A 57671-nucleotide genomic window follows, 5' to 3' on the forward strand; every position below is an offset into this window, starting at 1 on the left:
CTCGATGTCGGCTCATCACATCCTGGGGCTGAAGTAGGTCCCAAGGGTACGGCTGTTCGCCGTTTAAAGTGGTACGCGAGCTGGGTTTAGAACGTCGTGAGACAGTTCGGTCCCTATCTGCCATGGGCGTAGGAAAATTGAGAGGGTTTGCTTCTAGTACGAGAGGACCGAAGTGAACGCACCGCTGGTGTTCGGGTTGTGATGCCAATTGCATTGCCCGGTAGCTACGTGCGGAATAGATAAGTGCTGAAAGCATCTAAGCACGAAACTAGCCTCGAGATGAGTTTTCCCTGATGAGAATCAGTAAGGTCCGTTTGAGACTAAGACGTAGATAGGTCAGGTGTGTAAGTGTAGTGATACATTGAGCTAACTGATACTAATGAACCGAGAGTCTTAACCTTACAACTCGGAGTTGTTTTGGATACGCGAAGTTGAGAGTAAGAAGTCATCGAAAGATGGTTAAAGATTAATAAAACAGTTTGTTCCGGATTGAGCGATTGATGCAGACATGCGATAATGTGCATCAGTTGAGAGAAAGAGAAGACAGGATATGTCTGGCGGTAATAGCGCGGTGGTCCCACCTGACCCCATGCCGAACTCAGAAGTGAAACGCCGTAGTGCCGATGGTAGTGTGGGTATTACCCATGTGAGAGTAGGGTGCCGCCAGACTTTTAAATTTTAGCTTTATATAGACACACCAAATACGGTGGAGCGGTAGTTCAGTTGGTTAGAATACCTGCCTGTCACGCAGGGGGTCGCGGGTTCGAGCCCCGTCCGTTCCGCCACCTTATTTAGGGGCGTAGTTCAATTGGTAGAGCACCGGTCTCCAAAACCGGGTGTTGGGAGTTCGAGACTCTCCGCCCCTGCCAAAATAATTGTTTTGCCTTAATTTTAGCCGTTCAGTCGTTTTTACAAGTATAAATAAAAAAATTTTGTTTACAGATTAACTTAGTTAATTATAATTCCCGCCCAACTACTTTTACAACTTAGAGGATATAAGATGGCTGAAAGTTTTATAAGTCAACAACGTTTTTTTGATAATAAAAATTATCCTAGAGGATTTTCTCGCCATGGAGATTTTACAATTAAAGAGGCTCAAATTTTAGAAAAGCATGGCTATGCTTTTAAAGATTTAGATACAGAAATTAGAAAGCCTGTTACAGCTGAAGAAAAGTCATTTGTTGCTGTCTGTAAAGGAAAAAAAGAACCTACCACTGAATTTGAAAAAGCTTGGTTAAAATATTTATCCCGTATTAATAAACCAAAACGTTTTCATACATTATCAGGCGGCAAACCACAAGTAGATGTTGCTGATGATTTTGTTGATACTGATGATTAATATCATTAGCCAATATTTTTATGTAATTGAATTAATAACCTGTCCATAGAACGATAACTCAGTGCTTCTGAAATGTGTTTTCGTTCTATGGTATCAGACAAATCTAAATCGGCAATTGTACGTGATACTTTCAAAATTCTATGCCACGCTCTTGCTGATAGTCCTAATTTTATTAAAGCTTGTTCTAAAAACTCATTATCTTCTTCCGATAACTGACAATAGCATTGAATTTCGTTAGAGTTTAATTGATTATTTAATTTATTACTTCTTTTTAATTGCCTGTTTCGTGTTTCTAATACTCTTTTCTTTACTATTTCAGTCGTTTCCGTTGTTGTTACTTTTTTACTTAAGGTTCCTTTAGGTAAAAGCGGTACTTCTATAGAAATATCAAATCTATCTAAAAAAGGTCCTGAAAGACGATTCAGATAACGAATAATTTGTTGTGGTGTTGTACGGTTATGCGTTCCCTGATAATGACCTGTAGGACTCGGATTCATGGCGGCAATAAGTTGAAACCTTGCTGGAAATTTGATTTTAGCATTAGCTCTAGAAATAATAATTTCCCCTGATTCAATTGGTTCTCTTAACGCATCTAGTACTTTTCGATTAAATTCAGGTAACTCATCTAAAAATAGCACGCCATTATGTGCTAAAGAGACTTCACCCGGTTTGGGAATTGAACCACCGCCAACTAATGCCGCAGTTGAAGCACTATGATGAGGTGCCCTGAAAGGCCTTTGATGCCAGTTTTTAATTGTTCCATTTGCACTAACTAAACTGGTTATGGCTGCACTTTCTAAGGCTTCTTCATCTGAGAGTGGTGGTAACAGTGATGTAAGCCTTGTCGCTAGCATTGTTTTACCTGTTCCTGGTGGTCCTATAAATAATAGATTGTGCCCACCAGCTGCTGCTATTTCTAGTGCCCTTTTAGCATGTTCTTGCCCAATAATATCTTGTAAATTTCTATCGGTATTACAATTATTTTCGTATTCGCGATATTCTACTGATGATAAGTTTGTCTGGTTTGATAAATGTTGGCAGACCTCTATCAAATTATTTGTAATTAAGGTGTTACTTTGATGTATCAACGAGATTTCAGATTGATTCTCTGCGGATATAATCAATGTACGTCTTTTCTTTTGTGATGCAATAGCTGCTGGAATTGCCCCTTTTACTGCTCGAATATCACCAGATAAAGCGAGTTCACCTAAAAACTCATAATCTAGTAATTTATCTGTTGGAATTTGTGCAGTAGCTGCAAGAATTGCGATGGCAATAGGTAAATCAAAACGGCTGCCTTCTTTAGGAAGATCTGCGGGGGACAAGTTAACTGTGATCTTTTTGGAAGGAAAAGTAAAACCACTATTAATAATTGCACTTCTAACGCGATCTTTCGCTTCTTTAACAGTTGCTTCAGGAAGACCAACTAAGACAAATCCTGGTAATCCATTACTAATATGAATTTCGACATTAATTTGAGGTGCTTGTATACCTATTGATGCTCGAGTATAAATAATTGCAAGTGACATAGTATTTACTTTAATTAAATGATTAATTTGTGTTATTACCTTAATTACTATAGGTAATATTTAAATTAACCAATTTAATTAATTCGTTTTTAGTCACAAAAAATATTTAATTTTTTCAGATTTTACTGGTTTTTTCACCAAAAAATAATTTTGAAACAAGCAATGATATAAAAAATAAACAGGTATTACTTAATACAACCGATGGTCCTGTCGGCGTGTCATAAATTAGTGAGAAGAATAAACCACAAATGATCGATAACATTCCAATGATAATTGCAATTAGTGCCATTGCTTCCGGTGTTTTAGAATAGTATTTTGCGGTTGCAGCAGGAATTATCAGTAATGATGTAATAATTAAAGCCCCAACAAACTTCATTGCAATTCCGATTGTTAAAGCTAATAATAACGTTAAAAGCAGTTTTGTGAATTGAATGTTGATACCATGACTAAATGCCAATTCTTCACTAACAGTAATAAAAAGAAAATCATTCCAACGCCATAATAATAAAATGCCTATTAATGCAACACAAATTATAATTTGATAGACGTCAATAAACGTCACGGATAAAAGATCACCAAATAAGTATCCCATTAAATCGATACGAATATTATTCATTAAACTAATTACGACTAAGCCTAGAGAAAGTGCGCTGTGGGCTAATATCCCTAGCAATGTATCTATTGGTAATTGTTTTTGCGCTTCTAACCAAAGTAATCCTAAAGCTAGAATAAGCGTAATAAAAATAACAGAATAGAATAAATTAATATGTAATAAGAAGCCAAAAGCGATACCAAGTAAAGCTGCATGGGATAAAGTATCACCAAAATATGACATTCTGCGCCAAACAACAAAAGTACCTAATGGTCCGGTTACCGTTGTCAGACACAAACCGGCTAATAAAGAAGGTAATAGTAACTCAATCATAGTTTTTTGTCCTAATTAGAGCATGTAACGCAATTATTATGATGATGATCATCATAATCTTGCTTACAAAGATCATGTTGATGGTTGTGATGATGCTTGTAAACAGCAATTTGTGACGCGCCATGTTGACCAAAAAGAGAAATAAATTCAGGATCATTAGAAACAATAGCAGGCGTTCCTGAACAACAAACATGGTGATTTAAACAAATCACTTCATCTGTCTTTGCCATAACAATATGCAAATCATGGGAAACCATTAATACTCCACAATTAAACTCATTTTTGGCATTAATAATAAGATCATATAATAGCACTTGTCCGTTAACATCAACGCCTTGCGTAGGTTCATCCAGAATTAGTAATTGTGGTCGTTTAGCTAAGGCTTGCGCAAGTAAAACGCGTTGTAATTCGCCGCCTGATAGCTGGTGCATTGATTTATCGATTAAATATTCTGCTTTAACCATTGTTAAGACTTTTAGGATATCATCATTATTAAGTCGTTTATTTAGCCGCATAAACCGTTTTACAGTAATGGGTAAAGTTGGATTTAATTTAATGGATTGAGGAACATATCCAATTGTTAAATTGTCGGAACGATTGATTATTCCAGAGGAATAAGGGGTTAGTCCAAGGATAACTTTGACTAATGTTGATTTACCTGCGCCATTTGGTCCAAGTAAGGTTACGATTTGATTCGTACTGATAGTAAACGAAACATTATCTAATATCTTTTGTTGGTTAAGTTCAACCGAAACCCTATCAAGTGAAATTAGCTGTGTCATCTTAGTGTAAATCCTTGCTCACCGACATGTTATGTTATATTATAACAATTAATGCATCTATAATATCATATATTTATAAATATAAGGTAATAATGTGAAAAAATATATATCACTAAATTTTAAACAGTTATTGCGGATTTTGATACTACCAAGTTTGCTATTTATCACGCAAAGTATTGCTACTCGTGCAAATGCCGATGTTTTAACTTCAGTCAAACCTATTGGTTTTATAACTGAAGCTATAACTTATGGTGTAACTGAGACTGATGTTTTATTACCCGATGGTGCTTCCCCCCATACTTATTCTTTAAAACCTTCTGATTTAGTTAAAATCAAACAAGCACAATTAGTGGTTTGGGTCGGGGAGGATTTAGAAGCTTTTATGCCGACCGTTTTAAAAGGTATAGATAAAGACAAACAAATAGAATTAATGGAGATACCAGACATCAAAAAACTACTTAGAACTGGTACTCAAAATCATGAGCATGGAAAATTAGATTCAGATGATGAACATGACCACCATGGTTCATATGATGAACATATATGGCTTTCTCCACAGATAGCAAAAATCATTGCAAAGACCGTGCACGATAAGCTTATCGACTTATATCCTGATAAAAGAGATTTAATTGATGAAAATCTAAACGAATTCACGATTAAACTGGCTGAAACAGAACAAAGCATTGCAAAAAAACTGATTAACGTACAAAATAGCGGGTATTTTGTGTTTCATGATGCTTACGGGTATTTTGAGTCACAGTTCGGATTAAAAAACCTAGGAAGTTTTACCATAAATCCAGCAGTACAGCCCGGTGTTCAAACGGTTTATGCGATTAAACAAGAGTTAAAAGAACATCAAGCAGTATGTGTATTTAGAGAGCCACAGTTTAGCCCTGCAGTTATTGAAAAATTAGTGAATGGAACTGAAGTTCGAATTGGGGAATTGAATCCCTTAGGTACAGATATCGCTTTATCAAAAAATGCCTATTCACAATTTTTATTGAGATTAACACAGCAACTGTTGGATTGTTTAGATAAAAATTAGTTTAGATAATAAATAGTTAAGGTTAATTTTGGCACGAAAGATTGAATCCCCTAGTATTGAAAAAAATAAATTTAAAACTCCCTATTTTTCAGTATTAGGCGTCCTTCTTATTGTTATTTTATTTACCATATTATGGCGACCACTTAATTTGGATCGTACGGAATATGTTCCTCTCACTCCTCAAGCAGAAACGACTGTCACCGATGACGTAAATTCTCCTGTTGTTGTAGGTGATGGTCGAATAGAAGTGGTCGGTGGAAAATCTAAAAATGAAGAGGTTACTGAATCATCAGATGTTCCCGAAGATGAGATTGCTAAAGATGAATTAGATGACATTATTGATGATAAAGACAACACGGTACAATATACTATTGCGCGCGGCGATACTTTGCATGATATTTTGCAACGCTATAATGTTAATAAAAATGATGTTTATCAATTAACCACTAAATTCAAACAACTAGCAAATTTAAGAATAGGTCAACAAGTTAGTTGGACAACTGATGATGATCATAATCTACAAAGTTTTACTTGGACCATTTCTAGTAACAATATTCGTATATATGAAAAATCAGGCGATAAATTTATTGAAAGTTCAGAAACGGCAGAAGCCGTTCCAGAAAATGTTGTCATTAAAGGTGAAATTAAAGCTAATTTTGTCGCAGATGCGCGTAAAAGTGGTTTAACTAGTAGTGAAATAGGCATTATAACCCGAGCATTACAATGGCGATTAGATTTTAGACGCTTGCAAGTTGGTGATAAATTTTCGGTAGTATTATCGAGAGAAATGCATGGTAAACGTTTATCTAACAGTCAACTATTAGGCGTTAGAATCAAAAATGGTAGCAAAGATTATTATGCCGTATTAGCTGATGATGGTAAGTATTATGATATTACTGGTGGCAGTTTATCACAAAGCTTTTTTCGGTATCCTTTAGCTAAGCAAGCGCGAGTATCGTCCAATTTTAATCCTCGTCGTTTACATCCCGTTACAGGTGTTGTTACACCTCATAATGGTGTTGATTTTGCTGTATCTCGCGGTACGCCTGTTTTATCTGTTGGTAATGGTGAGGTTGTGATTGCCAAATATAGTGGTTCAGCAGGTAATTATGTCGCTATCCGCCATGGTCGACAATATATGACCACATATATGCATTTAGACAAGATTTTAGTCAAACCAGGTCAACAAGTAAAACAAGGTGAAAAAATAGCATTATCAGGTAATACTGGTCGTTCAACAGGTCCACATTTACATTTTGAATTACATATTAATAACAAACCCGTTAATCCGTTAACTGCAAGTTTACCAATTTCGGAAGGATTGACTGGTAAATCTAAAAAAGCATTCATAGAAAAAGTTAAAGATATTAAATCACAACTTGTTTTTTAAAGCTTGTGATTTTTTAACTACTAAACTGGATACTTACTTCAAACTCTTTACACAAACAATGCCGTAATATCGGCTAAAAACTGTGTTATTATATGACGAGTTTCATAAAATTTAAATTTTAGGTGCAGTTTGAATACATCAACTCAAAAACGAGCCAATAAAAAAGCTAAAAAAAATAAAGTGACACTAAAGCGAAGACTTTGGTCGTTATTGTTTAAACTTTTTCTTATTTTTGCTGCGGTGACCGTTATTTACGGTATTTATCTTGATCAACAAATCAAAGAGAGAATTGATGGTAACGTATGGGAATTACCAGCTGCTGTTTATGGTCAGATCATCGATCTTGAACCTGATAGTGAATATAGTTTAAGTGATGTCGTTAGTATGTTAGTGGGCGCGCAGTATCGTCAGCAAGATACTAAAGCCACCCGCCCAGGTGAATTTATTGTTAGTAATGATTCTATTGAAATTTACCGTCGACCTTTTACTTTTCCAGATGGTGAAGAACAAGCATTTCGTGTCAAAATAACGTTTTATGAAAACCGCGTTGATCGCATTACTAATTTAGATACTGGGCGTGATTTTGGCTTACTACGCATTGATCCAAAATTAATCACCATGATGCACTCTCCAAATGGAGAACAGCGACTGTTTGTTCCATTAAAAGAATTTCCTGATTCTTTACTGCAAACATTAATCGCTACAGAAGATAAACGTTTTTATGATCATCATGGTGTTAGTTTATATTCGATTGGACGAGCAATTTTTGTTAACCTCACTACAGGACGTACTGAGGGCGGAAGTACTTTGACCCAGCAGACGGTTAAAAATCTTTTTTTGACTAATGAACGCAGCTTATCTCGTAAAATACGAGAAGCGTATATGGCATTAATTTTAGATGCTCGCTACAGTAAAGAACGCATATTAGAACTCTATTTAAATGAGGTCTATTTTGGACAAGCTGGCAGTGAAGAGATTCATGGTTTTCCGTTAGCAAGTCTTTACTATTTTGGTCGTCCCGTTAATGAATTAACCTTAGATCAACAAGCTGTTTTAGTGGGTATGGTAAAAGGTGCATCACTGTATAATCCATGGACACAGCCACAGCAAGTGATTGAACGTCGAAATGTTGTTTTAAAACTGACAGAACAACAAGGGATTATAGATGATGAGCTTTATAATTTATTAAGTCAGCGTCCACTTTCAGTTTTACCTAAAGGTGGGGTTATTTCTCCTCAACCTGCATTTATGCAAGTCGTTCGTAGCGAATTACGAAAACAATTAGGTGACAAAGCTGATCACCTATCAGGCATGAAGATTTTTACCACCTTTGATCCCGTTGCTCAAGCTGCTGCGGAGCAAGCTGTTACTAATGAAATAGATGCTTTGCGTAAATCAACGAATAAAGATTTACAAACAGCTATGGTCGTTGTGAGTCGAGAAACGGGCGAAATTCGTTCCATTATTGGTAGTGCAGAGCCTCGTTACCCAGGTTATAATCGTGCTTGGCTAACAAGGCGAGCAATTGGTTCTTTAGCTAAACCTTCCACTTATTTAACAGCATTAGGCCAACCGGATCGCTATCAATTAAATAGTTGGCTCAATGACACACCAATATCAATTAAACTTGATAATGGCACGTATTGGGAACCTAAAAATTATGATCGTAAATTCCGTGATAGAGTGATGCTAGTTGATGCATTAGCACTCTCACTTAATGTGCCCACTGTTAATTTAGGGATGGCTTTGGGATTGGATGCAAGTAAAAATACATTAGAAGCCTTAGGCATACCGTCAGATCGTATTCCTAATCTACCATCACGATTACTCGGTGCTTTGGAGTTAACTCCCTTAGAAACAGCGCAGATGTTTCAAACAATTGCTAACAATGGGCAACGATCTCCGCTTACCATTTTAAGATACGTATTAACTGATAAAGGCGAATTGGTCTATCAAAGTTACCCTCAACAGTTACAAGCTGTTTCTCAACAATCAGCTTTTCTTACAACTTATGCTATGCAACAAGTTGTTGAATCCGGTACTGCGCGATCGCTAAAAACAAAATATAGTGGATTTAAGTTAGCTGCAAAAACAGGGACAAGTAATGATTCTCGTGATAGCTGGTTTACTGGCATTGATGGTAAAAATGTTGCTGTCATTTGGATTGGACTTGATGATCATTCCCCGATGAAATTAACCGGCGCAACTGGTGCATTGAAGATTTATAGTGAGTATTTACAAAATAATCCTCCGAAAAAATTGGTATTACCAATGCCGCAAAATATTTTTATGATACCTATTGATAGTAATGGCAAATGGCAATGTGACGGCAGTGGTAGTAGAACGTTACCTGCTTGGACTATTAACCCTCAGAGTTTGTGTTCGGGTAATAATCAATCCATGCAAGGACAGCAAGCACCAACTTGGGTCACTGATATGTTAAATAATTGAGTAAATAAATATGCCTGAATTACCTGAAGTTGAAACAACCAAAAGAGGGATTCTGCCTTATCTTAAAGGACAAACCATTAAGCAAATTGTTGTTCGGCAACCTAAATTGCGTTGGCCTATAAGTGAAGCTATTTTTAACGCTCATGGCCAAGAAATTTTAGATGTAAAACGACGGGCAAAGTATTTGTTGCTCCAGTTACCTAATAATTGGATTATTATTCATTTAGGTATGTCTGGTAGTTTAAGGGTGTTATTAAATCCTCAACAAGCTGCTAAACATGATCACGTAGACTTAACTCTTGAAAACGGTGTGATATTACGTTATACCGACCCAAGGCGTTTTGGTTCTTGGCTTTGGGCAAAAAAACTTGACCACGTTACTCAATTACTGCATCTAGGCCCTGAACCATTAAGTGATGAATTGACTGCCAAATATTTATTCTCAAAAGCTCAAAATCGGCATGTGCCAATTAAAACGTTCATTATGGATAACCATATAGTCGTGGGGGTTGGTAACATTTATGCTTCAGAATCACTGTTTATGGCAAAAATAAACCCTAATCGTAAAGTAAATACTTTATCTTTATTCGAATTTGAACAGTTAGTGATAGCTATTAAACATGTTTTGTCTAAATCGATTGAACAAGGTGGTACAACCCTTAAAGATTTTCTTCAATCAGATGGTAAGCCTGGCTATTTTGCTCAAAAATTGCAAGTGTATGGTCGAGATGGCGAAAAATGTTATCTTTGCCAAACCGAAATAAAGTCACAAAAAATAGGGCAACGTAATACATTTTATTGTGAGATATGCCAAAAATGATTATTTTATAATAATAAATCATTATGTTATGTTTTTGTTGTTTATATATAACAACTGATATTTTTGAACTGGACAATCAAATAATTTTGTCTAAATATTGTATATTATTCCTCTTTAAACCTTAATAAAATCGGATTAGTATATACACCTAATCACTTAGTCATAATTGTTAATCTTAAATGTATTGATAATAGCTAGTAGGTAAAAAGTTAATATTTTGAAAATCTTTTTATTTTGAAGAGTATGGACTTGTTACGCGATATCGGCTATCTTTCTGACTATAAAAGTTTTAATCTTTTATAAAGTTTAATATATAGTACTAAATGATTGTAATATATTAAAAAATCACGGATTTTTCTTGCGCGTTATTTCTTGTTTGCATTTATTTTTAACGCAATTTATTTTGTTTTTATTAAGGAATCTAAGATGATCAAATTTGCTTCTCGCTTTTTGATAACTTTTTTTGTGTTATTTTATACAATGATTGCGAATGCAGAAGTTCGCATTATTATTACCGATGGCGTTAGTACTGCTAAGCCAATAGCTGTGGTGCCTTTTAAATGGACGGGTTCGGGCGAGCCTCCACAATTTATAGAAGACATCGTTGCTTCAGATTTACGTAATAGTGGTAAATTTAATCCTATTGATGTGAGCAGCATGCCACAAAGACCAACATCACCTTCAGAAGTTAACCCTGCATTATGGAGTAAACTAGGTGTTTCTGCCGTAGTTGTGGGCACTATTCAACCTGATGCCTCTGGAAAATATCTTATCAGTTACCAATTAATTGATACCGTAACTCGCCCAGGTGCGGTATTAGCTCAAAATCAATACTCTATCGAAAAACGTTGGTTACGTTATGCTGCACATACAGCTAGTGATGAAATTTTCGAATCACTAACTGGTATCAAAGGTGCATTTAGAACGCGTATAGCTTATGTTGTAAAAACAACTAAAGGACCGTTTACTCACGAATTGCGAGTATCTGATTATGATGGCTTTGATCAAATGACAGTACATCGTTCTAAGGAACCATTAATGTCACCAGCTTGGTCACCAGATGGAAAAAAATTAGCGTATGTAACTTTTGAGGGTGGTCATTCATCATTAGTAATCAGAACACTAGATAGTGGGGCTTCTGAAACTGTTGCTTCTTTCCCTAAACATAACGGTGCGCCTGCATTTTCTCCTGATGGTAGTAAATTAGCGTTCGCCTTATCTAAAGATGGGAGTTTGAATTTGTATGTTATGAATTTGGGCTCTAAAAAAATCACACAAATTACATCAGGTCGCAGTAATGATACTGAACCATCATGGATGCCAGATAGCCAAACTATTGTTTATACATCAGATCAGGCAGGTAGACCTCAACTTTATAGTATCAATATTAATGGTGGAACATCACAACGCTTAACATGGGATAATACCCAAAATCAAAATGCTCGCGTTGCACCAGACGGTTCTTTCATTGCAATGATTTCGACTAATAATGGTGAACAACATATTACTCGTTATGATATGTCAACAAGTACTTATCAACGTTTAACTGATACATTCTTAGATGAAACACCAAGTATTGCACCGAATGGTACTATGATCATCTATAGTTCAACACAAGGATTAGGTACAATTTTGAATTTGGTTTCAACTGATGGTAACTTCAAAGCTAAATTACCAGCAACTGACGGACAGGTGAAATTCCCTGCTTGGTCACCTTATTTATAAGAAGAGATTAAAATTTAATCGATATTATGAATATTAAAATTGTACAAAATGTTAGGTCGTTATAATATATAACGCTAATCTGACTAATTAGTAATAATTGTTACTGAGTAGTCAGATAAATAAAATATAAATAATAATTTATTCAAACACAAAGGAGTTAATACAATGCAATTTTCTAAATTTCTTAAAGTAGCTGCGGTTGCTTTACCATTAATCGCACTTACTGCATGTTCATCAAGCAAAAGCAGTAATGCTGGCGGTAGTGCAAACGGTTCTTTATCAAAAGAAGCTTTAGAACAACTTCACAGATTACAACAAACTAATACTGTATATTTTGATTTTGATAAATATAATGTTAAATCTGAATATACTACATTATTAAATGCACATGCAGAATTTATGCGTGCAAATTCTTCTGTAAACGTAGTTGTTGAAGGTCATGCCGATGAACGCGGTACACCAGAATACAATATCGCTTTAGGTGAACGTCGTGCTGACGCAGTTAAATCATACCTACAAGGTAATGGTGTTTCTGGCTCACAAGTACAAGTAGTATCATATGGTAAAGAAAAACCAGCTGTATTAGGTCATGACGAAGCAGCTTATGCTAAAAACCGTCGTGCTGTAGTAACCTACCCTGGTTATTAATAGCTTGTGATAACGGCTGATAATTCAGCCGTTTTATTTTAAAGTTCACGCCGAGTATATAATATGTATAAAAAAACACTCATATTGTTCTTATTTCTTTTGTTTACCGGTTATGGTTGTGCTGCTGGTAGTTCTGAGCTAGATAGAACGGTTCAAGCTCAAGGTCAATTATTAATACAAAATCAGCAACAAATTAGTGATTTACAATCAGATTTGGATACACTTCGTGGTCAATTGGAAGAAACTAAATACCAACTCAACCAAACTATAGAACGTCAAAAGATGATTCTTCAACAAATGGTTGGTGGTTCAGGATTCTCATCAAATACTAATTCTTCACAAGATAATTCGTCTTCACCTGCATCCGCTCCATCTACTGATTCTCAATCAGCTACGCCATCTTCAGACTTATCAAGTTGGACAACGTCAGGTAATGATAAAGCCGATTATAACTTTATCATGCAATATGTTTCTGAGGGTAAACAAAACAGTGATTCTATCGCTGCTTTTCAAAAGTTCATTGACGCTTATCCAAAGTCAAGTTACCTAGCTAATGCAAATTATTGGCTAGGTCAACTTTACTATAAAGAAGGGAAAAAAGATAAAGCATCGTTTTATTATGCGACAGTCGTAAAAGATTTTTCAGCTTCTCCTAAAGCGGCAGATAGCCTTTATAAGGTCGGTATAATTTTATTGGATAAAGGCGATAAAAAAACTGCTAAAACCGTTTTCCAACAAGTTGTCAGTAAATATCCTAAAGATAAAAATACCGTTGATCTTGCTAATAAAAAATTAGCATCACTTTAGTAAAATGTATAAATAACCAGCTATTGGATGCAAAAAGCAAGAAAAGGGTTGCACTGCTTGAGAATAGTAAGTAATATAGCAACCCGAAATTGCTTGTAACTTTAATTCTAAAGCACATTGCAGTTTTTATCTAAAATGGGTTGTTAGCTCAGTCGGTAGAGCAGCGGACTTTTAATCCGTTTGTCGAGCGTTCGAATCGCTCACGACCCACCATCTTTCTTTTGATATTTCAAATACCAAAACAGACCAATTTAAAAAATATTAAACTCCAGTGAATCAGTTCGATATTAATTAGTTTAGAATAGATTTCAACTTTACTTAGTATTAGACTTGAATAGCTAAAGTAAACATTTTTATTCAGTGAAATTATCCTGCAAGCTAAAAAATATTACTAAAAATAGTATTTTTTGAGTAATCACCTAACTTAAACCTCATGCCCTATTTTCTATGAGCTTGATTCATTTTTATAACGATAAAAAAACCTATTAATAAAGATAAATACTTATCTGATGTCACTAAAAATTGAGGTTACTTTGGTATTGGTTATCTACCTCATAAAAATAGGTTTATAGGATTAAAAATCAATAATAATAATCAATCTAAATGCTCTGGATTTACAGTATAAAATGAAAGTTGTAGGTTTATTTATCGCGATTTTTATAAGCCTTGTTCGTTTTAACTAACTTGTTAGGTAAAGAATATTAACGTTGAAGTCGTATGTCTGGTAAGCCATGCGCCTTTATTATGACGGTAAGTTATAAATATAGGGTGCTGTAGTTTGCTAAATGATTGATAGATTTTATAGTGTGTTTATTGATTGATTTCAATTCAGACTAAAGTTGAAAACAGAAAGCTGCAACTCATTGATACAATGTCTAATTAAAGAGGGAATAATTTCCCTCTTTAATTAGATGATCAAACTTTATTTGCTAATTCGATGATTTTCATTGTTACTTCAAATGATTTAAGGAACGATGATAATGGTAAAAATTCAAAGCAAGAGTGAAAGTTATGAGCACCTGTAAAATAATTAGGTGTGGTTAATCCTCTGGCTGATAGTGCCGAACCATCAGTACCACCACGCATAGCAATAGTATTAGGCTCAATATTCAATTGTTCAAATGATTGATAAATTAAATCGATACAGCGACGATCATCACCTAAATAGTTGGCAATATTACTGTAAGTGTCTGTAATTTTACATTCAATTTTAGCTCTTGGATATTTACGACTAATAAAGTCTACTACGTCTTGAATATATGCTTTACGAGCTTGATATTTTGCTAAATCAAAGTCACGAATACTCATTTTTAGTGTCGTAGTACTTTGGTTACCAACGATATCATTAAACCAAAAATAGCCTTCTTTACCTTCTGTGTGTTCAGGGGTTTCGAAACTGTCAAAACAATTAATAATATCATTTGCAACGCGTATAGGATTGATTAATACATTTTTAGCTGACATTGGGTGGGCAGATACCCCTGTAATATCAATGATTGCTGAGCCAGCATTAAATGTTTCGTACACCACTTCACCCAACTCACAACAATCAATAGTATAAGCAAAGTCAGGTTTGAAACGGTTCAAATCAAGTTTTTTAGCACCATTTAAACCGACTTCTTCATCAGGTACAAAAGCCACATAGATATCACCATGAGTACAATTTTGTTTTTGTAACTGATCTAACATTGTCATAACTATTGCAATTGCAGATTTGTTATCTGCACCTAGAACACTTGTGCCATCAGTGACAATCAATTCTTGATTAAGGTATTTATTTAATTCAGGGTGTTCATTAACTTTAAACCAGATATCTTTATCTTTATTTAATAAAATATCTTCACCATTAAAGGTAACTCGCTGAGGGTGAATTTTATCTGATAAGGCTACATCCACCGTATCTAAATGAGCAACATAACCAATGTTAGGCGCATGTGGATTATTGCCCGGTAATTTAGCCGTAACAATACTGTGCTCATCAAGATGTACATCTTGCAAATTCAGTTCAATCAGTTCTTGCTTAAGTAATTTAGCTAATTCGGTTTGTCCCGGAGTAGAAGGTACTTGCGCAGATCCAACTACACTTTGGCTTGGAACACTAACATAACGCAAAAAACGTTCAACTAATTGTTCAGTAATATTCATAATAAAATGACCTCTTATTGGTACTAATTATTTACGGGTGGATAAACGTAACCACTATCAAACCCAATTGGTAGACCTAAGAACCAAAAGAGTAACAAGTTTACAGTTAATGCAATAAGCAGCGCGGCAGTATAAGGAATCATCATAGAACTTAATGTGCCCACTCCTGTGTTTTTGCAGTATTGCTGGCAATAGGCAATAATTAGCGGGTAAAACGCAAACATAGGTGTGCTTACATTCACTGCTGAACTGATACGGTAAGCGGCTTGCGTTAATTCAGGTGAAATACCAACAGACATCAACATAGGCACAAAAATTGGTGCCAAAATAGCCCATTTAGATGAAGCAGAGGTAATTAACACATTTAACATACTGGTTAAAATGATCACACCAAATATTGTTACAACCGAAGGTAGATGTAACGCTTTCAAAAACTCAGCGCCACCAATTGCAATCAATGTGCCTATTTGAGAATTAGAAAACACATATAGAAATTGTGCACAAAAGAAAGCAAAAACAATAAAAGGAATAAGTGATTTAGTGATATTTTCCATCGATTTAACAATATCACGAGAAGACTTAAATGCCCCAGTAATAAAGCCGTGAATCAATCCCGGAATTGCAAAAAATACAAATAATAATGGCACAATAATTTGCATAATTGGTGCTTTATTACTTGTTAAGCTGCCATCAGGTGCACGTAATAAAGAGTCTTGTGGTAATAATAAAAGCACTAAACCAGCAGCGATGACTAAAAATACGATTGATGCAACTTTAAATGCTCGATTTTCAATAGGGGTGATGGCCGGTGAATCAGCAAGGTTATCTAACTGTAAATCAGTATTTATTGGCATATTTGCATTTAAGCGTGGTTCAACGATTTTATCGGTAACAAACCAACAAGCTAATAGGACAAAAAAAGTACCGCCAAAACTTAAAAAATAGTTACAAAGCACATTAACTTGATAAGACGGATCGATGATTTGTGCAGCACTTTGGGTAAAGCCTTGCATGATAGGATCGATAATTGATGGTGTATAACTTGAACTAAAACCACCTGCTAATCCTGCAAAAGCGGCAGCGATGCCCGCAAGAGGATGACGACCAGTCGCATAAAACATCATGGCTGATACCGGCATTAAAATAACATAAGCTGAGTCGGACGCAATATGACAAACCATGCTAACAAAAATGACTGATGGGGTAACCAATTTTTTAGGTGTAACTGCCAATAACTTTTTTAGCAACACATGAATATAGCCACTACTTTCAGCAATACCAATACCTAATGTTGCAACGATAGTAATACCAAGAGGTGGAAAGCTAACAAAATTTGGGACCATTTTAGTAAAAAAAGTTACTAAATGATCGGGCGCTAGCATATTAGCGACAACTAGTTTTTCTTTGGTAACAGGATTGATGTAATCGAAACTGACAAAAGAAAGTAATAAAGAGGCAATAAAACAGATAACTAAAGCATAAAAGAAAAGTGTTGTTACATCGGGGATTTTGTTGCCTATTCGTTCAATAGTATTTAAAAAGCCGCCCGTTTTTATAGGTGACGGATTTGTTGTTTGATTCATAAAAAATTTAGGGTAAATGTTGTTCGAGGCGTCAATTTATCACATATTTATAGTGCAGGTAAATAAGCAAAAGCGTATTGTTTTTATACTTAAGCATTATGTTAACCTTAATTATTTTTACATAAGTATGATGTTACTTCGACTTTTTTATAAATTAACTTCGTCATCGTTTGCAAAAATAGCATTTTCTTCAAAACTAAGTTTATTGAAAAAAGCATGGTGCTTTAAACGAATAGTTTGTAGACTATGTTTCATTGTCAGTGTTAAGTTATATACTTTGTATATAAATCAAATATGAATCTTTTAAAATCTTTAGCTGCCGTAAGCTCTATGACAATGGTATCGCGTGTATTAGGATTTGTACGTGATGCTATTATTGCCCGTTTTTTTGGGGCAGGAATGGCAACCGATGCGTTTTTTGTTGCTTTCAAATTGCCTAATTTACTTCGACGTATTTTTGCCGAAGGTGCCTTTTCACAAGCTTTTGTGCCAATTTTAGCTGAATATAAAAACCAACAAGGTGTTGATGCTACTCGTACATTTGTTGCTTTTGTTGCTGGTTTACTAACATTAGTATTAGCTATAGTGACATTAATAGGCATAGTAACTGCACCTTTTGTCATTATGTTAACCGCACCTGGTTTTATGCAAGAGTCTACCGAAAAATTTGAATTGGCCACCAGCTTATTACAAATTACTTTCCCTTATATCTTTTTTATTTCGCTTGCGTCACTTGCTGGTGCAATACTCAATACTTGGAATCGTTTTTCTGTCCCCGCTTTTGTGCCAACTTTACTCAATGTTAGCATGATCATATTTACGCTATTTTTAACGCCTTATTTTAATCCACCGGTGTTAGCATTAGCTATATCAGTAGTCGTTGGGGGCATATTACAATTGCTTTATCAACTTCCTGCTTTAAAAAAAATTGGTATGCTGGTTTTACCGCGTATTAATTTTAAAGATAACGGTGTTTGGCGTGTATTAAAACAAATGGGGCCAGCAATTTTAGGGGTTTCTGTTGGGCAAATTTCATTAATTATTAATACTATTTTCGCCTCATTTTTAATTTCTGGTTCGGTTTCTTGGATGTATTATGCCGACCGCTTAATGGAATTTCCAGCAGGCGTACTTGGCGTTGCTCTTGGTACAATTTTGTTACCTTCATTAGCTAAAAGCTTTTCGAAAGGTCATCATCAACAATATTCAGAATTATTGGATTGGGGATTAAGATTATGCTTTTTACTGGCATTGCCAAGTACAGTGGCGCTTGGGGTTATTTCACGACCTTTGATTTCAACACTTTTTGAATATGGGCAATTCACTTTAAATGATACGTTAATGACGCAACGCGCATTAGTTGCTTATTCCATTGGTTTACTTGGTCTAATTTTGATTAAAGTGTTAGCACCCGCATTCTATTCCAGACAAGACATTAAAACGCCAGTTAAAATAGCCATTATTACGCTTATTTTAACGCAGCTAATGAATTTAGCGTTTATAGGTCCGCTACAACATGCTGGCTTGTCATTATCAATTGGTTTAGCGGCATGTTTTAATGCAGGGTTACTGTTTTGGCAGCTACGTAAAAAACAACTATATCAACCACAACCAGGATGGTATAAATTTTTAACTAAAGTTATTATCGCAGTCATTTTAATGTCTATAGTATTATGGTTTGGCGCACAACTATTACCTGATTGGTCAACGGGTTCAATGCTAATGCGTGTGGCACGATTATTTTTACTAGTCATTGTTGGCGTTTTTGTCTATTTTGCATCACTTATTGCAATGGGTTTTAAATTAAAGCATTTTATTAAACGTATTGACTGATTTATAAAAGTTAATTTACTAAATTATATTAGTAGTTGAACATAAACTATATTATCGGCGAAGTTAGCTTTAAATATTGCCTGAACATTAGCTAAATGCCGTTATACTTTCATCATCATTATTTAGAATTTAGTCTATGATGTTCTAATTTGGGCTAAATTCTTAATCGTATTTATGCCAATTTTCCTTTTGATTGATACTTATTAACTGGGCTGACAGCGTAGATTAAGCCGAGAATTAAATTGGCTTTATCAGGATAGATTTTACGAATTTAGACGTAGCAAATAATCACAACAAATCAGGTATACACAGCATTAAAAATCGATTTTATTTGTTTGCTAAAATAATTATTTGAGCAATAGAGATAATCAAATTTGAAAAATTTGGACGTCAGTGCAACAAAACAGAAGTTATAAATCACTAAACGCCCAACCCAAAAACTAATTAAAAATTTTTTTAGTTATAATCGTAATAACGACAATTTTAAATTACCTTGCTTATAAGAATGAACGATAAGGTAATTCTGGTTCATCAGTAAAGATATCCCTAAATCCACGATAGTGTTGATAATGCATTTTATTTTTATCGATCGGGTAAGTATATTTACCACCAACTTGCCAAAAGAATGGTGTAAATTGATATTCAAGTCGATCTTTTTTCATTTGCCAAAGCACTTCAATTTCTCGCGGATCACTTTGGAAGTTTGACCAAATATCATGATGAAAAGGAATCACAACTTTGGTATTAAGCGATTCTGCTGCACGTAAAATATCAGCAGATGTCATCTTATCGGTAACACCACGAGGGTTTTCGCCGTAAGAGAGTAAGGCAACATCAATTTTATGATCATTGCCATGTTTAGCATAATAGTTAGAGTAGTGTGAATCACCAGAGTGATAAAGTGAGCCCCCCGATGTTTCAAATAGATAGTTAACTGCGCGATCGTTCATACCATCTAAAATGGCTTTATCTGTCGATGAAACACCCTTAGGAAGAGTAACAAGTGAAGTTCTATCAAAAGAATCTAGTATTTTAATGGTGATATCGCCTACAGTGATTGTGTCGCCCACTTTAGCCACAATACAACGATCTTCTGGCACGCCCCAGCTTTTCCATAACTCAACACAAGCTTTAGGTCCAATAAATTTAACTTTAGGTGAACAATTTTGAATGACCGCGGCTGCAACATTAACATCAATATGATCAGCATGATCATGCGTTGCCATAACTGCATCGATTTCTTTAATTGCAAAAGGATCCAACACAAATGGGCTTGTTCTTAAGTTAGGTTGTAATTCTCGTACTCCCCCCATACGCATCATTTGATGTTGCTTATTCATCAATGGATTAGCATGGGTTTTTTTACCCGTACCGCACCAAAAATCGATACAAATATTGGTATTACCTGCTGATTTTAACCAAATTCCTGTACAGGCAAGCCACCACATGGTAAAGGTATTGGGCTTAACTTCAGTCGCTTCGATTTCTTCATTGAGCCAAGTTCCCCATTCAGGGAAGGTATTTAAAATCCAAGAGTCACGGGTAATTTCGTTTACTTTACTCATACTATGTTCCTTATTTAATAGTTAGACTAATATCACTTCAACTCCTTGCTTCTTAATGCATTCAATCACTTCCTTATTCGCTTGTGAGCCTGTAATTAAAATATCAATTTTGTTTACTGGGCAAAAAAGCATGCCAGAGTTTGCTTTGGTATCGATTTTTGAACTGTCAACGACAACCACTAATTTTTCGGCTTTTTCTAATATTTGTTGCTCGGCCACTGCACTTAAAATTTCATTTTTATAAAGGCCGGTGGGTGTTAGTGTTTTACCACTAGTAAACATCCATTTAGCTGCATAAGAATCGGTAATGCTTGCGATTGGATTAAGAATAATGTTTTGAGTTTTGTTATATAAACCGCCCATAATAATGACATTTTCATGATCATGTTCTATTAAGTAACAAGCGAGTGGAAAGTAATTCGTGATGATAGAGACATTTTTACCACATAATTCCCGACCTAATAAAAATGCGGTTGAACCACAATTAATCACGACATTTTCATCGTTACCACATAATTTAGCTGCTCGAATAGCAATTCGCGCTTTTTCGTGATAATGATCAGTATTGTTGTTGGCTATTGGTGCCCAGATAGGTTTTTGCTCCTCTAATCGCATAATGCCATTACGCACTTTTTTAACTCGACCTTCCTGATCTAACTTGGTGATATCTCGTCTAGCTGTTGCCGGTGATATACCGAAGTGATCAATTAATTCTGTCACTTTCACTTCACCTTTTTCATTAACTAAAGCGACGATTTCGTTATGTCGCGTTATTTCATTCATTTATGTTCCTTAATAATTTGATCAGATTTGATTGCTTTGATAATAATTATCATTGCGAAAATTGTCAATTATCTTCATTGATTTAATGGTATAAATCTAAATTTAATATTGATAAGTATAGGTATAAATTTAATTTATTTTAGTTGTTTTTCATCGTAATGTGAAGTTGATCACAGATATTGCTGTTGATTTTTGGGAAAAGTGATCTTAGTCAAAATAATCATAAATAATCATTGTGTGATTCATTGTGATTATGGAATATAGCAATCGTTAATTAAATAAATTTGATTAACAACGTGCAGTGTTAGTTAAGCTCAAAGATTCACTTGATAGTGAACAACCATATAAAGGGCATTAGGATAAAGTTTATCTATAAATTGTAAGCGTAGTATCAACTTTCAATTTAAAAAATGCCCATAATCAATGAGAGGGGCATATGGAAGTAATCTATAACGTATTTTATATTTTTTATAGTCAAGTCATGACCAAAGCACCTTTATTACTAGGGTTAGTAACGATGCTAGGGTACTGCCTATTAGGTAAAGACGTTACCACAATTTTAAAAGGAACCATCAAAACAATTGTCGGCTTTATGTTATTGCAAGTCGGTTCGGGTGTATTGGTTTCAACATTTAAACCGGTTATCGCCAAGTTAGCGGAATATCATGGAATTAAAGGATCGATTATTGATACTTATGCTTCGATGGTTGCTGTTGAAAATGGTATGGGAGAACATTACTCTTGGGTCGGATATGCGGTATTACTGGCGCTGGCTATCAATATCCTTTTGGTTATTTTTCGACGTATTACCGGTATTCGAACCATTATGTTAACCGGTCATATTATGTTCCAACAAGTAGGTCTTATTACCTTATTTTATTTTCTGTTTGGTTACGGAATGTGGGAAACCATCATCTACTCCGCAATTATTACCGCTTTATATTGGGGAATATTTTCCAACATGATGTTTAAGCCAACCGAAGCAGTAACAGGTGGGGCAGGGTTTTCTATTGGCCATCAACAACAATTAGGATCTTGGATTGCGGTTAAATTAGCACCAAAACTCGGTGATAAAAATGATTCTGTTGATAATTTAAAATTACCAAAATGGTTACATATTTTTCACGATAGTATCGCGGCTACAGCTATTGTGATGACTTTCTTTTTTGGCATTATTTTACTGTCATTTGGTTTAGATAACTTACAAACCATGGCTGGTTCAACACATTGGACAATCTATATTTTAGAAACAGGGCTTAAATTCGCAGTAGCAATCCAAGTGATTGTTGGTGGCGTAAGAATGTTTGTTGCTGAATTATCTGAAGCCTTTAAAGGTATCTCTGAAAAACTTATTCCTAATGCAGTATTAGCGATCGATTGTGCGGCAATTTATGCTTTTTCACCTAATGCAATGGTGTTTGGTTTTATTTGGGGTGCATTAGGACAATTTTTAGCAATTGCTTTATTACTGGTATTTAAATCGCCGATTATGATTATTCCAGGTTTTATTCCGATGTTCTTTTCCAATGCCACTATTGGGGTGTTTGCAAATCACTTTGGCGGTTGGAAAGCGGTAATGAAGATTTGTTTTGTCATGGGCATGGTTGAAGTTTTTGGTTCAGCTTGGGTTATTCATATTTTTGCACAAAATGGTACACCAATCGATTCTTGGATGGGCATGGCTGACTGGGCAATTTTATTCCCACCTATTTTACAAGGCCTATCAATTTCTCACTTATTTATCTATCTCATTATTGCTTTGGCTTTAGTGTATATGTTCTTTGCCGCTAAACAATTACGACGCGATGAAGCCAATCAAAAAATACAAGCCGACACGAATGATACCCATCAAGATTTTAATGAGCAAGTCGTTGAAAAAATGGATGAGGTAGCAATTAGCGAAGGACGTCCAATACGTATTCTTGCGGTATGTGGTAGTGGTCAAGGTTCATCGATGATGATGAAAATGAAAATTGCCAATTATCTTGATAAAAAAGGCATTGCTAATGTTATGGATTCGTGTGCGGTGACTGATTACAAATCACGATTACCGAATGTTGACATTATTGTGGCTTCTAAACACTTAATTAATGAAATTGAAGTTAATGAAGGTCAGCATGCTTTGGGGGTACAAAATATGTTAAATCCGCAAACATTTGGTGATGAACTTATTGAACTGATTAACAAAGTGCTTGCTAAATAATTTATTGAATAAAAAGGGAGTACAACATGGCTTTGAAAGAATCATTAATAGAAAACAACTCTATTTTACTCAACGCAAATGCTACAACCTGGCAAGAAGCAGTTAAATTAGGTACTGATATGTTGGTCGCATCTAAAGCAATTCAACCCTCTTATTATGATGCGATTATTCGCTGTGTGAACACAATGGGACCTTACATCATTATTGCCCCTAATTTTGCTATGCCTCATGCTAGGCCAGAAGATGGCGTTAACCGAACTGCTTTTGCATTAGTCACACTAAATAAACCAGTCTATTTTCAAGGGGAAGAAGAACCTGTCGATGTATTAGTGACCTTAGCGGGCAGTACATCTGATGAACATATGCAGGGGTTAATGGAGGTTACTCAAATATTAGAGGATGAAAATAGTCCTACCGGCATCGATCTGGATAAATTACGAGCATGTAACAGTAAAGAAGATGTTTATGCTGTGATTGATAAAGCTCTATTGGGAGGTTAATTTTATGTATCAAGCTTTAAAAGAGAGAGTGTTACAGGCCAATTTAGCATTACCCAAATATCATTTGGTGACCTTTACTTGGGGTAATGTTTCAGAAGTTGATCGAGCAAAGGGGGTCATTGCTATTAAACCTTCTGGGGTTGAATACCACAATATGACCGTTGACGATATTGTGGTGGTGTCATTAACCGGTGAAATAGTGGAAGGTAAGTTAAATCCTTCTAGTGATACAGCAACACATATTGAGCTTTATAAAGCGTTTGAAAATATTGGTGGTATTGTCCATACCCATTCTCGTTATGCCACCGTCTGGGCTCAAGCTGAGTTAGATGTACCAGCGTTAGGGACCACGCATGCTGATTACTTTTATGGTGATGTTCCGTGTACCCGTCGACTTACTGATAGCGAAATTACCTCTGATTACGAAAAAAATACCGGTCTGGTTATTATTGAAGAGTTTAATCGTCGCGGACTCGATCCAATGGCAATGCCTGGTGCAGTGATTTCAGGTCATGCTCCATTTTGTTGGGGTAAGAATGCTTTTGATGCTGTACATAATGCGGTTGTTCTTGAAGAAGTCGCCATGATGGCTATTGCCACTCGTCAACTCAATAAAACAATTAAAATTCAACAAGCGCTGTCAGATAAACACTATTTCCGTAAGCATGGTGCAAATGCTTATTATGGGCAAAAATAGTTCTTATAAGAGGAAAATAAAATGACAAAACCAAAACTACAAATCGCATTAGATCAAACTGAATTGCAACCCGCTTTAGCTGTCGCCAATAATGTTGCTGGATTTGTTGATATTATTGAAGTGGGTACCATTCTGGCTTTTGGTGCTGGGATTAACGGGGTAAAAACCTTACGAGAAAAGCATCCAAATCATATCTTAGTCTGTGATTTAAAAACCACTGATGGAGGGGCAATTTTAGCTAAAATGGCGTTTTCAGCCGGAGCGGATTGGCTGACAGTATCAGCAGCAGCTCATATTGCCACCATTGAAGCGTGTAAAAAAGTGGCTGATGAATTTGGGGGTGAAATTCAAATAGAACTTTACGGTCATTGGACTTTCGATGATGCTAAAGCATGGCGTAAATTAGGTATTAAACAAGCTATCTATCATCGTTCTCGTGATGCCGAATTAGCCGGAGTTGGTTGGGGTGAAGAGGATTTGGTTAAAATGCGTCAACTTTCTGATTTAGGTTTAGAACTTTCCATAACTGGCGGTATTGTTCCTGAAGATATTCATCTGTTTGCTGGAATAAAAACTAAAGCTTTTATTGCTGGTCGTGCGTTAGCCAATGAAAATGGACAGCAAACAGCCCAAGCGTTGAGGGAGCAAATTGCTAAATATTGGTAATTTTACATTGCAGTCGAGTAATCGACTGTTTTTGTTTTATCCTCATGTTATTGGATCATAAATTATGACTGAACAAATAATAAATTTTGTTAAACACGCGCCAGGTATTGGTATTTATGAAAAAGCGTTGCCTAATCAACTTTCATGGCAACAAAAAATGGCTGAAGCAAAGTCTTTAGGTTTTGATTTTATTGAACTGTCTATTGATGAATCTCAAGAGCGTCAAGCAAGGCTTGATTGGTGTGATGATGACATTTATGCCTTACGACATTTATGTGAAAAAAATGGTATTTTTTTTCATTCAATATGCCTAAGCGCACATCGTAAATACCCATTTGGTTCAGCGGATCCAAAAATCTGCGAACAAGCCAAAATGATTATGCTAAAAGCAATTTCGTTTGCTTATAAGTTAGGTGTAAGAGTGATTCAATTAGCTGGTTATGATGTGTATTATGAACCTGCTGACTTACAGACCCATCAACGATTTATTGCGGGTATGCAATGGTGTGCGAAACAAGCAGAAAAAGCAGGCGTGATGTTAGCTGTAGAAATTATGGATACTAATTATCTTAACTCGTTAAGTAAATTTGAAATCCTAAAGGCACAAATTAACTCACCTTATTTTATGGCTTATCCTGATGTGGGTAATATATCGGGATGGAACTTTGATATTAGTACTGAGCTTTTACTCAGTCGCAATCATATTGTTCAAATACACTTAAAAGATACTTATAAAGTTAAACCCAATTATGCAGGGCAATTTAGGGACTTAGTTATTGGTGATGGTGAAGTTGATTTTGTTGCAGTATTTAATACATTGAAATTAATGAATTATTGTGCACCACTAGTTATCGAAATGTGGGCTAATGATGATCATTGGAAAGATAACATCATCCTAGCTCAGCAACGATTAAAGGCTATTGCTCAGCAGGCTAATTTCCCGCTTTTTTCTTCACTTGATTAAAATCAAAAGTTGATTGATATTTTATGTTTAACTCATCACCTTTTTGGTGATGAGGTATTTTTTAAAATCTAACTTATTGAAAAATTAAAACTATATTGAATTATAGTTTAGTCACTTTTCTCATTTTATTTTTGTGATTCACCTTGTGATGAATGATATTCTAGTTGGTAATAGCGCCACCTTGTGGTATTTTGTGCAAATATTTTGGTGATTTTGCAAATTTGATATCATTACTTGTTTAACGTGCAAATTAATCTGTTAAATTAACTTGCCATCTATTTGTTATCATTGAAATTTTTATAAAAAATAGAGAATTAACAGGTTTTAGATAGACTAATGTACAAATTATCCTTTTTTAAGTTGCCCTTTATTTTTATAACACTATTTCTTATTTCGAGTGCTTTTATTTTCAACATTAGATTTGGTATAACCTTTCTTGCTACTTTTCATGACTATAAAAATTTATGGTCTTCACTGTATAAACTTACCCCTTATCAATTGCTACGTTCAATTCCCGAATGTCTGTTGTTGTTTGGCGTATCTGCAATTGCATTTTATCGAATTAACGTTCATTTGGTGACCTTAAAAAATATTGTTCTCATTATACTAAATGTGCTGATTGTTTGTACTATTGGCTATTTATTAAGTGTCATAGCCGATTTAATGTTTGATGAGATATTAATCAATTATATCGATGTTGATTCATGGTTATTTATTTTAGTGCTAAGTATTATCCCTGATGGTCTATTTTATTTGTGTGCAGGTTTACTGACTTATTATTGTATTAGGGCATTAAATAATCAGTTTGAAAAGAGTACATTAGTTTTTGAACTTAATACGCTTAATAGCTGTAAAATTCATTTTATTTTATTTTTAGCCTTTTTCTTTTTTATTTTAATTGGTTTTCCGTCTTTTATTTTAGATATTTTGATCCAACAAGATCACTATCTTATTTCGATTAGCCGCCATATTGCCTTCCCTTTTATCTGTTATGTGTTGATTTTCTGTGTTGTTATAGTTGTTTGCAAAAACACGTTTACTCAAGTATTTATGGTATTACAGATTGATAGAATTGTGAAAAGTGTGGTTTATTCAAATCTGTTTATTTTTGTGTTTAATTTTACTCTTTTTAGCATTGCTGAAAGGTTATTTGACTTGACGGTTAGCCAAACCACTTTACATGATTACACTGCGTTAGTATTGAAAATAGCACTGCCAATTATCTCATTTATTATATCTTGTTTGATTGTGCGTAAAGTTACCCAGTACTATTTTTATCGAAACACTGGGTATAGTTTAACTTTATGATAGTGTTGTTTGTTGTAGCTTAAGTGAATCGGCAATGTGCTGCTGTGTTTTTAATGTTCGAATATTTTGTAATACTTGTGCCGCTTGAAAATAGTGCGATTTTAAGTAAGCTAGCCATTGTTTGATGCGCGCTGAATGATAAAGCGGTTTAACCTCTTCGATAGTTGTTGTAGCGTAATTAATTAAAATCTCTAAAATTTGTTGCCACTGTAACTCTGCATCATTAAAACGAATCATATTGGCTAAGTTTGGGAGAGTTAAAATACCACGTCCAAGCATAATGTCTTGGCTCTGACTTTGGATAAGACAATTTTGCGCATCTTTAACGGAAAAAATCTCGCCGTTAGCAATAACAGGAATATTTAATTTTTGTTTGATTTTTCCTATTGTTTGCCAATCAATTTTATCAGCTTGATAACCGTCAGTTTTTGTTCTTCCATGAATGACAATTTCGTTTGCTCCAGCTTGTTCGATTGCTTTCGCGATATCTAAACAGTAAGATTTATCCGACCATCCTAAACGGATTTTGGCTGATAATTTTGCTGTTGCGCCAATGGCGAGTCTTGTCTGTTTAACAATATTAAATATTTGTTCTGGGTATTGTAATAAGTAAGCACCGCCGTGACTACCAACGACAGTTTTAGCAGGACAACCAAAATTGATATCGATTCCATACGAACCCAAATCAATAGCTTTAACTGCGTTTTCTGCCATCCATTCGGGTGATTGACCAAGAATTTGTACTCGCACAGGCGTACCCGAAGCTGTTTTTCCATCATGGTAAAGTTCAGGGCATAGACGGTAAAATGTTCGGTTAGATAATTTATGATGAGTAACTCTGACAAATTCTGTCACACAATAATCAAATTGATTAATTTGAGTTAAGATCTTTCTTACATTATAATCTAACACGCCTTCCATCGGTGCTAAGATGATACGATTTAATTTCATTGTCGTGCCTGCTTATTTTGTTTATTACCACAGATTGAGCAGTTAGGTTGTTTTGTCAGCTTAACTTGATTAAATTGCATACTCATTGCATCAACCATTAGTAGTCGACCCGATAACGGTGTGCCATAATGAGTCAGCACTTTTATTGCTTCTAATGCTTGCATTGAGCCAAACATTCCCACTAGAGGGGCCATTACCCCAGCTTCAACGCAAGTCAATTGATCGTCGCCAAATAAACGACTCAGGCAGTGGTAACAAGGCTCATCATGCTGATAAGTAAATACAGTTAATAAACCTTCCATCCGAATGGCTGCACCAGAGACTAGTGGTGTTTTAGTTTGAAAACAGCAACGGTTAATTTGTTCTCGAGTAGTTAGATTATCGCTACAATCAATCACAATTTGATGATGTTTGATAAGTGAAAGTAAGCAACTATCATCCAGTTTTTGGTTCACTGTATTAATGATGGTATCTGCATTGAGTTTACTTAGCGTGTGTTTTGCGACTTCAACTTTATATTGATTGATTGTTTTTTCTGTATATAAAATTTGTCGGTTTAAATTCGATTTTGTCACGGTATCAAAATCAACTAAAGTTAATTTTCCAACTCCAGCCGCTGTGAGGTAAAGCGAAGCTGCACAGCCAAGTCCACCTAAACCAATAATTAGTACCGCACTATTTTTTAACACTTGCTGTTTTTCAATATCAAAACCATGCAAAGTTATTTGCCTATCGTAACGAAATAATTCTTGATCAGTTAGCGCTTGCATAATAGATAATTGTTCATCGTAAATTGCTATATTATAGCAGACACTTGACGCCTTACGGCGCCAAGCTGTTAAGATTATTTGTCAAAACCAGACAAAAAGGTGAGATATTCTTCTTTGGTCATGAGTGGTTTGTAATTTGATATTAGCGTTTGTGCTGATTTTGCGTCATCAAAAAGTAAATCGATAATTGTACACGCCATCATTTGTGCAGGGCGAATATAAGCCATTTCTTCATCAAATACGACATAATCTTTTCCATGCAACACGCCTCTCACAGATCCGATCCATGGATGACTTACTGGCATAATGTGCGACAAATCACCTGTATCAGTACTACCTGTCATATGGGGTGCAACTGAGACATTTTCTTCACCAATTAATTTTTCAGCGTTATACTTCAAAAGTTCATTTAACGTAGCATTATTATGTAAAGGAAGATAACCTGGTAAATCTTTGATTTCACAACTTGCCCCAACAGCCATCGCCCCCGCTTGTAAGGCTTGATTAATCCGTTCATTGGCTTTAATCATTGCAGGAACGTTACCTGCACGCACATAACTTTCCATTCTTACATCACTGGGTACGACGTTAACCAAATCGCCTCCTTGAGTAATAATTGGATGGAATCGGATATAATCTTTTTCTTGAAATGTGTCACGAATTGCATTAACACCCATCAATCCCATCATTGCTGCATTTAATGCGTTAACGCCTGCATGTGGGGCTGCTGCTGCGTGAGCTGCTTCACCTTTATATTTGATTAGTTTTCCAATAAAACCATTACTGGTTGTTGATATTTCAATAAAACCATCTTTACGTTCATTTGGTACACTAGTTAAGTGGATTTGCAGCGCCATATCGACATCATCAAATTCACCTCGGGAGATGAGTTCGGGCTTACCACCAATGTATTTAATTTTACCTTCTTCAATAAGCCGATTTCGATAAGTGATTTCCACATATTCTTCAGCTGGTACTGCAAAAGGAACCACATCACCAGCTAAGTATTGCATGGCGCCAGAATCGATTAGCCCCATCGTGACAGCCATCATATTCGCAATTTGTGCATTATGTCCACAGCAATGAACAGCACCAGAGGTTTCATCAGCAGCAGGATGATCTGCACAAATTATGGCATCAAGTTCACCAATAACCGCGACGCTATATTTACTGCCTTTTCCGCCTTTTAAACGGCCTTTAACACCGGTTAACGCTAATTTATTTTTATAGGGCACGCCCAATTTTTCAAAAGCTTGTTCTACTTTTTTTGCGGTTTTGTGTTCTTTGTAACCAAGTTCGGGTTCAGCCCAAATAGCTTCAGCAATGGCTTTTATATCTGCTTTTCGATTTGCAATAGCAAGGCAAACCTGTTGTTTAAGTTCTTCTTTAGTCATAAATTAATTCCTATTCCAGTTAAATAACACCTTCCCAATGTAACGTAATCTGTGCAATGATTGCGGCAAAAATAAACGTACCTGAAAACACCGCTAGCGAAACAGGGATAATTCGCCAAGAGATACTTTTAAACAATGCTAAATCTTTGCCAATAGCAAGCCCTGCGTAGGCAAGTACCGGTGTACAAACGGCAAGTAACGAAACATTGTCCGTAATGGAAACAACTTGTTCATGGAAAGGAAATATAGGGGATGAGGCAATGGCTGCAACTACCGACACCCATAAAATTACTGGAAATTTATTGAGTAAAGGTACTTTGCCAACAAAGTATCCAACAATTGATATAACTACCAAAATAGCTAATGCTTGTAACGATAACATAAAATCAACTTTGTAGCCGACAGTGTTACCCGCTGCCATAATAATAGCTACTAAGATGAGTAAAAATAGTGTTTCTAAACTTTTCATTACAACAATCCTTCCTTAATTACGACGAAAACGAGCAAAAGTGTTATATAAAAAAGAAGCAAAAGGTAATGAAAATAAAGTATAAATGTAGATACCCACTATACTGGACATTAAATTTGCTGTTGTTGCATAGGCTTTAATTTCACTTGCCAGATCTGGATAGAGATCGCTAATTGGTGCTAATGACGCAGCCATCATACTTCCGCTACCAACACCCGCGCCCATAGCTAAAGCATAGGGGTGAAGAATATCTAACTTAGCCATAACACTTGCTAATATGCTCATCCAAATCGCACCATAAAGTGTCCCACAAACGTACATAGCCATCACACCACGTCCTTCGGCTGAATCTAAACCGTATTTATCTGCAACAATAGCAATATTGGGTTCACGAGCAACTGAATAAGTGGCGCCAACCGCTTCACGTTTCATACCTAACATCATTGCTAAAGGTAATCCTAATAAAATGGTACCGGCAAAGTGACCTAGCTCTTGAAAAATGAGTGCCAGTTTTGCATCTTTTAAAATCATATCGATTTTAGGACCAACGGCAACGCCCAATTTGGCAACAAGTAGCATTAATGTGACAATCATAACGGCACTTGCATGATTCATATTTTTTATGTTTAATATTTTGAGTTTAGGAAGGCTTATGATTCCGCCAATAATCATAGCATATAGCATGGGGTATAAAGTAATAATCCAAATAGATTGTTTACCAATAAACTCACAGATCAGAACGACTATTAGTGCTAACAAATGCACTCTATAGTCTTTAATAATTTCCATCCTTATAAACCTCTAATAATAGTTTTTATCAATAATCACTATCCATGATATATAGAATCATAGTCAGTATTTGCACTGCATATTTAATATACATAACCTTGATTATTACCGTCAATAAACAACTGTTGTTAATTTGTTAATCATAATCAAGATTGTCTTTTTGATGAGCTGATTGAAACAATTGAATAATAAATATCAATAAATGCCTTTATAAGCCCTTTATTTGATTTATAATACAGACAATTTTTATAGCTTGAAATTTTAACAGGATATTTTATGCGTTCGATTTATTGTGGTCAGTTAAACTCATCTCATATTAATCAAGAAGTTACCTTGTGTGGTTGGGTTAATAAACGCCGAGATTTAGGTGGTATGATTTTTATTGATATGCGTGATCGCGAAGGAATTGTACAGGTCTTTTTTGATCCTGATTATTTGCAGGCGTATCAGTTAGCGGGTGAACTACGCAATGAGTTTTGTATTCAAATTAAAGGTAAAGTAAGGGCTAGACCAGAAGGCCAAATCAATAAAGATATGGCAACTGGTGAAGTTGAAGTTTTAGCAACTGAACTTGTTATTTTTAATCGAAGTGATGTTTTACCATTAGATTTTAATCAAAACAATAGTGAAGAGCAGCGTTTAAAATATCGATACATCGATCTTCGTCGTCAGGAGATGACGGCAATTTTCAAAACACGCGCTAAAGTGACTGCCTTTGTACGTTCGTTTATGAATGAACATGGTTTTTTAGACATCGAAACCCCTATGTTGACTAAAGCCACACCAGAAGGTGCGCGTGATTATTTAGTGCCTAGCCGAATCCATAACGGTGAATTTTATGCTTTACCTCAATCTCCACAACTATTTAAACAACTCTTAATGATGTCAGGATTTGACCGATATTATCAAATTGTTAAATGCTTTCGAGATGAAGATTTACGTGCAGATCGTCAACCTGAATTTACCCAAATTGATGTTGAAACTTCATTTATGACAGCAGAGCAAGTGCGTGAGATCATGGAGCAAATGATTCGTGAACTATGGTTGCATGTTAAAAATGTTGATTTAGGTAAGTTCCCTGTTATGACCTTTGCAGAAGCCATGCGACGTTTTGGTAGTGATAAGCCTGATTTACGTAATCCGCTTGAAATTATTGATGTGGATGATTTAGTTAAAGATATCGATTTCAAAGTATTTTCAACGCCTGCTAATGATCCAAAAGGGCGTGTTGCATTACTTTGTGTGCCTAATGGGGCGCAATTAACCCGAAAACAGCTTGATGACTATACGCAATTTATTTCGGTTTATGGTGCCAAAGGTATGGCTTGGATCAAAGTTAATGAACGTAGCAAAGGACTAGATGGTGTCCAAAGCCCTGTTGCAAAATTCTTTAATCAGACACAAATGGAAGCATTACTTAATCGAGCTAATGCTAAAGATGGCGATATATTATTATTTGGTGCTGATAGCTACAAAGTTGTTAGTGATGCGCTAGGTGCATTACGCTTAAAAGTTGGTAAGGATTTAGCCTTAACAGATGAAAATAGATGGGCCGTTCTTTGGGTTGTGGATTTTCCAATGTTTGAAGAAACAGATGAAGGGCTTAGTGCCATGCACCATCCATTCACCTCACCAAAAGATTTTACACCTCAGCAGCTAATGGAAAGTCCTGAGACAGCAGTTGCTAATGCCTATGATATGGTCATTAATGGTTATGAAGTAGGGGGCGGTTCAGTGCGTATTCATCGCAGTGAAATGCAACAAGCGGTATTTTCAATTTTAGGTATTAATGAACATGATCAACGTGAAAAATTTGGCTTTTTACTCGATGCCTTAAAATATGGAACCCCACCTCATGCAGGACTGGCATTCGGATTAGATCGCTTAACTATGCTATTAACAGGCACGGATAATATTCGAGATGTGATTGCATTTCCGAAAACCACAGCCGCTACCTGTTTATTGACTGATGCACCGAGCCCGGCAAATCCAGCAGCATTAGTAGAACTAGGAATCGAAGTTTGCAAAAAATAGCGAAATGTTAAATGCAAACATTTAAAAAGCCTGAATCGGTGTTAGTTGTTATTTACTGCCAAAGCACTTTGCGTTGTTTGATGATGCAACGCAAAGATGATCCTAATTTTTGGCAGTCAGTAACAGGCAGTTTAGAGAATAGCGAATTGCCAGTTGAAACGGCAATTCGTGAAGTGTTTGAAGAAACAGGTATTGATATTGTTGGTAGTAATTTGTCGTTAGTCGATGCTAAACATGTGGTTGAATTTGAAATCTTTCCACAGTTTAGACATCGATATGCACCACAGGTTAAGATAAATAAAGAACATTGGTTTTATCTGCCTTTGACTACCGAGGTAAAACCTATGTTGAGTGAACATTTAGCCTATCAATGGATGTCAATTCAAGATGCGGCTAATTTGACCTTATCGCCTAATAATCGAGAGGCGATCAAGAAAATTGTAAATTATTAAAATTCAGTTAAGAGGTCGGGTATGAAATTAAATCGTTACATTATGTCAATTTGTTTATCTTTTTTTACCCTAAATAGTTATGCTGAAATAAACATACCAAAGTGTCAAATTAACCAAAATCAATACATGATTTTTGATGAATATGATACTCAAATTGCAGAAAAAATAATTGATTATAAATTACATGATCAACCTGAAAAACGAGCGAGTAGTATTATTAAAATATTTGCTAATGATAATAGTGAAAATCGAAATTACTGGTTAGCTTCTTTTCAATTTGATGATAACACTACGCAATATTTATTCTTTCAAGTTAAACCAGAAAAGTTTATTGAAGTTGATCAAAAACAATTTCAAACCTTATTACCTAAAATTATTGAATGCAATCAGAATAAACAAACGCCCATTTATAGTGAAAATTTTGATGAAGATTAATCCAAGACATAAGTCAAACATCATTTAATAAACAAAACCCCTTTGGATTGGGTATCAAAGTAACAGGGAGTAATAGTGAATGAATTTTTCTAATTTTCGTGATTTTTTAACTTATCTTGAGCAACAAGGTGAATTAAAAAGAATTACTTATCCTGTTAGTCCTTATCTTGAAATGACCGAAATTGCCGATAGAGTTTTACGTGCACAAGGTCCCGCATTATTATTTGAAAACCCTATTGGTTATACGATGCCTGTATTATGTAATTTATTTGGTACAACAAAACGGGTTGCAATGGCAATGGGGCAAGACGATCCCTCGGCATTACGTGAAATCGGGCAGCTTTTAGCTTTTTTACGTGAACCTGAACCGCCAAAAGGTATTCGACAATTTTTCAATGTTTTACCGAAATACAAGCAGATATTGAATATGCCGGTCAAGCGCCGATCATCGGCCGCTTGTCAAGAAGTGGTATTAAAAGATGAACAAGTTGATTTAACACAATTGCCTATTATGCATTGCTGGCCAGGGGATGTTGCTCCATTACTTTCTTGGGGATTAACTATTACTAAAGGTCCTTATAAAGAAAGGCAAAATGTTGGTATTTACCGATTGCAATTATTAGCCAAAAATAAATTAGTGATGCGCTGGTTGTCGCATCGAGGTGGTGCACTTGATTTTGCCGAATGGCAACAAGCTCATCCTCACGAAAAATTTCCTGTGGCGGTGGCTATTGGCGCAGACCCTGCAACAATTTTAGCCGCAGTTACACCAGTACCCGATACTTTACCAGAATACGCATTTGCAGGGTTATTAAGGCAAGGTCGAACCGAGGTAGTTAAAGCATTATCTAATGATTTAGAATTGCCAGCCACAGCAGAAATTATTTTGGAAGGTTATATTGATCCAAATGAAGTGGTACCAGAAGGGCCTTATGGTGATCATACCGGTTATTATAACGAAGTTGAAAATTTTGCTGTTTTTACTGTTACCCATTTAACTCATCGCAAAGATGCCATCTATCACTCAACTTATACTGGACGACCACCCGATGAACCGGCTGTGATGGGATTAGCGTTGAATGAAGTTTTTATTCCCATTTTACAAAAGCAGTTTCCCGAGATTGTAGACTTTTATTTACCGCCAGAGGGATGCTCATATCGAATAGCTGTTGTGACTATCAAAAAGCAGTATCCTGGTCATGCTAAACGTATCATGATGGGGGTTTGGTCCTACTTACGACAGTTTATGTATACCAAGTTTGTCATTGTTTGTGATGATGATATTAATGCACGTGATTGGAAAGATGTTATGTGGGCGATTTCAACACGTATGGATCCTCATCGAGACACCACGTTCATTGATAATACTCCGATTGATTATTTAGATTTTGCTTCTCCGGTTTCGGGCTTAGGATCTAAAATGGGATTGGATGCCACAAATAAATGGCCAGGAGAAACTAACCGAGAATGGGGCAAAATAATTAAAAAAGATCCTAAGGTCGTTGCTTATATTGATGAAATTTGGGATAAACTTGGCGTGTAGCCAGTTAATAATAATGCTTGATAAACAATATCTTTTACATAAATTTACTTAAAATAAACAAAAACTATCACCTTTTTATGCATTTATGTATAATTATTCCCCATGTTATGGCAATTAAATAATTATGAAAAAATTTCGAATTTTATTGGCGCTTATGTTTTGTTTTTCTTATGGCGCCTTGGCAAGTGAAACTAAAACTCAGACAGATACTGAACTGAAGGTTGCAGATCCTGGTTCATTAATCCCTTCTTTACGGGTTTCAGCTGAAAAAGGTGATGCACAAGCTCAATTTTCATTAGGAACTATTTATAAACAAGGTTTAGGTGTTGAAGTTAGTGATATTCGAGCCTTTTTTTGGTATAAAAAAGCAGCGGATCAAGGGTTAGCTAAAGCGCAAAATAATCTGGCTTATATGTATCAAAATGGTTTGGGTACCACAGCTGATCTTGTGCAGGCATTTCAATATTATAAACGCGCAGCAGACCAAAATTATGCCTTAGCTAAATATAATTTGGCGTTAATGTATAAAAATGGTGAAGGGACAACTAAAAATACCTTAAGTGCAATTGATTATTTTACTCAAGCTGGTGAGCAAGGCGTTTTAGATGCTTACCTTAATTTAGGTATCATGTATTTTTTTGGCGATGGTGTTAAAGAAGATAAAATGGTTGCAGCAGATTGGTTTAGTAAGGCCGCTAAAGGCAACAATCCTGAAGCTCAATACTATTTAGGTTTGATGTCAGAACATGGTGATGGTTTGACTAAAGATTATGTCGCTGCTACTTATTTTTATACTCAAGCCGCAGAACGAGGGCATGTACTGGCGATGTATAACTTGGGTATTATGTATGCAACAGGAACTGGCACAAAATCTGATAATTCTAAAGCTGCATACTGGTTTACTAAAGCGGCTGAAGCAGGTAATGCTGATGCACAATACAATATTGGCGTGATGTATGAAGTTGGTGGCGGCGTGCCAAAAGATGCCAAGAAGGCTGTAGAATGGTACATTAAAGCCGCAGAACAAGGTAGTGTTGATGCGCAATATAATTTAGGTATAAAGTACCTTGAAGGCGAAGGTATTGAAAAAAATACCAATCGGGCGATCTATTGGTTTACTAAAGCAAGCGAGCAAGGTGACAAAGATGCTAAAGCTTATTTAGATCAGTTATTATCAGGAAAATAAAAAGAGCAAATTGCTCTTTTTATTTTTTGATGGTCCGTTACCCTGAATTACGCATACCAGCAGCAATTCCGGATATAGTAATCATCAATCCTTGTTCAACCGTTGTATTTTCTTCTTCACTGCGATTACGCGAACGTCTCAATAATTCAGCTTGTAATAAGTTTAACGGTTCGATATAAGTATTACGTAATGCAACCGATTCAGCAATCCAAGGCAAGTCAGCCATTAAGCTAATATCATCGGTGATAGTTAGTACGGTGTTAATGTCTTGAGTTAATAAATTTCTTAATTCTTCACCTAACGGCCATAAAATCGGATCGACAAGTCTTTGCTCGTAATATTCATGAATATTTGGCGCAGCTTTAGCATATACCATTTCGAGCATACCTAAACGAGCGTTAAAGAATGGCCAATTATGATACATGTCTTTAAGTAAATCTTTTTTCCCTTCTTCAATGACTTGTTTAAGTGCACTACCGGCACCTAACCAAGAAGGCACCATCAAACGGTTTTGTGTCCAAGCAAAAATCCACGGAATGGCTCGTAAACTTTCAATACCGCCACCTGTTCGTCGTTTTTGTGGACGAGAACCAAGTGGCAATCGTCCAAGCTCTGCTTCTGGCGTTACCGCTCTAAAATAATCGACAAATTCGGCACGTTCACGCACATAACTTCGATAGCAACGACATGATATATCAGACATTTCATCCATAATATCACGCCATGCTTGTTTAGGCTCTGGAGGGGGTAATAAGTTAGCTTGTAAAATGGCTGATGCGTATAGCATCAAACTGCTCAAAGCTACTTCTGGTAAACCCAGTTTAAAACGGATCATTTCACCTTGTTCTGTCACTCGAAGCCCACCTTTTAACGATCCTGGTGGTTGTGAAAGTAATGCCGCATGTGCGGGTGCGCCGCCCCGACCGATAGATCCACCTCTCCCATGAAAGAGCACTAGATTGATATTATATTTTTCAAATAAGTGAACCAACTCTTCTTGTGAACGATATTGTGCCCATGACGCGGCAAGTGTACCTGCATCTTTAGCAGAGTCAGAATAACCAATCATGACCATCTGTTTACCTTGAATCTTTTCACGATACCAAGGAATATCCAGAAGTTTTTGCATGACAGATTTGGCATTATTTAAATCATCTAAGGTTTCAAATAATGGAGCAACAGGGATATTTTTTTGGCAGTCGACCATTTTTAATAGTAGGTAAACCGCTAAAATATCTGAAGGCGCTTTGGCCATTGATATAACATAAGATGCAATCGATTCTTGTCCAGCCTTTTTGATAACACGGCAAGTATCTAGAACTTCTTGTACCATTTCTGGTGGTTGCCAGCGGTAAGGCAATAAAGGACGATTTGATTGTAATTCTGCTAATAAAAATGCTTGTTTTTCATCTTCAGACCACTGGGCATAACTGCCTAGGTTGAGCTCTTTAGTTAATGCATCTAGTGCTTCAGTATGGACAGAGCTATCTTGACGAATATCTAACCTGACTAATTGCAAACCAAAGCTTTTTATACGTCGTAACGTATCAAGTAGTGGACCATGTGCTATTGTTGACATGCCATTTTCAATTAATGATTCATAGCAGGTATAAAGTGGCGTCCATAGTTGTTCATTTTTAATTAAAATATCTGTAGGGGGGATGACTTGTTCATTATTTAGTAATGAAACAATATAACTATGGGTTTTCATCAGGCGAGCTCGTAACTGTTTCATCACTGCTCGATAAGGTTCAGAGGCAGATTTATTATTTTCATCTAACAAGTTGATAACCGCTTGGCTACATTCACTCATCGATAATTCACGAACCAGTATTTGAATGTCAGCTAAAAATAACTCAATTGCTTTTAACCTAGCTTGTAACATGACCTTTTCCGTCACTTTAGCTGTTACATTTGGGTTGCCATCACGGTCGCCCCCCATCCATGAGGTAAACTTAATTGGAACATGATCAACCGATAATTGTTCGTTAAATGCATCAACTAATTGATCATTAAATTCACGTAAAAACAGTGGCACCCCTTCCCATAAACTATCTTCAATGACTGAAAATCCCCATTTTGCTTCATCAAGCGGCGTAGGACGTTTTTTACGGATTTCATCGGTGTACCATGCTTGGCAGACAAGTTGTTTAAGACGGCGCATGATCCGTTCTATTTCGTAATCAGCTAAATCATTATGATCTAGTTGAGATAGACAATTATTAATAGCAGTATAGGTATTAATCATTGTTCTGCGATTAATTTCGGTTGGATGAGCTGTTAATACCAGTTCAATCGAAAGATCATTAATAGCTTGTGTTATGGTTTGATTTGAAAAATTGAGTTTTTTTAATGTACTAAATAATTCCGTCATTTTTTTGGGGCTACTCGATGCTTCACCATGAGGAGAAATACCATAATATTCGGCGGCAGTATTAACCAAATTTAAGAATTGATTAAATGCTCGAGCAACATGTAACAAGTCCTCATCATTCAAATTTTCAATCAATTTGAGTAATTCATTATGGGCTTGTTTATTACCTTGCTGTGCTGATTTTGATAATTGCCTTATTTCTTCTACTAAATCAAATGTTTTATTACCAGTGGCGCGTTTGATTGCATCACCGAGTAAAGTCCCTAGCATATTGACGTTGCTTCTCATTGAGGAATATTCACTGTTCATTCTGTTCTCATTTTCTTTATTATGGCTAACTAAACTTTAAACTGTAAAACGGTTATTACAGTTTAGAGGCTAAGATATAAGTCATTGCTAATTTGTTTAAGATATATACTTTATAACAATACCATATTGAATTTAAATAATAAAATTTTATATTCTTTATTATTTTAATTGTTTTAATTATATTCTCATCATTATCTAAAAAGATAAAAAAATTAATTAAGAGTATTTTTTAGTCAGATTATGTTTTTAAATGCTTGTTTTCTGTTAACAGATTGTCTGTAAACTGTATCTTAATAGGATTTGGGTATATACTAACGCAATGATTAATGTATATTGGATTGTTATTTGATGCTTATTGTTTTCTATATTGCGTCGATTATTACTGTTATTGCCAGTATAAAAGTGATTAGTTGCTTACGTGTTGATAAAGCCGTTTTATACCTTATTATTGCGCTTTTTGCTTCAGCTTTAATATTTATTTTACTCGATACGTATTTTTCTGCTGTTTTATACATTATTTTATTTATTGGTGGCACAGTGATGTTATTTTTATCTGTTGCAACTATTCTACGAATTCGTGTCGACAATGTTGAGAATAAAAAACGAGGTATCAGTCCTAAAATTTGGCTAGGTCCATTAGTTTTAGCTTTTATTTTATTAGTTGTACTGATTTACGGTGTAGTGAGTACTGACTACTCACAAATTAAAGAGGCTCATGAATTGATGCATGAAATGTCAGTATATGCTTACATTTTGATGTCGGAATTGGCTGGTTTTTTGTTGTTAGGTGCAGTTGTTATTGCCTATCATTTTATGCATCGACTATTGTCGGAGAAATAATATGATTCCTTTAATGCATTGTCTTATTCTCGCTTCTGTATTATTTGTAATTGGCTTATTAGGCGTAATGATTCGACGTAATTTTTATTTTTTACTGCTAAGCCTTATGATTATGAATAATGGCGCTATCGTCGCAGTGGTTGCTGCAAGTAGTTATTGGCAACAGGCAGAAGGTCAAGTACTGGCTATTTTAGCTGTCATTACTGTATTAGCTCAAGCTTGTGTTGGGCTTGCGTTACTGATGAAATTAATTTATCGCCGTAAAATAATTAATATTGACTCATTGAGTGAAATGAAAGGATGAACTTACTTTATTTAACTATTATTGTTCCCCTAGTCTCTTTTTTATTGTTGGTCTGTCTAGGGAGACATATTCGATCAATTAATGTCATCATTATTGGCTTTAGCACCATGCTAATTGTTGCTCTTATTACGCTATTTTCATGTATTGATTTTAGTAAAAATACTGTACCTGATATGACGTTAGTCTATAGCCGACCACTTTGGAATTGGTTTTCAGTCGGCGATTTTGTTGTTCCTTTATCTTTAACATTAGATGGTTTATCCCTTACTTTTTTGGTGCTAATTGCTTTTTTTGGTCTATTAATTTATTTTTTCGCCGCCTGTTATTTAACTTCCAAAAAAGATATCTATAATTTTTATGCGTATAGCAATTTATTAATTGCTAGTATGTTAACTATTGTACTTGTTGATAATCTCTTGGTTATGTTAATTGGTTGGGAGGGTGTGAGTTTAAGTACATACTTACTTATTGGTATCTATTATAAACAGCTGCGTAATGGCTATGCTGCTGTTAAAGCATTTGTCATTATGCATTTAACCGATATTTTTCTTATTATTGGTATATTTTTACTGTATCAAACTTTAGATACGTTAAATATACGTGATATTTTGACACAGGCTCACGATAATTTAGCTGTCGATTCAGATGTTATTTTTTGGATAACATTAATGTTATTTTTAGGGGCAATAAGTAAGTCAGCACTATTTCCTATGCACTCATGGTTTGTTGAAACAACATTAGCACCTATGCCGGCGGTGGCTTTGCTGCAATCATCTACCGTTATTTTAGCAGGGGTATATTTGGTTCTACGTTTAAGTAATTTGTTTATGATGTCGAGTGATACATTAGCCATTATGACAATTATTTCTTCGTTAACCGTATTATTTGCTAGTTCAATTGCTTTAGTTCAAAGTGACATTAAACGTATAATCACTTTTACTAACCTTGCTCAGCTTAGTTACTTATTTTATGCGTTTTCCACACAAAGTTGGAATTTGTCACTCAATTGTTTAATTAATTATGCGGTAACCAGCTCTTTACTCATTTTTGCCTCTGCGATTTTAATTAAAAAATGCCATGGTGAGCGAGATATCAATAAACTTGGTGGATTAGTCAAATCATTCCCAATGTTGTATGCCATATTTTTGCTTATTATGTTGTCTTTAAGTGCTATGCCTTGGATCTCTGCCTCTTTTTATATCAAAGGTGATATTATTTGGGGGCTAATGGCTAAAGATCATCTAATGGCTGGTACTATTGGTTTATTAGGTATTTTGTTATCAAGTTTAAGTATTTGGCGACTAATTTTTACCGCATTTTATCATAAACCAAAGATTTTTGAGTTTAATAAAACAATGTGGATAAGTTATTGCCCAGCCTTTATCCTATTGATTTTTACAACAGCAATTTTTATCTATTTCCCGCTTCCTGTTCAGGGGCTTATTCCTATTGCTGAACTTGATACTAATGGTCAGTTATCATTTCAATTGTTACTTGCTGCTGTAACATTATTGAGTTTTCTTATTGCCTATATTTTGTACGCGCATCCGAATAGTGAAGTGCAAGAAATACTCAATACACCAATGATTAAATTCTTTGCACGATTATGTAATGGCGATTGGCGCTTTGATTATGTTGTCAGTTACCTATTTGTTAAACCTTATCTATTTTTAGCTAACCTGCTTAAACAAGATCCTTTAGCGTTATGGGATAATTGGATAATGTTAGGGATAAAGAAAATTAACTCATATATTGTCAGCTTAGAAAATGGGCATATAAGGTGGTATATGGTTTCAATTGTCATGGGAAGCATTATTATATTAATGTTACTCGTTTTTATTTAATAAAGGTGTAATCTTTCATGTTGTTATCGCTTGTATTCTTACCTGTAATAGGCGGATTTATTAGTTGGTTATGCCATGTTTTTTTATTGCGAATTGTCAGAACTTCTTATCTACCATCACATTGGTATAAGTTACCAATGGTTATTGCATTTATAACAATTTTAATTACGTTAATGCTTGCTTTAATCTTATGGCTAGATGGGTTAACGGTATTACAACAAGGTAATAACTGGCTTGAAGAAGTGAATATTGAATGGATTCCTTTGCTAAATATTCATTTTCATCTGGTATTAGATGGCTTATCGTTAGTGATAATCGCTTCCACACTATTTATTGTGTTACTGACAATTGTTTATTCAAGTAAAGAAAGTTTGAATAATTTTGGTTTGTTTTATTTATGCATTTTATTTATGACATCAGCTATTATGATGTTATTTGTTATCACCGATCTGTTTTTGATGTTCTTTTTTTGGGAAGCGGTAGCAATTCCTATTTATTTTATCATTTCTTTATGGGGGCGTCGCGACTCAAGTTCCCAATTGCGCTTTAATGGTGCGAGCAAATTTTTGATTTATACTCAAATTAGTAGCTTGTTAATGTTAATATCCATTGTGTCATTAGCGCTAATTAATTGGAATTTAACGGGGCACTGGACATTTGATTATCAAGTTTTAACCAAAACCCCCATTTCTAGCTATACTGAATTTTTACTAATGCTCGGTTTTTTAGCTGCTTTTATTGTACGCATTCCTTTTGTGCCATTTCATCGCTGGTTTATTGATGCGCATATTGAATCATCAACCTCGGGATCAATGATGATTAGTGGTTTACTTCTAACAACAGCTACCTTTGGGCTATTTAGAATTGTGATTCCTTTGTTTCCAAATGCCTCAGTTATGATTATGCCATTAATCTTAATATTAGCATTATTTACTTTGGTTTATGCAGCACTATTAGCGTTCAATCAAACTGATATCAAAAAGTTAATTGCTTATGTACATATTGCTTTAATGGGCTATATGACAGCAATCATTTACAGTGGTTCAGTGATTGCTTATCAAGGTATTGTGATACAAATGATTGCCATTAATTTAGTTATCGTTGGCATGTTTATTATTAGTGGTCTGTTAGTTGAATGTTACTCAACGCGTAATATTAATCAATTTACAGGTCTTAAACAGAAAGTTCGTTATCTTTCGACATTTACCTTATTTTTTATTTTGGCTATTTTAGGTATTCCAGGTACTGCTAATTTTGTTGGCAACTATATGATGTTGCTTGGTAGTTATACATCATTCTCTTATTACACTATTTTGTTAGTGATTGGTTTACTATTATTGTCAATTTCATTGATTATTCGCATGCAACCAATTTTTTATGGTGTTGTCGAAAAAAATCATTCAGCTAAATCTCACCTTAGTAGAAAAGATATTTCATTATTAACGAGTATATTAATGGTACTAGTTTTTATTGGCTTATATCCACAAATAGTGTTGGATATGTCATATTCTATCGTCAACCAAACCCAACAATACATTACAGCAGAGCGCGCGGGAGAGTAATAACTTATGATAGCCTTATCGCCGATATTTGTATTAAGCTTCACTATCATTGTTTTGCTTATTGCCCTATTTTTTCTGAAAATGAATACAAAAGGGTGCGCTTTTTTAACTGTTTTTGGTTTAGTTTGTGCATTGTTATGTTCTTCGATGATTGGTTACAAAATATCGTTCAATACCCAGATGATAACAGATATAAGCAGCGATAATATGCAAATATCTTTAAATTCGGATGTAACAACCAAAGAAGACTCTGTACCAAATAGTGAGGAAACGATTGCTGTTGATGCTGTGCCCACTGAACCCGAAACAAAGGCTGATAATAACGCTCAACAAAATAATCAAACTGATGTTAATTCCAACATAACCTCAGATACCAATAATGAAAATATTGAAGATAAATCAAACACAGATCCATCAGTTGAAGAATGGAAAGCGCATCAAATTACTGCCTTGTTTACTTGTGATGGTTATGGATTGCTTTATACCAGTTTAATTTTAATCATTGCAATTACGGTATCTTGCTTAGCCTATCGTTGGTTTGTTCATGAAAGAGTTGCTCATGGTTTGTTTTATGTTATTTTACTTTTTATGACATTAGGCGGCGTTACACTAGTCTATGCTAGCCATTTGATTTCTTTTTTTGTTGGCATTGAATTACTTTCAATTCCATTTGTTGGGTTAATTGGCTATCAATATATTCAAACTCATTCATTAGAAGCTGCCGTTAAATATATGATTTTATCCGCTGTTGCTAGTGTGTTTTTATTGATGGGAATTGCCTTTTATTATGCAACAACTGGCGAGCTAACTTTTAGCGGGTTAAGTTACCAACTTTCAACCATGTCTTATCCAAGTAATTTATTACTAATGGGTGTTTGTTTAATGTTAGTTGGGATTGGTTTTAAACTTTCATTAGTGCCTTTTCAGTTATGGTTGCCCGATGTTTATCAAGGTGCACCGACAGTTGTTGCTCTATTATTATCAACAGTAGGAAAGGTTGCACTATTTTGTGCCATTGCAAGGTTGTTTTTATTGGCGCCGATTGTTAATAATGAAACCATTCGAATGATACTTGTTATCATGGCACTATTATCAATACTATGGGGAAATTTAATTGCTTTAATGCAAAGTAGTCTAAAACGACTATTAGCGTATTCCTCCATTGCACATTTTGGTTATTTACTCATTGCATTAATTGCTGTGCAATATCAAGTATTAGCTTTAGAAACAATTGGCGTATACTTAATTAGTTATATTTTAGCCAATATCTGCATACTCGGAGTGATTAGTTTAGAATCGCATTCTGATGAATTGCAAGATCATGAAAACGAAGTAGATTTATCGGGGTTGTTTTGGCGTAGACCTATCTTAGCATTAACGATGGCCGTTGGTTTATTATCGTTAGCTGGAGTACCGCTTACTGCTGGGTTTGTTGGTCGATTTCTATTAGTACTATTGGGGGTAACCGCTGAATTATGGTGGTTAATTGCTGCAGTGGTAATTGGTAGTGCTCTTGGTTTATATTTTTATGCACGTTTAATTATTAATCTTTATATAAGGCCTTCTTGTCGAGACGATCAGATATTAAATAGTGCTATTATCAAACTAAAATGGCAGGATATGAAAATAAGCGAGCTCATTATTGCGTTGTCAGCCTTATTAATTCTTATTTGTGGTATTTATCCTAAATGGTTATTTAATCTAGTGAGTATGGCACAATATCTAACGACTTAATAAGCGCTTTTGCGCTTTTAAAAAGTTTTTACAGGTAGGTTGAAATTGATTTGAACAATTTACTTGGGTCTTGTTTACATTAAGAAATATCTGTTACCTTAAACATTTTGACAAGAAATAGTTAATAATAGATTTAGTTATTGTGTTATAATTCCGACCTTTAATATTTTATTTGAATCAAGAGGACCTATATGGACTTTTTAATTTCTAATGCTTATGCAAATGAAGGGGCTGCGGCTGAAAGCAATCCTTATTTTTTACCTATCATGTTGGTTGTGTTTGGTCTGTTTTTCTATTTTATGATTATGCGCCCACAACAAAAACGTGCTAAAGCCCATCGTGAACTTATGGCTTCGATTTCAAAAGGTGACGAAGTGTTAACCAACGGTGGACTTATTGGTCGTGTATCTAAAGTTAACGACAATGGTTATATTGCGTTAGAGTTAAATGATACAACAGAGGTTGTTATCAAACGTGACTTTATCACATCTGTTTTACCAAAAGGGACAATGAAGTCACTATAATAGCAAGTAAGCTATTATAGTTCATTGTGTTAATTAGCTAATTCCACAAGAGAATATGTCGTGTTAAATCGCTATCCTTTGTGGAAGTACATTATGTTGGTCGTCGTTATTCTCGCCGGCCTACTTTATGCACTTCCAAATATTTATGGTGAAGATCCCGCTATACAAATTTCCGGTTCAAATACTGCTGAAATTAATGTTGCTACCCAAGATAAAATTAAAAAACTCTTGACCGATAATCATATAGAACCTAAATCATTTGTCTTTGAAAACAAATCTATTTTAATTCGTGTAGGTGATAATGATACTCAGCTCAAAGCTAAAGAGTTAATTTCACAAGAGTTAGGGAATGATTATATTGTTGCACTCAATTTAGCACCAGCAACCCCAGCTTGGTTAACGGCTCTAGGTGCTGAGCCAATGAAACTTGGTCTTGATTTACGTGGTGGTGTTCACTTCTTAATGGAAGTTGATATGACAACAGCACTCAGTAAGCTCATTGAACAATCCACTGAAAATTTAAAATTTGAGTTAACAAATAGCAAATTAAATTATGCAGCCATCAATAAAGAGGGCAATCAACAAATTGTTGTGCAATTTGCGAATACTGAAGATCGTAATAAAGCTATTACTAAAATTAATGGTTTACCCGATTACAAACTTACCTCACAAACTGAAAATAGTATTACTATCAATATTAGTGAACAGCGTTTACAACAAGCCAAAAATGATGCTGTTCAACAAAATACCACTATTTTACGTAATCGTGTAAATCAATTAGGTGTTGCTGAGCCTATTGTGCAGCGTCAAGGTTCAGATCGCATTGTAGTGGAATTACCGGGTATTCAAGATACTGCTTTAGCTAAACGTATTTTAGGGGCAACAGCCACCCTTGAGTTTAGACAAGTAAATGAAGATAACACCCCTAATTTACCCGCTATTATCAAAGGTGATATGCGCGTTCCATATGGTTCTGAAATCAAATATATGGAAAACGGGCGCCCTGTTTTGCTCTATAAACGTGTAGTACTAACAGGTGATCACATCACTGATTCTTCATTCAGAGTCAATGAATATAGCCAACCAGAAGTTGCTATTACGCTTGATAGTTCTGGTGGTAAAACGATGCTAGATTTTACTCAGAAAAATCTCAAAAAATCGATGGCAACGTTATTTGTCGAATATAAAGATACAGGAAAACGTGACGAAAATGATAAACCTATTCTTGAAAAACAAGAGCGGGTAATCAATGTTGCGACAATTCAAGGTATTTTTAGTGATCGTTTTCAGGTGACGGGGATAAGTAGTGTTGATGAAGCTAAAAATCTATCACTACTATTACGAGCGGGCGCCTTAATTGCACCGATTCAAATTATCGAAGAGCGTACAGTTGGACCATCAATGGGACAAGAGAATATCACGCAAGGTTTAGAGTCTTGTGTTTGGGGACTACTCATTTCAGTCTTCTTTATGCTAATTGTCTATCGTCTATTTGGTGTGTTTGCTAGCCTTGCATTGGTTGCGAACTTAATACTAATTGTGGGTGCTATGTCATTATTACCAGGCGCAACATTAAGTATGCCTGGTATTGCAGGGATTGTATTAACAGTTGGTATGGCCGTTGATGCTAACGTTCTTATCAATGAACGAATTAAAGAAGAGCTCAGTAATGGTCGCGGTGTACAACATGCCATTAACGAAGGTTATGCCGGCGCTTGGAGTAGTATTTTCGATGCGAATATTACGACATTAATCACAGCGGTCATTCTTTATGCTGTGGGTACTGGCTCGATTAAAGGATTTGCTATTACATTAGGTATTGGTATTGTAACATCGATGTTTACATCGATCGTAGGTACTCGTGCATTAGCTAATCTGATTTATGGCGGTCGTCGCGTTAATAAGTTATCAATTTAGAGGTTTATTGTGACTGTTGATAAAAAAGAAAATCATGATGTTAGAGAGCTAAATCATGGACGCAGAGTGCTCGACTTTTTAAAATTTGGTTTTATCGCTTTTGTGATTTCAATGCTACTCGTAGTTGCATCAATTGTCGTTATCTTTGTTAAGGGTTTTAATCTTGGACAAGATTTCACAGGCGGTACAACCGTTGAAATTACTGTGACAAAAGCGGTTAATCTTGATGATCTGCGTAATAGTTTACGGGACGCCGGTTATCATGAGCCTGTCGTGCAATACTATGGTAGCAGTAAAGATATTATCATTCGATTGGCTGCTGCTAAACAAGATAACGGTACGGTATCATCTGTTATTGATAATGCGTTAGGCAGTAAAATTTCTAATTTAATCCATAAAGATATTGATGCTGATGCGCAGATTAAACGTATTGAATTTGTAGGTCCGACTGTTGGTGCTGAATTAGCACAAGATGGTATCTTAGCAATTTGTGCTGCGTTAATTTGTATCTTGATCTATATTGCATTTCGTTTTGAATGGCGATTTGGTACTGGTGCGGTAGTTGCATTAGCGCATGATGTTGTGATAACTGCTGGTTATTTATCGTTATTTCAACGTGAATTAGATCTAACGATTATTGCTGCAATGTTATCCATCATTGGCTATTCTCTTAACGATACCATTGTTGTATTTGACCGAATTCGTGAAAACTTTAGAAAAATTCGTCGAGCTTCGCCTTATGATGTCATTAATATTTCGTTAACCCAGACTTTACACCGAACTTTGATGACTTCAGGAACAACGCTTGCAGTTGTGATTATCCTGTATATTTTTGGCGGTTCAATGTTAAAAGGTTTTTCTGAAACATTAGGCGTTGGTATTATTTTAGGGACAATTTCATCAATTTATGTTGCTGCTTATATGTCACTTAAATTAGGTATAAAACGCGAACATTTTATGCCACCAAAAGTTGAAGTTGAAGGCGCAGATCAACCATCGATTTTACGTTAGTTATATAAAGCTCTTTCACATAATGAAAGGGCTTTATTTGATTGTTTTTTTAACAATTAACATCAAATAGATTGACACCTATGGTCTAGTTGCATATCATTACCACCAGTTTTTATCCCTTTCTATATGGGGCCATAGCTCAGCTGGGAGAGCGCAACGCTGGCAGCGTTGAGGTCAGGGGTTCGATCCCCCTTGGCTCCACCAATTTAATATTTTATAAAATTTTAATATTGATTTTGGGTATACAAAGCTTACAAAGTTTATAACTGCTTTTCTTTGATTATTTTAGTTCGTGAGTTACCATTTCAATTACTATTTTATATAGCTTAACCGCAACTATATTGTAATTTTGTCAGATACTCCGTCTATTAATATTTAATTATTTTACTAATCTAACAAAAGGAATATCTTATGAAAAAATTCATATCAGTATTTTTCTTGTTTATGACATGTATTAGTTATAGTTATGCTGATTCACTACAAGAAAGTTTTAAAAAACAGCCTTCATCTTCCAGTAATCCTAAATTTACTGAATATAAAGCTCAATTAGCTAATGATTTATTTTTGTCTTTTTTTGTTGATGATCAAGAACAAAAAGCGGTTCCCGTTTTAATTAAAGACGGTAAAAAATACCAACCAATTAGTATTAAATATTGTATTAAAAATACTGATGAGTGTTGGCGGCAAATCATTTATCACAACTCTTTATCCCATATCACAAGTAATTTAGATAAACCCGAAAATAGAAAAGATTTATTGATATGGAAGATTGAATATATTAATAATAATCAATTAAATGAAACTGAGTTTTTACAAACGCCACTGACAGGTGCTTTACCGAATGGTGATGATGATTATGATCCTTACATTCTTTGGCAATCTGATTTAAGTCTTTATTAATCCTATTACCGGTTCATTTGATTGGTTGGTCGTTAAGTTAATATAATTCAGATGAAATTTAATAAATCTAATTTTTAATCTTTAATTATATTAACTTACGCGAAATTTTTTGATATCAAAATTTTTTATATTGGCTATTTGAGCATATTGTTAAATTTTATAACGCGTTTAGCTGCATAGAATATCTTATCATTTTTATCGTTGTTGTGGTTGCTCACTAAATTAGTGTTAAATAACTGCACAAAATGTTATTGTTATTTACGCACTAAAGTTTAGTCTATTCTTATTAACATATTTCAATTCATATTTTTCAACAGGCTAAATAGCGTCTGGCAAATACATATCTTTTTTACCTGTATCAATAATACTATTTATTTCAAATGTTATTGTTAATTATTATGCACAATGGCTAAATCTATCAATTATTACGGTTGATCATAATAATGATTTAAATACTGCTATAGCTCGAGATATAACATCCTATTTAATTTCAGTGCTAACTAAATAAACTTAATATAGCGAAGTTATCATGATAACGATAATTGATTGATGTTATTGTCGGCATTTATGATTAAATTGAATAATTTAATTTTGCTCATTTAATGGAAGTTTGGCAAAATAGATAACATTATTATCAATAGTCTATTAACTCTATAATTTTGATAAAAGTGTTAAGCTTAAAACTATTTATTAAGCTAATTGAATAGGAATAGCATTAGGATGATCAACCAAATCAAACAAAAATTATCTACAATACTTGTATCAAGTTGTATGAGTGGATTGGTCATATGTTCGGTAGCGGTTAATGCTCAAGAAAATCAACAAGATGTATTTCAAGTCAATACTTCATCAAATGTGCTTTCAGCAAATCAATCTAATGATAATAATTTAATTGAAATTGTTGGTCCAAAGCCAGTAACTGAAAAAATTTATCACCAAACTGTTTTTTCGCTATTAGGTGAACCTAAATATCACGATGGTTTTCAATATGTTAATTACGTTAATCCTTACGCGCCAAAAGGTGGCGTAATTAAATTGGCTGAAATTGGTACTTTTGATAATTTTAATCGTTATGCTAGCCGAGGAGCCCCCGAAAAAAATTCAGGATCATTATATGATACTTTGTTCACTAATTTAGCGGATGATATCACAAGTTTTTATCCGCTCATTGCTACCTCGATTACTTATTCCGACAAATATCGTTGGGCTGAAGTTTCAATCAATCCCAAAGCGCGTTTTCAAGATGGAAAACCCATTACCGCACAAGATGTTGAATTTACCTTTCATAAATTTATGACAGAAGGTGTTCCACAGTATCGAGTATATAATCAGGGTATTAGTGTTAAAGCTATTGATAATTATCATTTGCGCATTGAGCTACTAGCAAGCGATCGTGAGAAATTGCTATCTTTTGTTGGTAATCTGCCGGTTATTCCAAAACATTTTTGGCAAGATCATAATTTTTCAGAGCCATTAACTATTCCTCCAGTTGGCAGTGGTCCTTATTTTATTAGCGATTATAAAATGGGGCAATTTGTTGTGTATAAACGTAACCCTGATTATTGGGCTATGGATTTACCGGTAAATAGGGGAATGAATAATTTTGATGAAAAACGTATTGAGTATTATATGGATAGCAGTGTTTCGTTAGAAGCATTTAAAGCTGGCGAATATGATTTTCGTGGAGAAGGGCAACCCAAGAATTGGTTTACCCAATATCAGGGGCAGTATTTTGATGCCAAGGATATTATCAAACAAGAAAAATCTGTACAAACAGCAACCGATAGCAAATGGTTAGCGTTTAACTTACAAAAAGAGCTGTTTAAAGACATTAATGTACGCAAAGCCATTACGCTGGCATTTGATTTTGAATGGTTAAATCACGCTTTTTATTACGATAGTTATAAAAGGCCATATAGTTTTTTCGAAAATACCATTTATGCAGCGATTGGTAAGCCAAGCGAACAAGAATTAAAATGGTTAATGCAGTATAAAAACATTATTCCAGATGCTGTGTTTGGTGATGCTTATTATGTACCTAAAAGTGACGGTCAGGGGTTTAATCGCAATAATTTATTACTTGCAGCTGAATTATTAAAACAAGCAGGATGGGTCATCAAAAATGGTCAACTAGTGAATATAACTACCAACCAGCCTTTTGAGTTTGAATTGGTTACCTATCTTGGCGATGATATTAAATATGCTATTCCTTTTCAGCAAAATTTAGCTCGTTTAGGTATTACCATGAAGATTGTTTCACTTGATTATACTCAAGTGACTCGTCGCTTACGTGAACGCGATTACGATATGATGCCACGGACTTATAATGCGTTTAATTATCCAACATCAGATTTGATGATTTTATGGGGTAGTGAGTATCTCAATTCATCATGGAATGGTTCAGGGCTACATAACCAAGCGATCGATAGTATTATTGATGAAATTACTAAAAATGTTGATAATCAAGCTGAGTTAATTTCACTTGGTCGAGCGCTAGATCGCATCTTAACGCAAGAATATCCTATGATCCCAATGTGGTATAACAGTAAAACCTATTATGCTTATTGGAACAAATTTGGGCAGCCAGCGATTCAGCCAACTTACGCTATTGGTGTCGATAGTTGGTGGTACGATGCTGACAAAGCAGCTAACCTGACAAAGAATCGGAAACATTAATATGCTCAATTATCTTATTCGTCGTTTATTATTGATTATTCCAACGTTGTTTGTGATTTTAACTATTAACTTTTTTATTGTACAAATTGCACCTGGTGGTCCGGTCGATCAAGCTTTAGCGATGATTGAAAATGGTCCAGATTCTGGTCAAGCATTATTACCGGGAGGTGATAATGCAGCAGTAAAATTATCACAGCATAAAAATGAGTCTAATTATCGCGGGGCTCGCGGGCTTGATCCACAAATTGTTGCAATGATTGAAAAACAGTATGGCTTTGATAAACCCATTATTGAACGTTATTTTGATACTTTAAAAAAATATGTGTTGTTTGACTTTGGTGACAGCTTTTTTAAAAGTGAATCGGTATTAGGTTTAATTGCTAAAAGTTTACCGGTTTCGATTTCGCTTGGTCTTTGGAGCACGTTAATTGTTTACCTTATTTCGATCCCTTTAGGTATTAAAAAAGCTGTTAAAGATGGCTCGGCATTTGATTTTTGGTCAAGTACATTAATCATTATAGGATATGCAATACCTGCTTTTTTACTCGCTGTATTGTTAATAATATTATTTGCGGGCGGTAGTTATTGGGATATTTTTCCATTGCGAGGGTTAGTTTCAACACATTTTGAGCAACTCGATTTTTGGGGAAAAGTAAAAGATTACGCATGGCATATTTGCCTACCGACTATTGCGATGGTTATTGGTGGTTTTGCTTCACTGACTATGCTAACTAAGAATTCATTTTTAGATGAAATTCGTAAACAATATGTGATTACCGCAAGAGCTAAAGGTTTAAGTGAACGACAAATTTTATATAAACATGTGTTTCGTAATGCGACACTATTAATTGTGTCAGGTTTTCCTGCTGCCTTTGTTGGCATTTTATTTACCGGTTCGTTATTGATCGAAATTATTTTTTCACTCAATGGGCTTGGGCTATTAGGCTATGAAGCCATTATTCAACGTGATTATCCAGTCATTTTTGGATCACTATATATATTTACGTTGATTGGACTAATTGCCAAACTGTTGTCTGATTTATCTTATATGATAATCGATCCACGCATTGACTTTGAGGCACGCAACTGATGAACAGCCATTATTCTATTAATCAGCAACGTTGGCAACGATTTAAACATAATCGACGTGGATACTATTCGCTTTGGCTGTTTTCTTTGTTGTTTGTTATTAGCTTGTTTTCTGATTTTATCGCCAATGATAGACCGATTTTTATCAAATACCAAGATAACTACTATTCGCCTATTTTTCACTTTTATCCCGAAACTGAATTTGGTGGACAATTTAGCACTCAAACAAATTATTTAGATCCAAAGGTACAACAAAAAATAGAATCTAATGGTTGGATTTTATGGGCACCTTTTCGCTATAGTTATAATACGTTAATTTATGACACGCCAACGACGTTTCCAACCCCACCTTCAGCGTCGCATTGGTTAGGGACAACTGATGCAGGTTTTGATGTACTTGCTAATATTTTATATGGTTTTCGTATTTCGATGTTTTTTGCCATTTTACTGACCGTTTTTACTACAATTATTGCGGTAATTATTGGTGCAATACAAGGTTATTACGGTGGTAAAATTGATTTAATCGGACAACGCTTTATTGAAATTTGGTGTGGATTACCAGAGTTGTTTGTCATTATTTTACTTGCCAGTATTTTGCCCCTTGATTTTTGGTGGTTATTGGCAATCACGGTACTATTTGGTTGGATGGCTTTATCGGGTATTGTACGAACTGAATTTTTACGAACACGTAATTTTGACTATATACGAGCAGCTAAAGCGATGGGGGTCGGTGATGTTAAAATTATGTTTCGTCATATTCTACCTAATGCAATGGTGGCAACATTGACATTTTTACCTTTTATTTTATGTGGTTCAATTACTACATTAACGTCGCTTGATTTTTTGGGATTTGGTTTGCCTATTGATTCGCCTTCGCTTGGTCGTTTATTGTTACAAGGAAAAAATAACTTGCAGGCTCCATGGCTTGGTATTAGTTCGTTTTTGATTATTGCTACTTTGCTTTCACTGCTTATTTTTATTGGAGAAGCAGTTAGAGATGCATTCGATCCTAACAAAGGAGGGTATCGATGAGTTCTCCTTTACTGTCTGTTGAGGATTTGAGTATTGCTTTTAAGCATGAAAGTAACACATTATTGCAAGTGGTAAATAATATAAGTTTTGATATTCACGAGCAAGAAACGCTAGCATTAGTCGGCGAGTCAGGCTCGGGTAAAAGTGTAACCGCTTTGTCTATTTTGCGCTTGCTACCTAAAAGCTTAGTGTCTTACCCTACCGGCGATATTTTGTTTGAAGATCAATCATTACTACATGCACCCGATAAAGTACTTCGTCAGATTCGAGGTAATCAGGTAAGTATGATTTTCCAAGAACCCATGGTATCGCTCAATCCACTGCACACAGTAGAAAAACAGTTGTACGAAGTGTTATCATTGCACCGAGGTATGCGCGCTAATGCTGCTCGAAGCGAAATTTTACAATACCTTGATCGTGTTGGCATAAAAGATCCAAAAAATAAATTATCCGCTTTTCCCCACCAACTGTCTGGTGGCGAACGGCAGCGAGTGATGATTGCGATGGCAATTTTAACTCATCCTAAATTATTGATTGCTGATGAACCCACAACCGCATTAGATGTATCAGTACAAGCACAGATCATTCAGTTACTTAAAGAGCTAAAAAATGAATTAAACATGAGTATGTTATTCATTTCTCATAATTTAGGTATTGTCAAAAAGTTAGCCGATAAAGTTGCGGTTATGCAGCAAGGTGACATAGTTGAATATAATAATAAGCAGCGTATTTTTTTACGGCCGGAGCATGAATATACGCAAACATTACTCAATTCAGAACCAAGTGGCGATCCTGTTCCGTTACCTGATACACCAGGAATCTTACTGAATGTCAATCATCTTGATGTTGAAGTGATTACTAAAAAACGACTTTTGAGTAGCCAAAAAAAGAAAATTGTCGACAATGTTGGTTTTACTGTGCATCAAGGCGAAACAGTTGGCATTGTTGGGGAATCGGGTTCGGGTAAAACAACTACCGCATTAGCGGTGTTGCGTTTGATAAAATCACACGGCGATATTTTATTTGATAGTTATCCAATACAGCATTTAACAGGAAAAAAATTACTGCCATTTCGTAGCAGAATCCAAGTGGTATTCCAAGATCCATTTTCGTCACTCAATCCACGTTTTAATATAGAACAGATTATTTGTGAAGGTTTAACAACTCATAAAAAATTGACTAAAGCGGAACAAGAGCAGGCATTAATTGATATTATGCAAGAAGTAGGGCTCGATCCCAATATGCGATACCGCTATCCAACGGAGTTTTCAGGTGGACAGCGTCAGCGTATTGCGATTGCGCGAGCTTTAATTTTAAAACCTGAATTGTTAGTTTTAGATGAGCCTACGTCATCTTTAGATCATACAATTCAAAAGCAAATAATTCATTTACTCAAATCATTACAACAAAAGCACCAGCTTAGTTATCTATTTATTAGTCATGATTTAGCCTTAGTTTATTCAATGTGTCATCAAGTGGTTGTGATGAAAGAGGGTAAAATTGTCGAGCAAGGCTCGCGAGAAAAGATCTTTTATTCTGCGCAAAATGAATATACCAAAACGTTACTTTCGTTTTTAGATAAACCACTTAAAGCTAAAAATAAAACATTTATTCATGCAGATATGGTAAATAACAAAGATAAAAATGATGCAAAAGTAGAAGAACAAGTCGATTGGACCGATGCTTTATTAATGGGAAAAAGTCATCGCTATGTCGATAATTAAATTACTTCAAGTTTATAACACGATTAATAAATTAATTCACTTTATAGGATAATCATGCATAAATATATTTTACCTTTTTTATTCACACCATGCTTATCGT

At 35.1% G+C, this 57671-nt stretch carries 46 protein-coding genes, 4 tRNA genes, 2 rRNA genes and 1 pseudogene (1 of these 53 running past the window's edge); 40 read left to right on the top strand and 13 right to left on the bottom strand.

Going from position 1 to position 57671, the window contains the following annotated elements; all coding sequences use genetic code 11:
• The 5 genes from A9G03_RS04705 to A9G03_RS04725 all read left to right on the top strand — a co-directional run.
• Window positions 1-401, top strand: a 23S ribosomal RNA gene (locus A9G03_RS04705); the annotation flags it as partial.
• A 152-nt stretch (window positions 402-553) separates the two neighbouring features.
• Window positions 554-669 (top strand): 5S ribosomal RNA (gene rrf, locus A9G03_RS04710).
• Window positions 670-708: 39 nt separating this feature from the next.
• Window positions 709-785: transfer RNA gene (locus A9G03_RS04715), tRNA-Asp, on the top strand.
• A gap of 8 nt (window positions 786-793) precedes the next feature.
• Window positions 794-869 (top strand) — tRNA-Trp (locus A9G03_RS04720).
• A 131-nt stretch (window positions 870-1000) separates the two neighbouring features.
• The gene (locus A9G03_RS04725; protein ID WP_065798554.1) at window positions 1001-1339 is read left to right on the top strand and encodes a DUF413 domain-containing protein; all 339 of its coding nucleotides are present in this window, start codon (window positions 1001-1003) and stop codon (window positions 1337-1339) included.
• Window positions 1340-1344: 5 nt separating this feature from the next.
• Here the strand turns inward: A9G03_RS04725 and A9G03_RS04730 are convergent, their stop codons facing one another.
• The 3 genes from A9G03_RS04730 to znuC form a co-directional block, all read right to left on the bottom strand.
• Window positions 1345-2868 (bottom strand): YifB family Mg chelatase-like AAA ATPase, encoded by a 1524-nt coding sequence (locus tag A9G03_RS04730; protein ID WP_065798555.1) that lies wholly within the window; start codon window positions 2866-2868, stop codon window positions 1345-1347.
• A gap of 115 nt (window positions 2869-2983) precedes the next feature.
• The gene (gene znuB / locus A9G03_RS04735) at window positions 2984-3793 is read right to left on the bottom strand and encodes a zinc ABC transporter permease subunit ZnuB (protein ID WP_065634274.1); all 810 of its coding nucleotides are present in this window, start codon (window positions 3791-3793) and stop codon (window positions 2984-2986) included.
• 11 nt (window positions 3794-3804) lie between these two features.
• Window positions 3805-4575, bottom strand: a complete 771-nt coding sequence (gene znuC / locus A9G03_RS04740; RefSeq protein ID WP_065798556.1) for a zinc ABC transporter ATP-binding protein ZnuC — start codon at window positions 4573-4575, stop codon at window positions 3805-3807.
• Between the two features lie 94 nt (window positions 4576-4669).
• Here znuC and znuA point away from each other — a divergent pair, with 94 nt between their 5' ends.
• The 8 genes from znuA (at window position 4670) to A9G03_RS04780 (ending at window position 13674) form a co-directional block, all read left to right on the top strand.
• Window positions 4670-5620 carry a zinc ABC transporter substrate-binding protein ZnuA gene (gene znuA / locus A9G03_RS04745; RefSeq protein WP_065798557.1) on the top strand — a complete coding sequence of 317 codons (951 nt, stop codon included), beginning with the start codon at window positions 4670-4672 and terminating at the stop codon, window positions 5618-5620.
• Window positions 5621-5648: 28 nt separating this feature from the next.
• A complete protein-coding gene (gene mepM / locus A9G03_RS04750) occupies window positions 5649-7010 on the top strand; it encodes a murein DD-endopeptidase MepM (protein WP_065634271.1) in 1362 nt (453 codons plus the stop codon).
• A gap of 129 nt (window positions 7011-7139) precedes the next feature.
• Window positions 7140-9461, top strand: a complete 2322-nt coding sequence (gene mrcB, locus A9G03_RS04755) for a bifunctional glycosyl transferase/transpeptidase (RefSeq protein WP_065798558.1) — start codon at window positions 7140-7142, stop codon at window positions 9459-9461.
• Between the two features lie 10 nt (window positions 9462-9471).
• Window positions 9472-10281: a bifunctional DNA-formamidopyrimidine glycosylase/DNA-(apurinic or apyrimidinic site) lyase gene (mutM, locus tag A9G03_RS04760; RefSeq protein ID WP_065798559.1), complete on the top strand. Its 810-nt coding sequence runs from the start codon at window positions 9472-9474 to the stop codon at window positions 10279-10281.
• Between the two features lie 429 nt (window positions 10282-10710).
• On the top strand, window positions 10711-12006 hold the full coding sequence (gene tolB, locus A9G03_RS04765) for a Tol-Pal system beta propeller repeat protein TolB (protein WP_065634281.1): 1296 nt from the start codon (window positions 10711-10713) through the stop codon (window positions 12004-12006).
• 165 nt (window positions 12007-12171) lie between these two features.
• Window positions 12172-12654 carry a peptidoglycan-associated lipoprotein Pal gene (pal, locus tag A9G03_RS04770; RefSeq protein ID WP_065634268.1) on the top strand — a complete coding sequence of 161 codons (483 nt, stop codon included), beginning with the start codon at window positions 12172-12174 and terminating at the stop codon, window positions 12652-12654.
• A 63-nt stretch (window positions 12655-12717) separates the two neighbouring features.
• The gene (ybgF, locus tag A9G03_RS04775; protein ID WP_065798560.1) at window positions 12718-13461 is read left to right on the top strand and encodes a tol-pal system protein YbgF; all 744 of its coding nucleotides are present in this window, start codon (window positions 12718-12720) and stop codon (window positions 13459-13461) included.
• 137 nt (window positions 13462-13598) lie between these two features.
• Window positions 13599-13674: transfer RNA gene (locus A9G03_RS04780), tRNA-Lys, on the top strand.
• Window positions 13675-14376: 702 nt separating this feature from the next.
• On the opposite strand, the gene pepT is transcribed toward A9G03_RS04780, so the two are convergent.
• The gene (pepT, locus tag A9G03_RS04785) at window positions 14377-15606 is read right to left on the bottom strand and encodes a peptidase T (RefSeq protein ID WP_065634266.1); all 1230 of its coding nucleotides are present in this window, start codon (window positions 15604-15606) and stop codon (window positions 14377-14379) included.
• Between the two features lie 23 nt (window positions 15607-15629).
• Entirely contained in the window at window positions 15630-17189 is a 1560-nt protein-coding gene (locus tag A9G03_RS04790) for an AbgT family transporter (RefSeq protein ID WP_065634265.1), read from the bottom strand.
• Window positions 17190-17483: 294 nt separating this feature from the next.
• On the opposite strand from A9G03_RS04790, the gene murJ reads away from it, so the two are divergent.
• Window positions 17484-19022: a murein biosynthesis integral membrane protein MurJ gene (gene murJ, locus A9G03_RS04795; protein WP_065634264.1), complete on the top strand. Its 1539-nt coding sequence runs from the start codon at window positions 17484-17486 to the stop codon at window positions 19020-19022.
• 497 nt (window positions 19023-19519) lie between these two features.
• On the opposite strand, the gene ulaG is transcribed toward murJ, so the two are convergent.
• Window positions 19520-20587, bottom strand: coding sequence for an L-ascorbate 6-phosphate lactonase (ulaG, locus tag A9G03_RS04800; RefSeq protein ID WP_065798561.1), 1068 nt, complete (start codon window positions 20585-20587; stop codon window positions 19520-19522).
• Between the two features lie 21 nt (window positions 20588-20608).
• Entirely contained in the window at window positions 20609-21370 is a 762-nt protein-coding gene (ulaR, locus tag A9G03_RS04805; RefSeq protein WP_065634262.1) for an HTH-type transcriptional regulator UlaR, read from the bottom strand.
• A gap of 481 nt (window positions 21371-21851) precedes the next feature.
• Between ulaR and A9G03_RS04810 the strand changes: the two genes are divergently transcribed.
• The 6 genes from A9G03_RS04810 (at window position 21852) to A9G03_RS04835 (ending at window position 27708) form a co-directional block, all read left to right on the top strand.
• Window positions 21852-23573: a PTS ascorbate-specific subunit IIBC gene (locus A9G03_RS04810; protein WP_442903106.1), complete on the top strand. Its 1722-nt coding sequence runs from the start codon at window positions 21852-21854 to the stop codon at window positions 23571-23573.
• Between the two features lie 26 nt (window positions 23574-23599).
• The gene (locus tag A9G03_RS04815) at window positions 23600-24073 is read left to right on the top strand and encodes a PTS sugar transporter subunit IIA (protein WP_065634260.1); all 474 of its coding nucleotides are present in this window, start codon (window positions 23600-23602) and stop codon (window positions 24071-24073) included.
• Window positions 24074-24077: 4 nt separating this feature from the next.
• Window positions 24078-24770 (top strand): L-ribulose-5-phosphate 4-epimerase, encoded by a 693-nt coding sequence (locus A9G03_RS04820; protein WP_065634259.1) that lies wholly within the window; start codon window positions 24078-24080, stop codon window positions 24768-24770.
• 21 nt (window positions 24771-24791) lie between these two features.
• Window positions 24792-25436 (top strand): 3-keto-L-gulonate-6-phosphate decarboxylase UlaD, encoded by a 645-nt coding sequence (locus A9G03_RS04825; protein ID WP_065634258.1) that lies wholly within the window; start codon window positions 24792-24794, stop codon window positions 25434-25436.
• Window positions 25437-25500: 64 nt separating this feature from the next.
• A complete protein-coding gene (locus A9G03_RS04830) occupies window positions 25501-26400 on the top strand; it encodes an L-ribulose-5-phosphate 3-epimerase (protein ID WP_065798562.1) in 900 nt (299 codons plus the stop codon).
• Between the two features lie 336 nt (window positions 26401-26736).
• Window positions 26737-27708 carry a hypothetical protein gene (locus A9G03_RS04835; RefSeq protein WP_143425822.1) on the top strand — a complete coding sequence of 324 codons (972 nt, stop codon included), beginning with the start codon at window positions 26737-26739 and terminating at the stop codon, window positions 27706-27708.
• Here A9G03_RS04835 and dusC read toward each other — a convergent pair.
• The 5 genes from dusC to A9G03_RS04860 form a co-directional block, all read right to left on the bottom strand.
• The gene (gene dusC / locus A9G03_RS04840) at window positions 27703-28659 is read right to left on the bottom strand and encodes a tRNA dihydrouridine(16) synthase DusC (protein WP_065798564.1); all 957 of its coding nucleotides are present in this window, start codon (window positions 28657-28659) and stop codon (window positions 27703-27705) included. The two genes, A9G03_RS04835 and dusC, sit on opposite strands and share 6 nt — an antisense overlap.
• Entirely contained in the window at window positions 28656-29429 is a 774-nt protein-coding gene (locus tag A9G03_RS04845; protein ID WP_065798565.1) for a molybdopterin-synthase adenylyltransferase MoeB, read from the bottom strand. The genes dusC and A9G03_RS04845 overlap by 4 nt, the downstream gene beginning before the upstream one ends.
• A gap of 74 nt (window positions 29430-29503) precedes the next feature.
• The gene (locus tag A9G03_RS04850) at window positions 29504-30823 is read right to left on the bottom strand and encodes an amidohydrolase (RefSeq protein WP_065798566.1); all 1320 of its coding nucleotides are present in this window, start codon (window positions 30821-30823) and stop codon (window positions 29504-29506) included.
• A gap of 19 nt (window positions 30824-30842) precedes the next feature.
• On the bottom strand, window positions 30843-31292 hold the full coding sequence (locus A9G03_RS04855) for a hypothetical protein (RefSeq protein ID WP_065634252.1): 450 nt from the start codon (window positions 31290-31292) through the stop codon (window positions 30843-30845).
• A gap of 15 nt (window positions 31293-31307) precedes the next feature.
• A complete protein-coding gene (locus A9G03_RS04860) occupies window positions 31308-32081 on the bottom strand; it encodes a DUF3100 domain-containing protein (RefSeq protein ID WP_065634251.1) in 774 nt (257 codons plus the stop codon).
• A gap of 276 nt (window positions 32082-32357) precedes the next feature.
• Here A9G03_RS04860 and aspS point away from each other — a divergent pair, with 276 nt between their 5' ends.
• The 5 genes from aspS (at window position 32358) to A9G03_RS04885 (ending at window position 37731) form a co-directional block, all read left to right on the top strand.
• Window positions 32358-34115 (top strand): aspartate--tRNA ligase, encoded by a 1758-nt coding sequence (gene aspS, locus A9G03_RS04865; RefSeq protein WP_065798567.1) that lies wholly within the window; start codon window positions 32358-32360, stop codon window positions 34113-34115.
• Between the two features lie 11 nt (window positions 34116-34126).
• Window positions 34127-34567, top strand: a complete 441-nt coding sequence (gene nudB, locus A9G03_RS04870; RefSeq protein WP_065798568.1) for a dihydroneopterin triphosphate diphosphatase — start codon at window positions 34127-34129, stop codon at window positions 34565-34567.
• 21 nt (window positions 34568-34588) lie between these two features.
• Window positions 34589-35002 (top strand): hypothetical protein, encoded by a 414-nt coding sequence (locus A9G03_RS04875; protein ID WP_065634248.1) that lies wholly within the window; start codon window positions 34589-34591, stop codon window positions 35000-35002.
• 79 nt (window positions 35003-35081) lie between these two features.
• On the top strand, window positions 35082-36545 hold the full coding sequence (ubiD, locus tag A9G03_RS04880; RefSeq protein WP_065634247.1) for a 4-hydroxy-3-polyprenylbenzoate decarboxylase: 1464 nt from the start codon (window positions 35082-35084) through the stop codon (window positions 36543-36545).
• Window positions 36546-36669: 124 nt separating this feature from the next.
• Window positions 36670-37731 (top strand): SEL1-like repeat protein, encoded by a 1062-nt coding sequence (locus A9G03_RS04885; protein ID WP_065634246.1) that lies wholly within the window; start codon window positions 36670-36672, stop codon window positions 37729-37731.
• Window positions 37732-37768: 37 nt separating this feature from the next.
• Here A9G03_RS04885 and ppc read toward each other — a convergent pair whose 3' ends face one another.
• Window positions 37769-40414, bottom strand: a complete 2646-nt coding sequence (ppc, locus tag A9G03_RS04890) for a phosphoenolpyruvate carboxylase (protein ID WP_065798569.1) — start codon at window positions 40412-40414, stop codon at window positions 37769-37771.
• Window positions 40415-40762: 348 nt separating this feature from the next.
• On the opposite strand from ppc, the gene A9G03_RS04895 reads away from it, so the two are divergent.
• The 15 genes and pseudogenes from A9G03_RS04895 to A9G03_RS04965 form a co-directional block, all read left to right on the top strand.
• Window positions 40763-41254, top strand: coding sequence for an NADH-quinone oxidoreductase subunit J (locus A9G03_RS04895; protein ID WP_065798570.1), 492 nt, complete (start codon window positions 40763-40765; stop codon window positions 41252-41254).
• A 1-nt stretch (window position 41255) separates the two neighbouring features.
• A complete protein-coding gene (gene nuoK / locus A9G03_RS04900) occupies window positions 41256-41558 on the top strand; it encodes an NADH-quinone oxidoreductase subunit NuoK (protein WP_065634243.1) in 303 nt (100 codons plus the stop codon).
• Window positions 41555-43402 carry an NADH-quinone oxidoreductase subunit 5 family protein gene (locus A9G03_RS04905; RefSeq protein WP_065634242.1) on the top strand — a complete coding sequence of 616 codons (1848 nt, stop codon included), beginning with the start codon at window positions 41555-41557 and terminating at the stop codon, window positions 43400-43402. The genes nuoK and A9G03_RS04905 overlap by 4 nt, the downstream gene beginning before the upstream one ends.
• A gap of 17 nt (window positions 43403-43419) precedes the next feature.
• Complete coding sequence (locus tag A9G03_RS04910; protein WP_065798571.1) at window positions 43420-44964, top strand: complex I subunit 4 family protein; 1545 nt, start codon at window positions 43420-43422, stop codon at window positions 44962-44964.
• A gap of 207 nt (window positions 44965-45171) precedes the next feature.
• Window positions 45172-46698: an NADH-quinone oxidoreductase subunit N gene (locus A9G03_RS04915; protein WP_065798572.1), complete on the top strand. Its 1527-nt coding sequence runs from the start codon at window positions 45172-45174 to the stop codon at window positions 46696-46698.
• A gap of 191 nt (window positions 46699-46889) precedes the next feature.
• A complete protein-coding gene (gene yajC / locus A9G03_RS04920) occupies window positions 46890-47222 on the top strand; it encodes a preprotein translocase subunit YajC (RefSeq protein WP_065634239.1) in 333 nt (110 codons plus the stop codon).
• A gap of 60 nt (window positions 47223-47282) precedes the next feature.
• Complete coding sequence (secD, locus tag A9G03_RS04925) at window positions 47283-49139, top strand: protein translocase subunit SecD (protein ID WP_081297515.1); 1857 nt, start codon at window positions 47283-47285, stop codon at window positions 49137-49139.
• Window positions 49140-49148: 9 nt separating this feature from the next.
• The gene (secF, locus tag A9G03_RS04930) at window positions 49149-50150 is read left to right on the top strand and encodes a protein translocase subunit SecF (RefSeq protein WP_065798573.1); all 1002 of its coding nucleotides are present in this window, start codon (window positions 49149-49151) and stop codon (window positions 50148-50150) included.
• A gap of 128 nt (window positions 50151-50278) precedes the next feature.
• Window positions 50279-50354: transfer RNA gene (locus tag A9G03_RS04935), tRNA-Ala, on the top strand.
• Between the two features lie 207 nt (window positions 50355-50561).
• Window positions 50562-51050, top strand: a complete 489-nt coding sequence (locus tag A9G03_RS04940) for a hypothetical protein (RefSeq protein ID WP_065798574.1) — start codon at window positions 50562-50564, stop codon at window positions 51048-51050.
• Between the two features lie 720 nt (window positions 51051-51770).
• A complete protein-coding gene (locus tag A9G03_RS04945; protein WP_218837092.1) occupies window positions 51771-53726 on the top strand; it encodes an extracellular solute-binding protein in 1956 nt (651 codons plus the stop codon).
• A gap of 1 nt (window position 53727) precedes the next feature.
• Window positions 53728-54816 (top strand): microcin C ABC transporter permease YejB, encoded by a 1089-nt coding sequence (locus tag A9G03_RS04950; protein ID WP_065798575.1) that lies wholly within the window; start codon window positions 53728-53730, stop codon window positions 54814-54816.
• Window positions 54816-55847: an ABC transporter permease gene (locus tag A9G03_RS04955; protein WP_065798576.1), complete on the top strand. Its 1032-nt coding sequence runs from the start codon at window positions 54816-54818 to the stop codon at window positions 55845-55847. Before A9G03_RS04950 ends, A9G03_RS04955 begins: the two co-directional genes overlap by 1 nt.
• Window positions 55844-57418, top strand: a pseudogene (yejF, locus tag A9G03_RS04960) (microcin C ABC transporter ATP-binding protein YejF); the annotation flags it as partial. The gene A9G03_RS04955 and the pseudogene yejF, both read left to right, overlap by 4 nt.
• 207 nt (window positions 57419-57625) lie before the next feature.
• Window positions 57626-57671: the beginning of a hypothetical protein gene (locus tag A9G03_RS04965; RefSeq protein ID WP_065634225.1), read on the top strand. 818 nt of this gene lie beyond the right edge of the window; the window shows 46 of its 864 coding nt (coding positions 1-46); the start codon lies at window positions 57626-57628; the stop codon falls past the right edge of the window.

Source organism: Gilliamella sp. wkB171 (assembly GCF_001693755.1).
GTDB lineage: Bacteria > Pseudomonadota > Gammaproteobacteria > Enterobacterales > Orbaceae > Gilliamella > Gilliamella apicola_F.

What these genes read in the sequence shown, in the direction of transcription:
- A9G03_RS04725 (WP_065798554.1), top strand. Translation starts at nt 1,001, where the DNA reads ATGGCTGAAAGTTTTATAAGTCAACAACGTTTTTTTGATAATAAAAAT.
- A9G03_RS04730 (WP_065798555.1), bottom strand. Translation starts at nt 2,868, where the DNA reads ATGTCACTTGCAATTATTTATACTCGAGCATCAATAGGTATACAAGCA.
- znuB (WP_065634274.1), bottom strand. Translation starts at nt 3,793, where the DNA reads ATGATTGAGTTACTATTACCTTCTTTATTAGCCGGTTTGTGTCTGACA.
- znuC (WP_065798556.1), bottom strand. Translation starts at nt 4,575, where the DNA reads ATGACACAGCTAATTTCACTTGATAGGGTTTCGGTTGAACTTAACCAA.
- mutM (WP_065798559.1), top strand. Translation starts at nt 9,472, where the DNA reads ATGCCTGAATTACCTGAAGTTGAAACAACCAAAAGAGGGATTCTGCCT.
- pal (WP_065634268.1), top strand. Translation starts at nt 12,172, where the DNA reads ATGCAATTTTCTAAATTTCTTAAAGTAGCTGCGGTTGCTTTACCATTA.
- ybgF (WP_065798560.1), top strand. Translation starts at nt 12,718, where the DNA reads ATGTATAAAAAAACACTCATATTGTTCTTATTTCTTTTGTTTACCGGT.
- pepT (WP_065634266.1), bottom strand. Translation starts at nt 15,606, where the DNA reads ATGAATATTACTGAACAATTAGTTGAACGTTTTTTGCGTTATGTTAGT.
- A9G03_RS04790 (WP_065634265.1), bottom strand. Translation starts at nt 17,189, where the DNA reads ATGAATCAAACAACAAATCCGTCACCTATAAAAACGGGCGGCTTTTTA.
- murJ (WP_065634264.1), top strand. Translation starts at nt 17,484, where the DNA reads ATGAATCTTTTAAAATCTTTAGCTGCCGTAAGCTCTATGACAATGGTA.
- ulaG (WP_065798561.1), bottom strand. Translation starts at nt 20,587, where the DNA reads ATGAGTAAAGTAAACGAAATTACCCGTGACTCTTGGATTTTAAATACC.
- ulaR (WP_065634262.1), bottom strand. Translation starts at nt 21,370, where the DNA reads ATGAATGAAATAACGCGACATAACGAAATCGTCGCTTTAGTTAATGAA.
- A9G03_RS04810 (WP_442903106.1), top strand. Translation starts at nt 21,852, where the DNA reads ATGACCAAAGCACCTTTATTACTAGGGTTAGTAACGATGCTAGGGTAC.
- A9G03_RS04815 (WP_065634260.1), top strand. Translation starts at nt 23,600, where the DNA reads ATGGCTTTGAAAGAATCATTAATAGAAAACAACTCTATTTTACTCAAC.
- A9G03_RS04820 (WP_065634259.1), top strand. Translation starts at nt 24,078, where the DNA reads ATGTATCAAGCTTTAAAAGAGAGAGTGTTACAGGCCAATTTAGCATTA.
- A9G03_RS04825 (WP_065634258.1), top strand. Translation starts at nt 24,792, where the DNA reads ATGACAAAACCAAAACTACAAATCGCATTAGATCAAACTGAATTGCAA.
- A9G03_RS04830 (WP_065798562.1), top strand. Translation starts at nt 25,501, where the DNA reads ATGACTGAACAAATAATAAATTTTGTTAAACACGCGCCAGGTATTGGT.
- A9G03_RS04835 (WP_143425822.1), top strand. Translation starts at nt 26,737, where the DNA reads ATGTACAAATTATCCTTTTTTAAGTTGCCCTTTATTTTTATAACACTA.
- dusC (WP_065798564.1), bottom strand. Translation starts at nt 28,659, where the DNA reads ATGAAATTAAATCGTATCATCTTAGCACCGATGGAAGGCGTGTTAGAT.
- A9G03_RS04845 (WP_065798565.1), bottom strand. Translation starts at nt 29,429, where the DNA reads ATGCAAGCGCTAACTGATCAAGAATTATTTCGTTACGATAGGCAAATA.
- A9G03_RS04850 (WP_065798566.1), bottom strand. Translation starts at nt 30,823, where the DNA reads ATGACTAAAGAAGAACTTAAACAACAGGTTTGCCTTGCTATTGCAAAT.
- A9G03_RS04855 (WP_065634252.1), bottom strand. Translation starts at nt 31,292, where the DNA reads ATGAAAAGTTTAGAAACACTATTTTTACTCATCTTAGTAGCTATTATT.
- A9G03_RS04860 (WP_065634251.1), bottom strand. Translation starts at nt 32,081, where the DNA reads ATGGAAATTATTAAAGACTATAGAGTGCATTTGTTAGCACTAATAGTC.
- aspS (WP_065798567.1), top strand. Translation starts at nt 32,358, where the DNA reads ATGCGTTCGATTTATTGTGGTCAGTTAAACTCATCTCATATTAATCAA.
- nudB (WP_065798568.1), top strand. Translation starts at nt 34,127, where the DNA reads ATGCAAACATTTAAAAAGCCTGAATCGGTGTTAGTTGTTATTTACTGC.
- A9G03_RS04875 (WP_065634248.1), top strand. Translation starts at nt 34,589, where the DNA reads ATGAAATTAAATCGTTACATTATGTCAATTTGTTTATCTTTTTTTACC.
- ubiD (WP_065634247.1), top strand. Translation starts at nt 35,082, where the DNA reads ATGAATTTTTCTAATTTTCGTGATTTTTTAACTTATCTTGAGCAACAA.
- A9G03_RS04885 (WP_065634246.1), top strand. Translation starts at nt 36,670, where the DNA reads ATGAAAAAATTTCGAATTTTATTGGCGCTTATGTTTTGTTTTTCTTAT.
- ppc (WP_065798569.1), bottom strand. Translation starts at nt 40,414, where the DNA reads ATGAACAGTGAATATTCCTCAATGAGAAGCAACGTCAATATGCTAGGG.
- A9G03_RS04895 (WP_065798570.1), top strand. Translation starts at nt 40,763, where the DNA reads ATGCTTATTGTTTTCTATATTGCGTCGATTATTACTGTTATTGCCAGT.
- nuoK (WP_065634243.1), top strand. Translation starts at nt 41,256, where the DNA reads ATGATTCCTTTAATGCATTGTCTTATTCTCGCTTCTGTATTATTTGTA.
- A9G03_RS04905 (WP_065634242.1), top strand. Translation starts at nt 41,555, where the DNA reads ATGAACTTACTTTATTTAACTATTATTGTTCCCCTAGTCTCTTTTTTA.
- A9G03_RS04910 (WP_065798571.1), top strand. Translation starts at nt 43,420, where the DNA reads ATGTTGTTATCGCTTGTATTCTTACCTGTAATAGGCGGATTTATTAGT.
- A9G03_RS04915 (WP_065798572.1), top strand. Translation starts at nt 45,172, where the DNA reads ATGCAAATATCTTTAAATTCGGATGTAACAACCAAAGAAGACTCTGTA.
- yajC (WP_065634239.1), top strand. Translation starts at nt 46,890, where the DNA reads ATGGACTTTTTAATTTCTAATGCTTATGCAAATGAAGGGGCTGCGGCT.
- A9G03_RS04940 (WP_065798574.1), top strand. Translation starts at nt 50,562, where the DNA reads ATGAAAAAATTCATATCAGTATTTTTCTTGTTTATGACATGTATTAGT.
- A9G03_RS04945 (WP_218837092.1), top strand. Translation starts at nt 51,771, where the DNA reads ATGATCAACCAAATCAAACAAAAATTATCTACAATACTTGTATCAAGT.
- A9G03_RS04950 (WP_065798575.1), top strand. Translation starts at nt 53,728, where the DNA reads ATGCTCAATTATCTTATTCGTCGTTTATTATTGATTATTCCAACGTTG.
- A9G03_RS04955 (WP_065798576.1), top strand. Translation starts at nt 54,816, where the DNA reads ATGAACAGCCATTATTCTATTAATCAGCAACGTTGGCAACGATTTAAA.